The 56,523-nt window shown below is 74.9% G+C and carries 49 protein-coding genes and 3 pseudogenes (2 of these 52 only partly in view); 26 read left to right on the plus strand and 26 right to left on the minus strand.

Annotated elements, in window-relative coordinates; all coding sequences use genetic code 11:
* Positions 1-548: the 3' portion of an oxygenase MpaB family protein gene (locus OO47_RS11625; protein WP_078489595.1), read on the plus strand. 430 nt of this gene lie to the left of the window's left edge; only the last 548 of its 978 coding nucleotides appear in the window; the start codon falls outside the window, past its left edge; its stop codon occupies positions 546-548.
* Here OO47_RS11625 and OO47_RS11630 read toward each other — a convergent pair.
* Both OO47_RS11630 and OO47_RS11635 read right to left on the minus strand, forming a co-directional pair.
* The gene (locus OO47_RS11630; RefSeq protein WP_030207739.1) at positions 517-867 is read right to left on the minus strand and encodes a hypothetical protein; all 351 of its coding nucleotides are present in this window, start codon (positions 865-867) and stop codon (positions 517-519) included. The two genes, OO47_RS11625 and OO47_RS11630, sit on opposite strands and share 32 nt — an antisense overlap.
* A complete protein-coding gene (locus OO47_RS11635; RefSeq protein WP_063831895.1) occupies positions 807-1,934 on the minus strand; it encodes a serine/threonine-protein kinase in 1,128 nt (375 codons plus the stop codon). The genes OO47_RS11630 and OO47_RS11635 overlap by 61 nt, the downstream gene beginning before the upstream one ends.
* Positions 1,935-2,374: 440 nt before the next feature.
* On the opposite strand from OO47_RS11635, the gene OO47_RS11640 reads away from it, so the two are divergent.
* Positions 2,375-3,610, plus strand: coding sequence for an FAD-dependent oxidoreductase (locus OO47_RS11640; protein WP_030207745.1), 1,236 nt, complete (start codon positions 2,375-2,377; stop codon positions 3,608-3,610).
* Positions 3,611-3,644: 34 nt separating this feature from the next.
* On the opposite strand, the gene OO47_RS11645 is transcribed toward OO47_RS11640, so the two are convergent.
* Entirely contained in the window at positions 3,645-4,235 is a 591-nt protein-coding gene (locus OO47_RS11645; RefSeq protein ID WP_030207748.1) for a lytic polysaccharide monooxygenase auxiliary activity family 9 protein, read from the minus strand.
* 365 nt (positions 4,236-4,600) lie between these two features.
* Between OO47_RS11645 and OO47_RS36105 the strand changes: the two genes are divergently transcribed.
* Both OO47_RS36105 and OO47_RS11655 read left to right on the plus strand, forming a co-directional pair.
* Entirely contained in the window at positions 4,601-9,061 is a 4,461-nt protein-coding gene (locus OO47_RS36105) for a DEAD/DEAH box helicase (protein ID WP_051715413.1), read from the plus strand.
* A gap of 76 nt (positions 9,062-9,137) precedes the next feature.
* A complete protein-coding gene (locus OO47_RS11655; protein ID WP_030207755.1) occupies positions 9,138-9,404 on the plus strand; it encodes a DUF4235 domain-containing protein in 267 nt (88 codons plus the stop codon).
* Positions 9,405-9,476: 72 nt separating this feature from the next.
* Here OO47_RS11655 and OO47_RS11660 read toward each other — a convergent pair whose 3' ends face one another.
* Positions 9,477-10,574 carry a glutamate--cysteine ligase gene (locus OO47_RS11660; protein WP_030207757.1) on the minus strand — a complete coding sequence of 366 codons (1,098 nt, stop codon included), beginning with the start codon at positions 10,572-10,574 and terminating at the stop codon, positions 9,477-9,479.
* A gap of 248 nt (positions 10,575-10,822) precedes the next feature.
* Here OO47_RS11660 and OO47_RS11665 point away from each other — a divergent pair, with 248 nt between their 5' ends.
* Positions 10,823-11,851: a S66 family peptidase gene (locus tag OO47_RS11665; protein ID WP_033208841.1), complete on the plus strand. Its 1,029-nt coding sequence runs from the start codon at positions 10,823-10,825 to the stop codon at positions 11,849-11,851.
* A 24-nt stretch (positions 11,852-11,875) separates the two neighbouring features.
* On the opposite strand, the gene OO47_RS11670 is transcribed toward OO47_RS11665, so the two are convergent.
* Positions 11,876-12,556 (minus strand): DUF4230 domain-containing protein, encoded by a 681-nt coding sequence (locus OO47_RS11670; protein WP_030207766.1) that lies wholly within the window; start codon positions 12,554-12,556, stop codon positions 11,876-11,878.
* 181 nt (positions 12,557-12,737) lie between these two features.
* Between OO47_RS11670 and OO47_RS11675 the strand changes: the two genes are divergently transcribed.
* Together OO47_RS11675 and OO47_RS11680 are read left to right on the plus strand one after the other, a co-directional pair.
* Complete coding sequence (locus OO47_RS11675) at positions 12,738-13,361, plus strand: VanZ family protein (protein WP_199812294.1); 624 nt, start codon at positions 12,738-12,740, stop codon at positions 13,359-13,361.
* A 10-nt stretch (positions 13,362-13,371) separates the two neighbouring features.
* A complete protein-coding gene (locus OO47_RS11680; RefSeq protein ID WP_030207771.1) occupies positions 13,372-13,851 on the plus strand; it encodes a diadenosine tetraphosphate hydrolase in 480 nt (159 codons plus the stop codon).
* 239 nt (positions 13,852-14,090) lie between these two features.
* On the opposite strand, the gene OO47_RS36110 is transcribed toward OO47_RS11680, so the two are convergent.
* A complete protein-coding gene (locus OO47_RS36110; RefSeq protein WP_030207776.1) occupies positions 14,091-14,399 on the minus strand; it encodes a hypothetical protein in 309 nt (102 codons plus the stop codon).
* A 152-nt stretch (positions 14,400-14,551) separates the two neighbouring features.
* Between OO47_RS36110 and OO47_RS11690 the strand changes: the two genes are divergently transcribed.
* The 3 genes from OO47_RS11690 (at position 14,552) to OO47_RS11700 (ending at position 19,064) form a co-directional block, all read left to right on the plus strand.
* Complete coding sequence (locus OO47_RS11690; protein ID WP_030207778.1) at positions 14,552-15,229, plus strand: hypothetical protein; 678 nt, start codon at positions 14,552-14,554, stop codon at positions 15,227-15,229.
* Between the two features lie 111 nt (positions 15,230-15,340).
* Entirely contained in the window at positions 15,341-16,414 is a 1,074-nt protein-coding gene (locus tag OO47_RS11695; protein ID WP_030207781.1) for a hypothetical protein, read from the plus strand.
* Positions 16,415-16,694: 280 nt separating this feature from the next.
* Entirely contained in the window at positions 16,695-19,064 is a 2,370-nt protein-coding gene (locus tag OO47_RS11700; RefSeq protein WP_234323134.1) for a SpoIIE family protein phosphatase, read from the plus strand.
* Between the two features lie 31 nt (positions 19,065-19,095).
* Here the strand turns inward: OO47_RS11700 and OO47_RS11705 are convergent, their stop codons facing one another.
* The 5 genes from OO47_RS11705 to OO47_RS33340 form a co-directional block, all read right to left on the minus strand.
* On the minus strand, positions 19,096-20,190 hold the full coding sequence (locus OO47_RS11705; protein WP_051715416.1) for an FUSC family protein: 1,095 nt from the start codon (positions 20,188-20,190) through the stop codon (positions 19,096-19,098).
* A gap of 52 nt (positions 20,191-20,242) precedes the next feature.
* Positions 20,243-21,673 carry a glucose-6-phosphate dehydrogenase gene (zwf, locus tag OO47_RS11710; RefSeq protein ID WP_030207795.1) on the minus strand — a complete coding sequence of 477 codons (1,431 nt, stop codon included), beginning with the start codon at positions 21,671-21,673 and terminating at the stop codon, positions 20,243-20,245.
* On the minus strand, positions 21,670-23,169 hold the full coding sequence (locus tag OO47_RS11715; RefSeq protein WP_030207796.1) for a sugar porter family MFS transporter: 1,500 nt from the start codon (positions 23,167-23,169) through the stop codon (positions 21,670-21,672). Before OO47_RS11715 ends, zwf begins: the two co-directional genes overlap by 4 nt.
* A 204-nt stretch (positions 23,170-23,373) precedes the next feature.
* Entirely contained in the window at positions 23,374-23,724 is a 351-nt protein-coding gene (locus OO47_RS33940; RefSeq protein ID WP_234323139.1) for a serine protease inhibitor, read from the minus strand.
* Between the two features lie 10 nt (positions 23,725-23,734).
* The gene (locus OO47_RS33340) at positions 23,735-24,340 is read right to left on the minus strand and encodes an MFS transporter (protein ID WP_078489598.1); all 606 of its coding nucleotides are present in this window, start codon (positions 24,338-24,340) and stop codon (positions 23,735-23,737) included.
* Positions 24,341-24,396: 56 nt separating this feature from the next.
* Between OO47_RS33340 and OO47_RS11725 the strand changes: the two genes are divergently transcribed.
* Positions 24,397-24,978, plus strand: coding sequence for a CGNR zinc finger domain-containing protein (locus tag OO47_RS11725; RefSeq protein ID WP_167345320.1), 582 nt, complete (start codon positions 24,397-24,399; stop codon positions 24,976-24,978).
* Between the two features lie 46 nt (positions 24,979-25,024).
* Here the strand turns inward: OO47_RS11725 and OO47_RS36115 are convergent, their stop codons facing one another.
* Both OO47_RS36115 and OO47_RS11735 read right to left on the minus strand, forming a co-directional pair.
* Positions 25,025-25,297: a hypothetical protein gene (locus OO47_RS36115; RefSeq protein ID WP_051715421.1), complete on the minus strand. Its 273-nt coding sequence runs from the start codon at positions 25,295-25,297 to the stop codon at positions 25,025-25,027.
* Positions 25,298-25,380: 83 nt separating this feature from the next.
* Positions 25,381-26,310, minus strand: a complete 930-nt coding sequence (locus tag OO47_RS11735; RefSeq protein ID WP_030207799.1) for a LysR family transcriptional regulator — start codon at positions 26,308-26,310, stop codon at positions 25,381-25,383.
* Positions 26,311-26,498: 188 nt separating this feature from the next.
* On the opposite strand from OO47_RS11735, the gene OO47_RS11740 reads away from it, so the two are divergent.
* The 3 genes from OO47_RS11740 to OO47_RS11750 all read left to right on the plus strand — a co-directional run bounded on the left by OO47_RS11740 (position 26,499) and on the right by OO47_RS11750 (position 29,469).
* Entirely contained in the window at positions 26,499-27,899 is a 1,401-nt protein-coding gene (locus tag OO47_RS11740) for an MFS transporter (RefSeq protein ID WP_030207800.1), read from the plus strand.
* Positions 27,900-27,997: 98 nt separating this feature from the next.
* Positions 27,998-29,053, plus strand: coding sequence for a mechanosensitive ion channel family protein (locus OO47_RS11745; RefSeq protein ID WP_033208845.1), 1,056 nt, complete (start codon positions 27,998-28,000; stop codon positions 29,051-29,053).
* Between the two features lie 128 nt (positions 29,054-29,181).
* Entirely contained in the window at positions 29,182-29,469 is a 288-nt protein-coding gene (locus OO47_RS11750; RefSeq protein WP_106969380.1) for a hypothetical protein, read from the plus strand.
* A 22-nt stretch (positions 29,470-29,491) separates the two neighbouring features.
* Here OO47_RS11750 and OO47_RS36120 read toward each other — a convergent pair whose 3' ends face one another.
* Positions 29,492-31,453, minus strand: a complete 1,962-nt coding sequence (locus tag OO47_RS36120; RefSeq protein WP_051715424.1) for a bifunctional serine/threonine protein kinase/MFS transporter — start codon at positions 31,451-31,453, stop codon at positions 29,492-29,494.
* Positions 31,454-31,909: 456 nt separating this feature from the next.
* Here OO47_RS36120 and OO47_RS11760 point away from each other — a divergent pair.
* Positions 31,910-32,170: pseudogene (locus OO47_RS11760) on the plus strand (NAD-binding protein); the annotation flags it as partial.
* Positions 32,167-32,935, plus strand: a pseudogene (locus OO47_RS33345) (enoyl-CoA hydratase-related protein). The pseudogenes OO47_RS11760 and OO47_RS33345, both read left to right, overlap by 4 nt.
* Before the next feature lie 48 nt (positions 32,936-32,983).
* On the opposite strand, the gene OO47_RS11770 reads toward OO47_RS33345, so the two are convergent.
* The 5 genes from OO47_RS11770 to tsaD all read right to left on the minus strand — a co-directional run bounded on the left by OO47_RS11770 (position 32,984) and on the right by tsaD (position 41,291).
* Entirely contained in the window at positions 32,984-34,291 is a 1,308-nt protein-coding gene (locus tag OO47_RS11770; protein WP_234323135.1) for a nucleobase:cation symporter-2 family protein, read from the minus strand.
* Between the two features lie 251 nt (positions 34,292-34,542).
* Positions 34,543-36,024, minus strand: a complete 1,482-nt coding sequence (locus tag OO47_RS11775) for an amidohydrolase family protein (protein ID WP_051715427.1) — start codon at positions 36,022-36,024, stop codon at positions 34,543-34,545.
* Between the two features lie 112 nt (positions 36,025-36,136).
* Positions 36,137-37,084: an isopenicillin N synthase family dioxygenase gene (locus OO47_RS11780; RefSeq protein WP_051715485.1), complete on the minus strand. Its 948-nt coding sequence runs from the start codon at positions 37,082-37,084 to the stop codon at positions 36,137-36,139.
* 435 nt (positions 37,085-37,519) lie between these two features.
* The gene (alaS, locus tag OO47_RS11785; protein ID WP_030207827.1) at positions 37,520-40,165 is read right to left on the minus strand and encodes an alanine--tRNA ligase; all 2,646 of its coding nucleotides are present in this window, start codon (positions 40,163-40,165) and stop codon (positions 37,520-37,522) included.
* A 55-nt stretch (positions 40,166-40,220) separates the two neighbouring features.
* Complete coding sequence (tsaD, locus tag OO47_RS11790) at positions 40,221-41,291, minus strand: tRNA (adenosine(37)-N6)-threonylcarbamoyltransferase complex transferase subunit TsaD (RefSeq protein ID WP_030207828.1); 1,071 nt, start codon at positions 41,289-41,291, stop codon at positions 40,221-40,223.
* A gap of 341 nt (positions 41,292-41,632) precedes the next feature.
* On the opposite strand from tsaD, the gene OO47_RS11795 reads away from it, so the two are divergent.
* Positions 41,633-42,619 carry an MBL fold metallo-hydrolase gene (locus OO47_RS11795; RefSeq protein WP_030207831.1) on the plus strand — a complete coding sequence of 329 codons (987 nt, stop codon included), beginning with the start codon at positions 41,633-41,635 and terminating at the stop codon, positions 42,617-42,619.
* A 54-nt stretch (positions 42,620-42,673) separates the two neighbouring features.
* Positions 42,674-42,990: pseudogene (locus tag OO47_RS34925) on the plus strand (DUF2071 domain-containing protein); the annotation flags it as partial.
* A 47-nt stretch (positions 42,991-43,037) separates the two neighbouring features.
* On the opposite strand, the gene OO47_RS11800 reads toward OO47_RS34925, so the two are convergent.
* The 4 genes from OO47_RS11800 to OO47_RS11810 form a co-directional block, all read right to left on the minus strand.
* Positions 43,038-43,496: an SRPBCC family protein gene (locus OO47_RS11800; protein WP_030207833.1), complete on the minus strand. Its 459-nt coding sequence runs from the start codon at positions 43,494-43,496 to the stop codon at positions 43,038-43,040.
* Positions 43,497-43,619: 123 nt separating this feature from the next.
* Positions 43,620-45,686: an NAD-dependent DNA ligase LigA gene (gene ligA / locus OO47_RS11805; protein ID WP_030207836.1), complete on the minus strand. Its 2,067-nt coding sequence runs from the start codon at positions 45,684-45,686 to the stop codon at positions 43,620-43,622.
* A gap of 70 nt (positions 45,687-45,756) precedes the next feature.
* The gene (locus OO47_RS36845) at positions 45,757-45,900 is read right to left on the minus strand and encodes a hypothetical protein (RefSeq protein ID WP_158708651.1); all 144 of its coding nucleotides are present in this window, start codon (positions 45,898-45,900) and stop codon (positions 45,757-45,759) included.
* Positions 45,897-46,292 carry a RidA family protein gene (locus tag OO47_RS11810; RefSeq protein WP_030207838.1) on the minus strand — a complete coding sequence of 132 codons (396 nt, stop codon included), beginning with the start codon at positions 46,290-46,292 and terminating at the stop codon, positions 45,897-45,899. The genes OO47_RS36845 and OO47_RS11810 overlap by 4 nt, the downstream gene beginning before the upstream one ends.
* Positions 46,293-46,421: 129 nt before the next feature.
* On the opposite strand from OO47_RS11810, the gene OO47_RS11815 reads away from it, so the two are divergent.
* From OO47_RS11815 to thpR, 4 genes are all read left to right on the plus strand, one after another.
* A complete protein-coding gene (locus tag OO47_RS11815; protein WP_030207841.1) occupies positions 46,422-47,411 on the plus strand; it encodes a helix-turn-helix transcriptional regulator in 990 nt (329 codons plus the stop codon).
* A 254-nt stretch (positions 47,412-47,665) separates the two neighbouring features.
* Entirely contained in the window at positions 47,666-48,553 is an 888-nt protein-coding gene (locus OO47_RS38400) for a peptidoglycan-binding protein (protein WP_051715430.1), read from the plus strand.
* 52 nt (positions 48,554-48,605) lie between these two features.
* Positions 48,606-50,051: a choice-of-anchor A family protein gene (locus tag OO47_RS11825; protein WP_078489602.1), complete on the plus strand. Its 1,446-nt coding sequence runs from the start codon at positions 48,606-48,608 to the stop codon at positions 50,049-50,051.
* A 153-nt stretch (positions 50,052-50,204) separates the two neighbouring features.
* Positions 50,205-50,849, plus strand: coding sequence for an RNA 2',3'-cyclic phosphodiesterase (thpR, locus tag OO47_RS11830; RefSeq protein WP_030207848.1), 645 nt, complete (start codon positions 50,205-50,207; stop codon positions 50,847-50,849).
* A gap of 17 nt (positions 50,850-50,866) precedes the next feature.
* Here thpR and OO47_RS11835 read toward each other — a convergent pair whose 3' ends face one another.
* A complete protein-coding gene (locus OO47_RS11835) occupies positions 50,867-51,391 on the minus strand; it encodes a hypothetical protein (RefSeq protein WP_030207851.1) in 525 nt (174 codons plus the stop codon).
* A gap of 152 nt (positions 51,392-51,543) precedes the next feature.
* Complete coding sequence (locus OO47_RS11840; RefSeq protein WP_030207854.1) at positions 51,544-51,813, minus strand: hypothetical protein; 270 nt, start codon at positions 51,811-51,813, stop codon at positions 51,544-51,546.
* A 173-nt stretch (positions 51,814-51,986) separates the two neighbouring features.
* On the opposite strand from OO47_RS11840, the gene OO47_RS11845 reads away from it, so the two are divergent.
* On the plus strand, positions 51,987-52,325 hold the full coding sequence (locus tag OO47_RS11845; RefSeq protein ID WP_030207856.1) for a thioredoxin family protein: 339 nt from the start codon (positions 51,987-51,989) through the stop codon (positions 52,323-52,325).
* Positions 52,326-52,398: 73 nt separating this feature from the next.
* Here the strand turns inward: OO47_RS11845 and OO47_RS11850 are convergent, their stop codons facing one another.
* Positions 52,399-53,523, minus strand: coding sequence for an amidinotransferase (locus OO47_RS11850; RefSeq protein WP_030207859.1), 1,125 nt, complete (start codon positions 53,521-53,523; stop codon positions 52,399-52,401).
* Between the two features lie 367 nt (positions 53,524-53,890).
* Here OO47_RS11850 and OO47_RS11855 point away from each other — a divergent pair, with 367 nt between their 5' ends.
* The 3 genes from OO47_RS11855 to bdeA form a co-directional block, all read left to right on the plus strand.
* A complete protein-coding gene (locus tag OO47_RS11855; protein WP_030207862.1) occupies positions 53,891-55,105 on the plus strand; it encodes an MFS transporter in 1,215 nt (404 codons plus the stop codon).
* Positions 55,106-55,176: 71 nt separating this feature from the next.
* Positions 55,177-56,007, plus strand: a complete 831-nt coding sequence (locus OO47_RS11860; protein WP_030207866.1) for an aldo/keto reductase — start codon at positions 55,177-55,179, stop codon at positions 56,005-56,007.
* A gap of 193 nt (positions 56,008-56,200) precedes the next feature.
* Positions 56,201-56,523, plus strand: partial view of a bis(hydroxyethyl) terephthalate hydrolase gene (gene bdeA / locus OO47_RS11865; RefSeq protein WP_030207869.1) — the start only. It continues 568 nt past the right edge of the window; only the first 323 of its 891 coding nucleotides appear in the window; the start codon lies at positions 56,201-56,203; its stop codon lies off the right edge, out of view.

A 56,523-nucleotide genomic window follows, 5' to 3' on the forward strand; every position in this document is an offset into this window, starting at 1 on the left:
TGGGCTGGGTGCACGTGGCGGAGGTCCACAGCTTCCTGCGGGCCCACCTGCGCTACGGAGCGGCGCCGCTCACCCGTTCGGACTGCGACGGCTACCTGGCGGACACGGCCCGGATCGCCGAGGAGCTGGGAGCGGAGCGGCCGCCCCGGAACCTGGCCGAGCTGGCGCGGCGCCTCGAGGCGTACCGCGGCGAACTCGGCGGCACCCGCGAGGCCCGGGAGGCCGCCCGGTTCCTGCTGCGGGACCCGCCGATCCCCCGGCGGGCCCGGGCGCCGTACGCGCTGCTCGCGGCGGGGGCGGTGGAGCTGCTGCCGCCGTGGGCCCTCCGGGAGCTGGGGCTCCCGCCGCTGCCCCGGCCCGCGCGGGCGGCCGCGCGGGCGGGCGGACGGCTGGCGGTCGGCGGGATCCGCTGGGCGATGGCCCCGCCCCCGGCCCGCCCGCCCCGCCCTCCTCGTGCACCGCGTGGGCGGACCGCCGGAGGGGAGGGGCGCGAGCCGGGACGCGACAGCGGGACGCCTACCGGAAGAACGCCAGGTAGTAGTCCGTGAACGTCATGCGGTGCCGTCCGTCCTCGTCGGCGGTCCCGGGGACGAACTCCGGGGCGTTCTCTATCTGTTCCCTGGTGCAGCCGACGAAGACCGTCTCCGTCTCCCGGTCCACGGCGGTGACGGCCCCCGCGGGGATCACGACCTGGCGGCCGAGGATCCAGGGGCCGGTGTCCACGACCAGGTGGTACCGGCCGGCCTCGGCGGAGTGCTTGTCGATCTTTCCTATTCCGCCGTCCGTCGCTTCGACCGCGTAACCGGTCAGGTCCGTGTCGGTCGCGTGGAGGACGGTCCCGGGGAAGGTCCAGATGTCGGGGTGCACGATTGGTTCCTCTCTGTTGGATTCGGGCAGGCCGGGTCGGACAGGGTGCCGATGGACCCGGTCAGGGTCGCGCCGAGCACGGCCAGCGCCGCGCAGGCGGCGAGCGCGCGGCCGGAGCGGCGGGGAGCGGGGTCCGGTGACGGCGCGGTGTCCGCCGCCGTCCGGCCGCCACGCGGAGTCCGGGCGCCTTCCGGAGTACCGGGGGCGCCGGGGCCGTCGGCGAGGGGCGGCACGCCGCCCCCGCCCGGCAGGGCCGCCAGCGTACGGAAGCAGGCGTCGGCGTCGGGCCGGCCGGTCTCGTCCGGGTCCGTCATGGCCTCCAGGAGTCCGGCGAGGTCCGCGGGGAGGCCGGTGGGAACGACGGGGGGCCGGTGCAGCCTGGCGACCGCGGCCTCCAAGGGGGCTCCCCCGTACTCCAGTTCGCCCTTGAGCGATTCGAGGAGCACCAGGCCGAGGCTGTAGACGTCCGCCGCCGGTCCGGCTCCCCTGCCGAGGACCTGCTCCGGCGCCATGTAGGCGGCGGTTCCCACGAGGGGACCGGTCTCGGTGCGGGCGGCGGGGTCGAGCAGCCGGGATATGCCGAAGTCGGTCAGGTACGGGAGGCCCGTGTCGTCCAGGAGGACGTTCGACGGCTTGACGTCCCGGTGCACGACGCCGGTCGCGTGCACGTGGGCGAGCGCGGAGGCGAGTGCGGCTCCGGTCCGGGCGGTCTCGCGAGGCGTGAGGGGCGACGCGGCGATGCGCCGGCGCAGGGTCGTCCCCCTGACGAGCTGCATCACGAGGTAGGGCCGCCCCTCCTCCTGCCCGGAGTCGTACAGGGTCACGAGCCCGGGGTGCCGCATCCGGGCCAGCAGGCGGCCCTCGTCCTCGACGCGGTCCCCCGCCGGGAGTTCGCCGCCCGGCCGGAAGAACTTGACCGCCACCGGTCGCCGCAGGCGCAGGTCCAGCGCCTCGTACACGTCGGCCGCGCCTCCGCGTCCCAGCAGACCGTCGAGCCGGTACCGTCCGGCGACCGCGTGGGCCGTGAGCCGGAGGTCCGGTCGGACCGACCATGGACGGGCCATCATCGACGCTCCCTGCGTTGCGTTGCCGTCTTCCGCCGTTCGCCCGCCCGCAGGTGCGCCGGCCGTCCCGGACCGGTGCGCGTTCCGGGCCGCGGGCGCCACTCGTGCGCGGGTACGCGAGTACGCGTGCCCCGGGAGCGCCGGGGCATCCCCGTACGGGAAAGGGGAATTCGGCGGAGGGGCCGCCGGGCCGGACACTCGGAGGAGCGGCGCGCCCTCCCCCGGCGGACCGCGCGTCCGCCGTAACGTGACGGCCCGGCGGCCCGGCGGACCGGCGGACCGGCAGTCCGGCAGTCCGGCAGTCGGCAGTCCGGCAGTCCGGCAGTCCGGCAGTCGGCAGTCCGGCAGTCCGGCAGTCCGGCAGTCGGAGGGTCCGGCGGCCGGAAGGTCCGGTGGTTCAACGGTCCGGCGATTCGGCGATCCGGCGAGGAGTGAGGGCGTTCATGGGGCAGAAGCGAGGCAGCGTCGACGTGGTGGTCGTCGGAGCGGGGGCCGCCGGTCTGGCCTGCGCGGCCGATCTGGTCGCGGGCGGGCTCCGGGTGGAGCTGCTGGAGGCCTCCGACGCCGTGGGCGGCCGGATGCGCACCGACCGGGTCGCGGGCTTCACCGCCGACCGGGGCTTCCAGGTGTTCAACACCTCCTATCCGCAGGTGAAGAGGCGCCTCGACCTGCGGGCCCTGCGGCTGAGGCCGTTCACGCCGGGCGTACTCGTGCACACCGACGACGGGTTCCGCCGCTTCGTCGACCCCACCCGCCGTCCCCGCGAGGGGCGGGACCTGCTGCCCGGCCGGCTCGCGTCGGCACGGGACCTGGCCGCCCTGGGCGTGCTGTCGGCCCGGGACGTCCTGGCACCGGCCCGGTACCTGCGGAGCCGTCCCGACGCCACCACCCTCACCGCCCTGGCCGACGCGGGCGTTTCGGCGGACTTGGTGGAGACCTTCTTCCGGCCGTTCCTCTCGGGGATCTTCCTGGAGGACGAGTTGGAGACCTCCGCCCGCTTCTTCCACCTCGTCTGGCGCACCATGCTGCGCGGCACCCTGTGCCTGCCGGCCGACGGCATCGGAGCCGTACCCGCGCAGTTGGCGTCCGGGCTTCCCGCCGGTGTGCTGCGCACCGGGGAGCCGGTCGCGGCGCTCACCGACCGGGGTGCGGCCCTGGCCGGCGGCGGCGAGGTGGCCGCCCGCGCGGTCGTGGTCGCCACCGGCCAGCGCGCCGCCGCCCGGCTGCTCCCCGGTCTGGACGTGCCGGCCGGACGGGTCGTCACGACCCTGTACCACGCGGCGGAGCGCTCCCCGCTGTCCGAGCCGACCCTGGTGGTCGACGCGCGGCGCCGGTTCCTCAACACCTGTGTCCTGACCGAGGTGCACCGCGGCTTCTCGCCGGACGGCCGGGCGCTGGTGTCGACCTCCGTCCTCGGAGACCCGGACCGGGAGCGGGAGGCGGCGGTCCTCACGGCCCTCTCCGAGGTGTACGGCACGGACGCCCGGTCCTGGGAGCGGGTGCACCGCGTCGTGGTGCCCGACGCCCTCCCGGCCATGCCCCCGCCCCTCGCGCTGTCGCGCACCGGCCGTTTCGCGCCCGGCCGGTACGTGTGCGGCGACCACCGGGCGACGGGTTCGGTCCAGGGCGCCCTGGCCTCGGGCGCCCGTGCGGCCCGGGAGGTCCTGGCCGACCTGTGAACCGGGCCGCCGCGTGGTCCTCCGGTCCCCGGTGTCAGAAGGTCACGTCGGAGCAGGCGTAGAAGGCGTTGCCGGTGTCGGCGACGTTCCAGACGCCGAGGATGAGGTGCCGGCCGCTCTTCTGGGGCAGGACGCCCGTGTGGGTGACCGTGGCGCCGGGCCGCTGTCCGCCGAAGGGCACCGTCAGGAACGGCTGCGGGTCCAGGTCGGCCCTGGTCAGCGGCTTGGTCGGGTCCCAGCCGTCCTTGGTGACGTAGTAGCGGAAATCGGTGGTGGCGTGGCGGGCGGTGATCCGCCAGACGAAGGTGTGGTTCCGGCCCGCGCCGAGGGCGGTGGCCGGCCAGTTCCCGCCGCGCGGGTCGTCCAGTTCGGAGAAGCGGCCGTTGCCGCCCGCGCAGATGGTCCCGTCGACCGGGCCGCGCGCGGGGAAGCCCTTGAGCCCTTCGACGCTCGGCGGCTCCCACTGGATCTGCCCGCATCCGCGGACGGTGCCGTTGCCGCACAGCTGCTGACGGCTGACGGGCGAGTCGGTGTAGCCGTGGCCCTGGGCGCTGCCGGTGGCGGCGAGGACGGTTCCGCCGACGAGCCCGAGGCCGAGGAGTAAGGAGGTGATCTTCCTGCGCATGGTGTTGCTCCCGTGGTCCTGGAAGGCGAGTGGGGGCGGACGCGCGTCCCGGGTGTGCCGCCGGTTCGGGGAACGGGGACGGTTCGGGGCACGGAGAACAAGCGGAAGACGCGCGTCCAATGCGGTCTAGACCAAGTGAAAGGCTAGACCGGCCACTTGAACATGTCCATACCAATGAGGGCGCGGGCGCCGCCATCGGGGAGCGGGGCGTCCGCCCGCCCCCGGAACGAGTGACCAGTCCTCACGACCTTGACCGAAAGCGGATGTCGGCGCCCTTCGGTCGCCTTGTCGGGACGGGCGGGGGGGGCGGAAGTTCCTATCCTTTCCGTGTTCGGCTCGTCACTCTTCGCACAGGGAGCTTCTTGTTGGGTACGCAGTCGCAGACGGCCGGGGCGCAGACGCTCGGAGCACAGACGGCCGGGGCACAGGCACTCGGGGCACAGACGGCCGGGGTCGGGACGGGCGCGGCATGGCACGAGCGGGCGCGGGACGTCGTCGCGTCCGGCGGCTTCGACCCGCGCCTCGCGGCCGGGGCGGAGGAGCTGGCGCTCGCGGGCGGGCTGACCCCGCGGGACCTTCGGCTCCTGCTCCTCGTGACGGGTGACCACCCCGGATGGCTCCCCGCCCGGAGACGCGCCCTCACGGCCCTGGACGCCTGCCCCGAGGGACCGTGGCAGGTGCTGGCCCTGCACGCGCGGACGGAGGCCTGGGCACCGCCCGCGTACACGGAGTCCTGCGAGCGGCTGCCGAGCGGGGAGGCCCTTCACCGGGCGGAGCTCCGGATCGGCCCGGCCGACGCGGTCGTGAACGGCCCCGCCCGGACGGGCCCTTCGCCGGAGCGGGCCCGCCGGGCGGCGGCCGACGCCGCGCTCCGGGCCCTGGCCGGCGTCGGTACGGAGCGGCTGCGGCTCCCGGCGATGGCTGCGGAGTCGTTCGACTCCCTGCTGAACACGCGGCTGGAGGGCGCGGACCACCCGGGCGAGGAGCTCCGCGCCGAGCTCGTACGACGGGCGGCCGCCTCGCGCCTGCGGCACCGCGACGCCCTGCGGCTGCTCTTCGACGCGACGGCCCCCGGGTGGCGGGAGGTCCGGCTGCTCGCCCTCGACCACACGGCGCGGACGCCCCCGTCGGCGGCGACCCTGCTGCAGTGGCGGGCCGAGGCGTGCCGTGCCGAGCTCCGCCACACGACGACGGAGCGCTCCGGAGGCTTCGCCTCGGCGTGGAGCTGGGCCGGACCCGACGGCCGGGTCCGCACGGGCCCCGAGCGGTTCTCCGACGACCGCCGCGCGTCCCTGCACACCGCCGCGGTCGCCCTCCTCGCCCTGCTGTGCGGGCTGCCCGAACCATGGGGCCCGGTCGCGGAGAGGTCCCGGAAGGCCCCGCCGCGGATCCGGCCGGTGCCCCGGGGCGAGGATCCGGTGAAGTACCTGAACAAGTACACCCAGCTGGAGGTGATCACGAAGCCGGAGCCGGCCGTCGCCTCCGGGCCCGGGCGCGTCACCTGCACGTACACGTGCCTGCACGTGGCGACGGGCACGGCGGTGCGGGCCACGGGCACGGCGCGCGCGAAGGGGGACGCGCGCCGGGAGGCGGCCGCGGCGCTCCTCGACGAGCTGGTCCGGCTGGACGCGCGGACCGCCCCGCGGCCGGAGCGGCCCGGACCTCCGCCGCCGTCCCCTCCCGTTCCCGTCGTGATCCCGAGGCCCCGGCCCGCGCGACCGGGGGTCGTCCTGCCCGCACCCCGAGCGGAAGCGGTCCCGGCGGCGCCGGGAGCGCCGAAGGACCCGGAGAGCCCGGAGGACCCGGAGAGCCCTGGAAAGCAGGAAGCACCGGAAGCACCGGAAGCACCGGAAGCACCGGAAGCACCGGAAGCACCGGGAATCCTCGCCGCGCCGGCGGAGGGTCCGTCTGCCGCGTCCGTGGCCGGTGAGGCGCTCGCGGCCGGGTGCGCGCTCTCCCTCGTCCCCCCGACCGACGGCGAGCCGGTGGCCGGGATGCTGCTGTACCGGGCCGACGGCGCGCCGATGCCCGGGGTGCCGCTGCCCGCCCCGCTCACCGCGACCGTCCGCCGGCTCGTCGTACCGGCGGCCGGAGGGCCCGTACCGGTGGCCGGTTGGCTGCTGCCCCTCGCCGAGGCCGTGCCGCTGCTGCTCGGGCGGTCCCGGTTCGCCGCGTGGCATCCCACGGCCGTGGAGTGGGAGCAGGCGGCGCGCCTGGGCGTACGGCTCGTGGCCGCCGGGTTCGTCCGTCCGGCGCTCGGCCCCGGCGGGGCCGGCCGGTGGGGGGTCGGTCCCCTGCCGGACGCCGCCTTACAGGCCGTGGACGAGCTGGCGCACCGCCTGTCGCCCCACGCCCATGCCGTCGTCGGCGACGGGCCGACGCGGTCGGCACGGGAAGCGGCCCCGCCCGCGCGATCGGTACGGGAAGCGGCCCCGCCCGCGCGATCGGTACGGGAAGCGGCCCTGCCCGCGCGGGAGGCGGTCCTCGTCTTCCTGCACGCCGTGGCCGACGACCTGGCGCGTGCGCCCGCGGCGGTCGCGCTCGGCCCCGGCCCGTTCCCGGGCCCCGCAGGCGTCCGCGTCCCGCCCGCGGAGGCCGGGGCGGTGGGGCCGCGGCCCGACGCGGGCGAGGACCGGACGGACGACGGACCGCCGCCCGGGCTCGTCCTGGAGATGCGGGAGCCTTCCGAACGGGAGGCGCTGGAGGGGCGCCTGACCGGCCGTCTTCTCCTCACCGCCGGGCCCGGGCGGGAGGAGGGGGACGAGGTCGCGGCCGAGCTGCTCTGGTCGGGGCGCGCCGTCCTCCGCGGCGTCGGCCTGAACCGGTCGCGCGAGCGGGTCGGGCGCCGTCTGGAACGGCTGGAGCGGCTGTGTCCCGGCCTGTCGGGACTGGCCTCACGGCCGGGGGCGTTCACGGTGGACGCGGCGGGAATCGCGCGGCTCCTCGGGGCGGAGGAGGAACTGGCCGCCGCCGGCCTGCGGCTGCGCTGGCCGGACCGCCTGCGCCGGGGCCTCTCCTCGTACGCGGTCGTCGGCGCCGCGACGACCGCCCCCGGTGGGGTCCCCCGGTTCGGTCTCCGGGCGCTGCTGGACTTCCGGTGGCAGCTCGCGCTCGGCGACGACACCCTCGACGAGGCCGAGATGGACGCGCTCGCGGAGGCCGCCCGCCCCCTGGTCCGGGTGCGCGGCCGGTGGGTCCTGCTCGACCCCGCCGTGCGCGCCCGCGTCCGGCGCCGGGAGATCGGCCGGCTGACCGGCACCGACGCGCTCACCGCCGCGCTCACCGGCACCGTCGACGTCGACGGCCGGCGGGTCGCCTGCCGGGCGTCCGGCGACCTGGCCGGTGTCGTCGCCACGCTGCGCCGGGGCGAGCACGTCTCCCCCGTCGCCGTCCCGTCCCTGCTGAGGGCCGTCCCGCGCGGCTACCAGGAGCGGGCCCTGGCGTGGCTCGCCCACACCGGCGGCATCGGGTTCGGTGCCGTCCTCGCCGACGACATGGGCCTCGGCAAGACCCTCACCGCGATCGCCTACGTGCTCCACCGCCACGAGGCCGGGCACACCGGCCCGGTCCTGGTGGTGTGCCCGTCCTCCCTGGTCACCAACTGGCGGCGGGAGATCGACCGGTTCGCCCCGCACCTGGACGTGGTCCGCTACCACGGCGCCGGCCGGAGCCTCGCGGCCGTCGGCGGGCGCACGGTCGTCCTCACCACGTACGGCGTCCTGCGCCGGGACCCGGAGCTCGCGGCCGCTTCCTGGGACCTGGTCGTCGCCGACGAGGCGCAGCACGCCAAGAACCACGCCTCCGCGACCGCCCGGGCCCTGCGGTCGCTCAGCTCCACGGCCCGCCTCGCCCTGACCGGCACCCCCGTGGAGAACAACCTCTCCGAGCTGTGGGCGCTGATCGACTGGGCCAACCCCGGCCTGTTCGGCACGCTGAAGGCCTTCCGGTCCCGCTACGCGGCCGCCGCCGAACGCGAGCCCGGCGGCCCCGCCGCGCAGGCCCTCGCCCGCCTCGTCGCGCCGTTCGTCCTGCGCCGCACCAAGAGCGACCCCGGCATCGCGCCGGAGCTGCCCGCCAAGGTCGAGACGCGCAGGATCGTGGAGCTCACGCCCGAGCAGGTCGTCCTGTACGAGGCCGTGGTCCGGGAGACCCTCGACCGGATCGCCGGCTCCTCCCCCCTCACCCGATCGGGTCTGGTCCTGAAGCTGATCACCGCGCTCAAGCAGATCACCAACCATCCCGCCCACTACCTCCGCGAGCCGCATCCCGGCGCCGCGCACGCGGGCCGGTTCGGGCGGCGGTCGGCCAAGCTGGAGGCGCTGGCCGATCTCGTCGGGACGATCGTCCGGGGCGGCGAGGCCGCCCTCGTCTTCACCGGTTACGTCGCCATGGGCCGGCTCCTGGAGGAGCACCTCGCGCACCTGGGCCACCGCCCGCTGTTCCTGCACGGAGGTCTGGACGCCCGGCGGCGGCAGGAGCTGGTCGACACCTTCCAGGGCGGCGGGGCGCCCCTGCTCCTGCTCTCCCTCAAGGCCGGCGGCACCGGCCTCAACCTGACCCGGGCCAGCCACGTCGTCCACTTCGACCGCAGCTGGAACGCGGCGGTCGAGGACCAGGCGTCCGACCGCGCCCACCGCATCGGGCAGCGGCGGGCCGTCACCGTCCACCGGCTCGTCACCCGGGGCACGATCGAGGACCGGATCGACCGGCTCCTCACCCGCAAACGCGCCTTGCAGAACACGGTCCTGGCCTCCGGCGACACCGGGTTCGCCCGCCTCACCGACCGTGAACTCGCCGAACTCGTCCGCCTGGGGGCGCCCCTGTGACCGCGAGCGCGGGAAACGCATGCGGGTCGGGCGCCGGGGTAGCCGGGGCAGTGACCGGAGGAAAGGAAGAAATGCCATGAAACCGTCACGCCTCGTGTTCAAGCCGCTCTCGCTCGCCGTGAGCGCCGGAACCGGTGTGCTCGCGGGAGCCGCGTTCAAGAAGGCGTGGCAGGTCCTGGGGCACGACGACGACGCCCCCGACGCCACCGACGAGCACCGGGGCTGGCGCGAGGTCCTGATCGCCGCGGCGCTGCACGGCGCGATCTTCGCCGTGGTGAAGGCCGCGGTCGACCGGGGCGGAGCCACGGCGGTGCGCCGGGTGACGGGCACCTGGCCCGCCTGATCCGCACCGCTCACCGGACGGCCCGGAGCGCCGCCCCTTCCCACGGGGGCGGCGCTCCGGGCCTTTCGGGTCTCACTCGGCGGCGGTCGTGATCCGGGCGCAGGCCTTCACGACCTCGTGGAGGTCCAGGCCCTCGTCGCGCAGGGCGCGCTGCCGGTCCGCCCCGCCGCCGTGGGCCAGGTGCGCGGCGATCCCCTTCCGGGCCGCGTCGAGGTCGCCGGTGTCCGCCAGGGCCTCCTCGACGTGGTCCAGGAGGGCTTCGAAGGCCTCTTCGACGGGGGCCTCCCGCAGGGTGACGGGGTGGAGGAGCGGCCCCCGGAGCCCGGACCGGGCGGCCCGCCAGGACGCGAGCCGCAGGAGGCCGGCGGAGACGGGGGCGGGAGGCTCGCCGTCGCGCCAGGCGCGGGCGGCGGTCTCCACCAGGCCGCGGGCGAGGGTCGCGACGAGCACGGTCGTGTCCGGCTCCAGGCAGACGTCGGCGACCCGGATCTCCACGGTCGGGTAGTTCGCGGAGAGGCGGGCGTCGAAGTAGATCATGCCGGAATCCCGCAGGACGCCGGTCCCCACCATGGCCTCGACCTGTTCGTGGTACGCGGCCGGGGTGCCGAACAGCTCGTACGGGCCGGCCGACGGCCAGCGGTTCCAGACCCGGCTGCGGTAGCTGCTGTAGCCGCTGTCCTCGCCCTGCCAGAAGGGGGAGTTCGCGCTGAGCGCGTTCAGGAGGTAGAGCCAGGGCCTGATCCGGTCCAGGACGGCGACCCCCTCCTCGTCGGAGTCCACGGAGACGTGGACGTGGCAGCCGCACGTCAGCTGCTCCTTGGTGGTGAGGGCGAACTGCTCGGCGATCCACTGGTACCTGGCGCCCAGGTGACGGGAGGGCTCGACGGGAACGGGCGAGGTGGCGAGGGCGGCGACGACCGCGTCGGACTCCCGGGCGTACCGCAGCGCCTCGCCCCGCCACCGTACGATCTCCTTCCGCATCTCCGCCATGTCCGTCAGCGGCTGGGTGGAGAACTCCAGCTGTTCCTGGTGCAGCTCCTTCTCGAAGACCTCCCCCGCCTCCTCGCCGCGCAGGGCCGCCGACGCCAGCACCGCCGACGACACGGCGAACGGCTCGCCCGTCCTGGCGTTGACGAGCATCAGCTCTTCCTCGACTCCTACCGTGCGCATCGGCTCTCCCCTACGACAGCGAACGCCCCGCGCCGCCGGCCTCCGGAAGGGGCCGCGAGCGGTGCGAGACAGTGACTTTCTCCCGCGTATGCCCACTTCCGTGTCCGCGACGCACTTCGCACCCCCTCTCTCAACAGGCGTTTTCAACTCCTCGGTCACGCAACCGAGTCCCGTGTCCGCGTCCGGGGCGCCCGTCCGTCCACGTGCGCCGAAAACCGGTGCAGCGGCGCCGCGCCAGAATCCGGCGCATGGCCGTTCGATACCCCCGTCCCCTGCGCCCCGGCGACCGCATCGGCGTCACCTCCCCGTCCAGCGGAGTCCCGGAAGAGTTGCGGGCGCGCCTCGACGTGGCGGTCCGCGCGGTGGAGTCACGGGGGTACGAGGTGGTCGTCGGCCGCTGCGTGGACGGCGCCGGCCACGTCAGCGCTCCCGCCGCCGAGCGCGCGGACGAGCCGATGTCGATGCTGACGGATCCCGGCATCGCGGCGGTGGTGCCGCCGTGGGGCGGGGAGACGGGGATCGACCTGCTGCCGCTGCTCGACCTGGACCGGCTGCGGGAAGCCGAGCCGACCTGGCTCGTCGGCTTCTCCGACCTGTCGACCCTGCTCGCGCCGCCGACCCTGCTCACCGGGGTGGCGACCGTGCACGGGAACAACCTGATGGACACCCCCTACCGGGTGCCCGAGGGACTGCTCTCCTGGCTCGACGTCGTCGCCGCCCCTCGGGGGCACCGGTTCACGCAGATCCCGCCGAACCGCTTCCGGGCCGCGGGCCGGGACGACCACCGCACCGACCCCGAGGTGCGCGAGTTCACGCTGGACACGTCCGGCGGATGGACCAGGCTGGACGCGGACGGGGACGTGGAGGCCGGGGGACGCCTGATCGGGGGCTGCGTCGAGATGCTGTGCAACCTCGCGGGGACGCCCTGGCTCGACGTCCGGGAGTTTGCGCGGGCCGAGTCCCCGGAGGGGCTTCTGGTGTACGTGGAGGCCGGGGGCGACGACGCGTTCGCCATCTGCCGGAACCTGCACGGGATGCGGCTGGCCGGGTTCTTCGATGCGGCGAACGCGGTGCTCGTCGGCCGGACCTCGGCGCCCGGCACCACCTCGCTCACCCAGCACGAGGCCGTGCTCGACGCGCTCGGGCCGCTGGGGGTGCCGATCGTCGCCGGCGTCGAGTGCGGGCACGTCCCGCCGTACCTGCCCCTGGTCAACGGGGCGCGGGGGCGGGTCGTGCACACCTCGGCGCGCAGCGAGCTGACCCGGACGCCGGACTGAGGCCCCGGCCCCGGGTGCAGGGGGTCAGCCGTAGGTGACGGTGACCTTCTCGAAGCCGAGGGCGCGAAGGAGCCCCTGGAGCATGGCGGTGGTGTTCCGTTCCGCCCGGCTGGTCAGGTCGCTCTCCTTAGCGGCCTCGCCGATGCGCTGGGCGGCCAGGATGTTGACGGCCTGCTCGCCCGCCGGGTTGTCGGAGAAGAGGTCGCCGAGCCGGTCGAGGAGTCCCCGCTGCTTGGAGACCGCGTAGGACCGCTCGGGGTCGAGGTACGGCCGGTCGAGCCGGGCGTGCGGCAGGCGGAGGGTGGCGGTGGTGCGCTCCTCGTCGACGGTGACGGCGTCCCCGGCGAGGCCCGAGAAGTCGACGTGGGCGCCGACGCTGCCGCTGGCGACGTACAGCGTGCGGGTGCCGCGGATCGCGTCGGGCAGGAACCGGGCGTCCTTCTCCAGGTCGACCACGACCTGGTAGGTGCCGACGGCCCCCTCGTGGCGGTTCATGTCCTGGATCGACTTCAGGACGGCGGGGCCGGAGCGGTCCTTGGTCTCGGTCCCGAACAGGTCGCCCAGGCCGGGCGGCTGGAAGAACCTGCCCAGCAGGACCAGCACCAGGATCAGGGCGAGGAGTCCGGCCGCGAGGGGCCATCCGCGGGTGGCGCGTCCGGGCCGTCGGGGCTCGCGCGTGGGTCTGCTCTCCGTGTCTTCTCCCATGCGCGTCTCGTGCCCGCCGCGCTTCCGTGCATGCACAACGCGGCCGTATCCACGGCTCGTTGGTGCTCCCGGGGCGGTTGTGGACGTTGTCGTGCCGGCCCGGTGCGCACGGGTTGCGACGCCGCTTCCCGGGTATCCGCACCTCCTCGGAGAGGCCTGACGATGGGGGCGGAGCATGAGGATGTGGAGACGGAGCCGGAGCGCGGACGGGGCGGTGGAGGGTTCCGTACCTCCCGAGCCGCCCCGGGAGGAGCCGCTCCTGGAGAAGCCGCCCCTGGAGGAACCGCGTCGGCCGGGCCGGGTGGTCCGGGTGCTGGTGGCGCTGGTCGCCCTCGTGGGGATGGTGGCGTTCGCGATCGTCCTGGCCAGGCTCACCCTGAACGCGTCGCCGGCGTCCGTGCCCCTGACTCACAACAACCTGACGCCGGGCAGCTCCATCCGCGCGTACCTGGGGCAGCCGGAGTTCGTGGAGACGGTGAAGCAGCTGGGCGGCAACGTGCTGCTCGGCGTGCCGTTCGGCATCCTGCTGCCGCTGCTCTCGCGCAGGACCCGCGGCCTGGTGCGCGTGGCCCTGCTCACGATCGTGACGATGCTGCTCGTCGAGCTGGTCCAGGGCGCCCTCATCACGGGACGCGCCTTCGACATCGACGACGTCATGCTCAACACCAGCGGCGCGCTGCTCGGCTACCTGCTCGTCGGGCGGCGCCTGGGCCGCGCGGTGCACCCGCGCGTCCGGCGCCGGTGGTGGCAGCGGGGCACCGTCCGGCGCAAGGGCTCCGAAAGGGCTTTGACGGCCGACAGGTAGCCTCACGGGCATGACGGACGACTGGCGGAAAGACCGGATCGGGACCGCGCTGCGAGGCGAGAACCCCACGGTGCTGCGGCGTCTGGACGCCTCCTTCGCGGTGATCGGCGACGTGCAGTTCCTGCCGGGCTACTCGGTGCTCCTCGTGGACGAACCGGACGTGCGGCGGCTGTCCGGGCTGCCGAGGGCGAAGCGGCTGGCGTTCCTCACCGGGATGGACCGGCTCGGCAAGGCGGTCGAGCGGGCCTGCCGGCGTCTGGATCCGGCCTTCCGCCGGGTCGACCTGGAGATCCTGGGGAACACCGATCCGTTCCTGCACGCGCACGTGTGGCCGCGTTTCGACTGGGAGCCGGCCGAGTTCGTGGGCAGGCCGGTGTGGCTGTACCCGCCCGACCGGTGGAGCGACGAGCGGTTCCGGCTCGGCCCGCGGCACGACGCCCTGCGGGACGCGATCGGCGAGGAGCTGGACCGGCTGCGGACGACGGTCTGAGACCGACCGGCCGGGGCAGGCGGCTCAGGGCCCGCCGGACCGAGGGCAGGGGCTCAGGGGCGGACGCATCGGGGACGGCCGCCCGGACCGAGGGCAGGGACTCAGGGACCGGCGATGAGCGGCCCGAGCCGCATCGCCGGCCACGGCTTGCGGCCGCCGGCCCGCATCCGCCCGCTCGCGACCGCCTTCCAGCGTCTTCGCGCGCTCCTCGCCGCCGAACAGGGTCACGGCCCGGGCGTTCACGGCCGTGACGCGTGCGACGAAGGTCCCCCGCCGGACGGCAGGACGCCCTCCCGGTCCACCGCCTCGTCGGGTGAGACGAGGGAGGCGTACGCGAGGTGCACGGCCGCCAGGTGGGCGCCGACGTCGCCGACCGACCACGCGGGGACCCCCGATCCCGCGTCCGGGACGGGCACGGCGCGCAACGACCCGACCAGGTTCGGGATCGCGGCGGCCGGCCCGGCGCGGGCCCGCTCCTGCTCGGTGACGGGATCGAACGCGTGACGGTGCCCGTACCACTCCCCCAAGGCGCGGACGGAGCCGAACATTACCGCCGAGTAGCCCTTCTGTGACAGCCCTCGCGCCGCGCGGGTCCCCCCTCGGACCGCCAAGCTCAGAAGTGGCTCAACTCCCTTGTCGGAAGGGGTTCGTACGGGCAGTGTCGGCCCCACCATCGACCAATGGCCCGGGGGAACGCATCATGAGGATCGAGAAGAGCCGCCTCGCGGCGGGCGCCGTCGTCGCCGCGCTGCTCGCGGGCACGACCGCCTGCACGTCCGGCGGGGAGCCGGCCGCCCGGGCCCGGCCGGCGGCCGCCCCCGCGTGCGGGAACGGCGTCTACACGTGGTCCGACGTGGACCGGCGGAGCGTCCTGACCGGGGTCGCCGAGAAGCAGACGCTCGGCGAGGGGGGCGGCGCGCTCACGCACGAGGTGAGGCCCCTGCGCACACCGCGCGTCGCGGTCGACTTCGACCGGGGGCCGAGGATCGACGCGAAGGCCGTGCTCCGCTCGCTGGGCGCCCGCACCGGGGACGTCGGGGCCGACGGCGACGCCACCGGGTTCACCGACGTCCACCGGCCCGCACCGGATCCGCGGACGGGCGGTACCGAGATGGAGGGCGCCGGGACCTTCGTGACCTACTCCTGGGTGGAGCAGGTCGTCGCCGACTTCCAGTACACCTGCGGGAGCGGCGAGCGGTCGACGGGCCGCGCGACGAGCTGGGTCGTCGACGGCTCGGGGGTCCTGGAGTGCTCCGTGCCCGTCGAGGGCGCGAAGGAGGGGGACCCGGCCCTGGCCGCGGCCCGCTTCTCCTGCGGCCCGCACGCCCCGGCCGCCGCGCCCGGCGAGGGCCGGCCCGTACGCCGGGCGTCCTCGTGAGCGGGCCGGCGCGGACGGAGGCCGTGCCGTGGTGTTCCGCCGCGCGCAACGGGACGTGCGGCGCCCCCGCCGGGGGCGCCGGTCGGACGACGGGCACACAGGGGGGTTGTCGTGGATGACGTGCTCTACGGCGAGCAGTCGTGGAATCCGCTGGCGCGGATCGTCGGGCTGACCGAGGACGGTCTGCGCAGGGGCGGCAGGACCACGCCCCTGAAGGAGCTGAACCTCACCGCCATGGCCGAGGCCTTCCTGCGCGGCCGGTGGCTCGGCGGCGGCGGGTCGGAACGCCCGCTGGCCGGGTTGCCGGAGGGGCCCGGAATCGTCCCCGTGACCCGCGTCACCGGGACCGGTACGCCGGTGAAGGTGCGCCGGGCCGCCGAGTTCGCCCGCGCCCTGGGCGAGTTGGCGGTACGGCGGAGCGGCGGGCCGGAGGGGGTGGCCGGGGCGGCGGCCCGGGCCCGGGCCGAGGGCGTGCCGCTGTGGATGGCGCGGCGGTACGCGGAGGGGCCCGCCGGGCCGGTCGCCGTCGCCGTGGACCGGCGCCTGGTGCGCGTGGACGTGTTCGGCGCGCACGCCCCCGTCGTACGGCTCCGGGCGCCCCACGGCTTCCGCGCCGACTCCCCCGACGCGTCCAAGGGCCTGCGCCTGACCGTCGGCGACACCCCGGCGAGGCTCGTCCTCACGAAGAAGCTGCGCAGGTCGAAGAGCTCGGTGGAGGCGTGGCTGCCGGGGCAGCACTGGGTGCTGCGGCGGGAGAGCTCGGGGAGTTCCTGGCTGCTGCGCGGCGAGCGGCGCGTCGCCCTGCTGACCCGGCTCCCGTCCCGGCCGGTGCTCGAACCGGGGACGGTCCTGCTGCCGCTCGGCCCGGTGCGGTACGAGACCTCCGACCCGCTGGACGCCGCCATGGCGCACGCCTTCGCCACCGCCTTCGGCCTCGGGGACACCACGGGCTCGGCCCGCTTCCGGTCGCAGCGGGTGCCGGCGGGCGGGGGCGAGCCGATCGCCGTGGACGAGTGGTGGGGCCGCCCCTGGTTCAGCAACCTCGGCGGCGGGGGCGAGGACAACGAGCCCGGCGGCAACGACGGCTGGGGCTCGGACGGCGGCGACGGCGGCAGCGGGGGCTCCGGCGGAGGCGACGGCGGAGGCGGTGGTGACGGCGGGGGCGGTGGCGGCGGCGGCGACTAGGGCCTGTCCGGCCTTGGCCCGCCGGGCGGTCCCGGGTCTCTCTTTCGGCCCAGTGCGGCCGGTTCTGTGGTGCGCGCCGTCCGGGGCCGGGCGCCGGGTCCGGACGGCGGCGGGCCGGTGCGGGCCGGGGCCGGAGCGGGTCCGGTCGACTGGCGGGCGGGGCCCGCGGAGAGATGATGGAGGTCCGGCCTCGTGCAGCAGGGGGCCCGTGTGACATGGAGGAGACCCTCGGGGCGAGCCCGCGGGGGCGCCGTGCCGTGTGAGGGAGGCAGAGCACGAGGTGGACGACGAGATCCCGCCCTTCGCACCGGAGTACCGGGGGCTGCCCTTCGCCGGTGAGGCCGCGGGGGCGCTGCTCGACGCCGAGGGCCGGATCATCGGGTGGACGCGCGCGGCGGAGGAGCTGCTCTCCCTGCCCGCCGACCGGGCCTGCGGACGGTACATCGGGGACCTGCTCAAGGATCCGGACACCCGGCGCGTACCGCCGTCCGACCAGTGGCCGGAGGCCTGGTCCGGGGTGTCCGTGGTGCGCACGGGCACCGGCGGGGAGCTGAGGGTCGACTTCCAGGTCCTGCCGCTCACGGACGCCGGCGCGTGCGCCGGGGCGCCCCGGTACTTCGTCCTCGCGGCCCCGGAGGGGACGGCGGCCCGGTGGCGGCAGGACCAGGCGTTCACCACGGAGCTGTTCCTCCAGGACCGGCTCGGCCTGGCCGTCTTCGACCTGGACCTGCGGCTGGTCAGGACCAACACCCACCTCCTCCCGTACACCGGGCTCGCGCCGGACCTGCGCGGCCTGCGCCTGATGGACTTCCTGTACGCCGAGGACGCCGCGTCCATCGAGCGGCAGCTGCGCGAGGTGCTGCGGACGGGACTGCCGCTGGTGCGGGCGGAGGAGACGGTCCGCACCCTCCAGGAGCCCGGGAGCGGGGCGGTGATGACCATCTCGGCGTTCCGGTTGCAGGCGCCCGACGGGCAGGTGTTCGGGGTGACCGCGCTGTTCACGGACGTCACCGAGCTGCGCCGGACCAGTGAGCGCCTGTCCGTGCTGCACCGCGTGACCGCGGCCGTCGGCGGCTCCCTCTCGGTGGTCGGCACCGCCGAGGACCTGGCGGCGGCGCTCGTGCCGGCGGTGGGCGACCTGGCCGTGGTGGAGATCGCGGAGGAGGTGTTCACCGGCGAGGAGCCGACTCCCGGCCCGGACGGCAGCATGCCGCTGCGCCGGACCGCCGTGTCCGGGCACAGGACGGCGGAGCCCCCGCTCGACCACGTCGTCCTGGCCAGGCCCGACGCCCCCGCGCAGCCGGCCGACCCGCTCACCTCGATGACCGTCGCGCTGCGCGCCCGAGGCAGCGTCCTCGGGCGCATGACCGTCCACCGGGACGCCGGGAAACCGCCGTACGAGGCGGCCGACCTGCATCTGCTGCACGAGATCGCCGGCCATGCCGCGCTCGCCCTGGACAACGCCCGCCGCTACACCCGCGAGCACCGCGCCTCGGTGGGGCTCCAGCGCAGTCTGCTGCCGCCCTCGGAGGCCGAGAACGTCGCCGTGACCACCGCCGGGGTCTATCTGCCGGCCGACACCGGGACCGGCGTCGGCGGCGACTGGTTCGACGTCATCCCGCTCTCGTCCGCCCGGGTCGCGCTGGTCGCCGGCGACGTCGTCGGTCACGGCCTGGCGGCCACGGCGATGATGGGGCGCCTGCGGACCGCGGTCCGCACCCTCGCCGACCTCGACCTGGAGCCGGACGAGCTGCTCGTGCACCTGGACGACCTGGTCTCCCAGCTGGGCGTGGAGACCGACGGGAGCGACGAGCCCGACGACGCGACGGGGCCCGCCCGGCCCCGGACCGATCCGATCGGCGCGACCTGCCTGTACGCGATCTACGACCCGGTGTCCCGGCGGTTCGTCATGGCCTCCGCCGGGCATCCGCCGCCGGCCGTGGCGGCCCCGGACGGAACCGTCTCCTTCGTCCCGCTGAACCCCGGGCCGCCCCTGGGGGTGAGCGGACTGCCGTTCGAGATCGCCGAGGTCGACGTGGAGCCGGGGAGCATCCTCGCCCTCTACACCGACGGCCTGATCGAGAGCCGGGAGCGCGACGTCGACGAGGGCATGGCCGAACTCGCCCGCCGCCTCGCGGAGCCGGGCGTCTTCGACACGCCGCTGCGCAGGCTCGGCCGCGAGATCGTCGCCGGGCGTCCCGCCGACCACCTCACCGACGACATCACCCTGCTGCTCGCCCGTACCCGCGCGGTGCCGTCGTACGACCACGTCGTCTGGCCGGTGGCCGCCGATCCGGCCGCGGTGGCCGAGGTGCGCGGGGCCGCGGCCCGGCAGCTGGACGACTGGGGGCTCGCGGAGCTGGCCTTCACCACCGAACTCGTCCTGAGCGAGCTGGTCACCAACGCCATCCGGTACGCCGGCGGGCCGGTCGAGGTGCGGCTCATCCGGGCGGGGCGCCTGGTCTGCGAGGTGTCCGACCCGAGCGCCACCCAGCCCCGCATGCGCCGCGCCCTGCTCACCGACGAGGGCGGCCGGGGCCTGTACCTGGTCGCCCAGCTCACCACCCGGTGGGGCTGCCGCTACACACGGCACGGCAAGACGATCTGGGCGGAGCAGGAGATCCCGGACGGGGCGGACGCGGCGCGGTAACGGTGGCGGTGGGGTGCGGGGGCCCGCCCGGTCAGGGCCGGCGCCGGCGCGGCGGCAGGGTCCGTCCCCGGCGCGGCGGGTCCGGGACGGGGACCTCCGTGGCGCCGTCGTGGACGGCCCGTTCGGCCGTTTCGGCGTCGACCCCCGCGAAGACCAGGACGTCCTGGGCGACGAGGCGTACGTTCTCCCACACGGTGACCGTGGGGGCGGGTCCGGCGTCCGGGGCGTCCCGGACGGCGTCGAGGACCCGGCGGGTCGCGTGCCGGCGGACCGCGCGGCTGCCGGGCGCCGCCGCGAGGGCGTCCAGGACCCCGGACAGGGCCCGCAGCGTGGGGGCGAACTCCTGGCGGCGCCGGGTGTCCAGGGCGAGGGCGCGGCGGACGAGGGTGAAGCAGCTGTTCCCGAGCAGGTCCAGTTGCAGCGCGGTGGCCGTCTCGCGGGTGAGGGGTTCCCTGCCGCCGCGCCGGTGGAGGGTGCGACCGGCGACGGCGATGCTGTCGGCGCGCGCCCGGCCCAGGTCGTCGAGGAGCGCGTAGACCGTGCGCACCTCGTCCCAGGTGCGGAGGGTCCGTTCGTCGTCCCCGGCGTCCATCTCGCGCGCCGTGAGGGCGAGGGCGCGCGCGAGGCCGGACAGGGTGGTGGACTCGGCCTTCCTGAGCAGGGCGAGGGGATGTACGGGGAAGAGGAGCTGGCTGAAGACGAGGGCGACGGCGCCGCCGACGAGCGCGTCCAGGACGCGGTCGACACCGGCCTGCTGTCCGGCGGCGACGCAGATGACCGCGCCGACGGCGGCCTGGGCCATGGTGATGCGTTCGCCGTCGAGGAGGAGCGCGACGAGGAGCGCGCACAGCACGGCCGCGCCGACGGCGACGGTGCCGTGGCCGAGGAGGGCGAAGGCGAGCTGTCCGACGACGACGCCGGTGATGACGCCGACCAGGACCCGTACGGTGTTGGTGCCGCGTCCGCCCAGGGGGGTGTTGAGGGCCACGAGGGTGGCGATCGGGGCGAACAGGGGGACGTGGTGGTCGATGAGGTCGTCCGCGATCCACCAGGACAGGGCGGCGGCCACGGCCTGCTGGAGCACCGGCCACAGGTTGTCCCCGACGCGCCTGCGTGCCTCGGCCATCGTCCCCTTTCCGTCCGTCTCCCGTCGGCTTCCCCCGCGGGGCGCCGGTCCGTCAGTCGACGTCCTCGAAGAGGCGCCGCCCCGGCTGGTGCCAGTGCTCCAGGTCGGGGAGCCGGTCGGCCGCTTCGGGGCCCCAGGTGCCGGGGGCGTACGGCAGGGGCGGTTCGGCGGGGTCGAGGACGGGCCCGACGATCCGCCAGCACTCCAGGATCGTGGGGAAGAAGGCGAAGGTCTCGGGGTTGCCGACGACGGCACCCCGGAGGATGTTCTCGTACGGCAGCTCCTGCCGCCCGAGGACCTTCGCGAAGTCGACGCCGATGGGCACGGTCACCGGCTGCTCCACGCCCTCCTCGGGCTTGCGGAGCATCAGGTCGGCCCGGATGCCGGTGTCGCCGTCGATGCGGAAGCGGATGAGGTTGGGCGGGGTCTCCGAGGCGTCGCCGCCGAAGAGTTCGAGGGGCGGCGTGCGGAGCTGGACGATCACCTCGGTGGCGGTGACGGCCAGCGCCTTGCCGCTGCGCAGGTAGAAGGGGACGCCGGACCAGCGCCAGTTGTCGATGAACAGGCGGGTGGCGAAGTACGTCTCGGTGGTGGAGTCCGGCTTGACGCCCTTGACGTCGAGGTAGCCCTCGTACTGGCCGCGGACGGTGGCGGCGGGCTCCATGGTGCGGGTGGCGTGCAGCACCCGCCACTTCTCCAGTCCCTGGGCACGGGCGTTGGAGACGCTGGGCGGGTCCATCGCGAGGAAGGCGAGGACCTGGAGCAGGTGGTTCTGGACGACGTCGCGCAGACAGCCGACGGCGTCGTAGAAGGAGCCGCGGTCGGCGACGTCGAAGTCCTCGGCGAGGGTGATCTGGACGTTGTCGACGTAGGAGCGGTGCCAGATGGGGGCGAGGAGGGTGTTGGCGAAGCGGGCGACCATCAGGCTCTCCACGGCGGCGTTGCCGAGGAAGTGGTCGACGCGCAGCAGGTGGTGGTCGTCGAAGCAGGTGCTCAGTTCCTCCTGGAGCCTCCGCGCGGATTCCAGGTCGTGGCCGAACGGCTTCTCGACCACCAGGCGGGCGTGGCGGTTCAGGCCGGCGTCGGCGAGGGCGCGGGCGACGGTGGTGAACAGGGAGGGCGGGATCGCCAGGTAGTGGGTGACGAAGCCGTGTCCGGCGACGGCCTCGCGGAGCCGTTCGAAGGTGGCCTTGTCGGTGAAGTCGCCGGTGACGATGGACAGGTTCGCCGCGAGCCGGGCGAAGACCTCCTCGTCGAGGTCGGGGACGGCGGCGGCGACCGCCTCCCGGGCGTGGCGGCGGAGCGCCTCGTCGTCCCAGTCGCCGGCGGCCACGCCGATGACGGGGACGGTGAGCCGGTCGTCCTCGGTGAGCCGGTAGAGGGCGGGCAGCAGCATCTTCTTGGCGAGGTCGCCGGTGATGCCGAAGAGGACGAGGGCGTCGGCCGTCTCGAGGTCGTCGGGACCGAGGAGGGTGTCGCTCATCGCGAGCGTCCTTTCTGCGGGGATGCCGTCCCCCGGGGGTCGCCGGGGCGGTCCGGGCGGTCCGGGCGGTCCGGTCCGTGCGGGAAGCGGGCGTCGAGGGCCTCTTCGATCTGCTCGGGGTCGCGGCCGCGGGTCTCGGGCAGGTAGCGGCTGACGAAGAGGAACGCGAAGAGGCAGATCCCCGCGAAGATCCAGAAGGTCTCGCCCTGGCCGATGAGGTGGGCCAGGGGCAGGAAGGCGAGGCTGACGACGAAGTTGGAGACCCAGTTGACGGCGGTGGAGAGGCTCGATCCCTCGGCCCGGACGGAGGGCGGGAAGATCTCCCCGATCAGGGTCCAGAAGACGGGTCCGAGGCCGCCCGCGAAGGCGGCGATGTAGACCACCATGAAGACCAGGGTCAGTTCCGAGTTCATGTCCACGACGAACGCCAGGCCCAGCATGAAGATCGAGACCGTCATCAGGGCGAGCGAGGCGAGGACCATGGGCCGCCGGCCCACCCGGTCCACCAGCTTGATCGCCACCAGCGTCATGACCAGGTTGATCAGGCCGATGAAGACGGAGTAGAGGATGGCGTTCGAGGCGTCGAGTCCGGTCTGCTGGATGATGGTCGGCGCGTAGTAGATGATCGTGTTGATGCCGGCGAACTGCTGGACGGCGGCGAGGGTGAGTCCGACGATCAGGGCGGGCCGCACGTCGGGGGCGAGCAGCCGCCGGGTTCCCTTTCCGCCCGCCGCCTCGTTGCGCCTCTGCTTCTCGCGGTCCTCGGCCGTGCGCTGCCGGGCGCGCCGTACTAGTTCGTCGGCCGTCGGCCCGTCGGTCAGTTCGGCGATCCCCCGGCGTGCCACGTCCTCCTGGCCGTGGGCGATCAGCCACTGCGGCGACTCGGGCAGCAGCCACAGCGTGGCGGCGATCATGAGGAGGGCGGGGATCGCGCCGACGGCGAACATGGCCCGCCACGCCTCGCTGCTCGCGAAGGCGAGGTTGACGAGGTACGCGACGAGGATGCCGACCGTGATCATGAGCTGGTTCATGGTGAGCAGCCGGCCGCGGATCCTCGTCGGCGAGATCTCCGAGAGGTAGACCGGCACCGTGGCGGAGGCGGCGCCGACGGAGAGGCCGAGGACGATCCGGCCCGCCATGAGCGTCAGGTAGCCGTTCGCCAGGGCGGCGATCGCGGTGCCGAGCACGAACACGACGCCGATGAGGCGCAGGGCCCTGCGCCTGCCGAGCCGGTCGGCGAGGCGGCCCGCCGAGGTGGCGCCGACGACGGCGCCGATGAGCAGGACGCTGACCACGCTGCCCTGTTCGAAGGCGTTGAGGTCGAAGTCCTCCTTGATGTAAAGGAGCGCGCCGGAGACGACACCGGTGTCGAAGCCGAACAGGAAGCCGCCCAGCGCGATCGCGGCCGCCCAGAGGGTGATCCTCCGGATTCCCTCCGGCGCGACCTCGGTGAGCGGACCGTGGGTCCCCGGCTCCCTGGAGAATCCCTGAACCATGCGACGCCCTCGTCTCCCGGGCGCACGCCTTCTCGACGCTCGTCTCCTCGGTGGCCTTTGCGATCATCGTCACGGCACGGCGGCGGTGACGACATCTGTGCGGGCAATCGGGTGAGGGGGGTCGTGCGACGCGGGTCCGCGGCCTCGGGCGTGCTCCGCGGGGCGGATCAGGGGCCTGTACCGGCCCCGATCCGCCGGACGCCCCTAGCCGATGGCGGGGACCTGGGTGACGAGGCCGAAGGCGTTGTGGACGATCCGGACGCGGTTCTCGTTGTAGTCCATGGTGACCAGCGCGCCCTCGGGGACGTGCTGGATCTCCAGGTCCGGCCGGTCCCGCAGGATCACCTTCTCGGCCCAGGCCTTCGGCAGTCCGAGGGTCTCGGGCCACTGGGTCCTCGTCCCCGCGTGGTCCGTCGCGGGGGCGCCGGGCAGGGCGGCCGCGTCGAGGACGGCGGGGACCGCGGTGGCGGCGGCGTCGGCGGTCTCCGGGGCCGCGGTGGCGGCCGGAGCGATCAGGGCGGTGGCGGAGGCGGCCGCGAGGGCGGCCAGGAGCATCTTCTTCACGTCAGGCAGAACGATTCGCCGCTCCGGCGGTCACCGCGGACGGGTTATCGGTCACCGGTACGGCCCACGCGGCGGGCAGGGCGAGGGCGACGAGCACCGCGGAGACCACCACGGCCGCCGGGGCGCCCAGCACCTCGGCCGTGCCTCCGGCGAGGGCCGGGCCGGCCAGTCCGGCCGCACCGAACGTCATGGCGTCGAGCGCGTTCGCCCGGGCCAGGCGGTCGCCTCGTACGACGGCGGGGAGTTGGGCCGTCCAGCCGCCCGACAGGGCCGGCCCGAGCAGCCCCGCCAGTACGGCGAGAGCGAGGGTGAGCACGAGCGGCAGCCGGCCGAGGCCCACGAGGACCGCCGTCAGGCCCGCCGCGTACAGGGCGAGGGCCGCCGCGAGGAGGCGGCCGGGCCGTTCCGCCCGGTCGAGGAGCGTCCCGAGCACCGGGCCGCCCAGGACGGAGGAGACCGTGACGCCCGCGAGCAGCAGCGATGCGTCGGCGGCCGATCCGGTCAGCGCGAACCCGGCCAGCATCAGGGCCGGTCCCGACATCTCGTCCCCGGTACGGGCCACCGCCGCTCCGGTGAGGTGGACGGGAAAGGAGTAACGCCTCTTCATCTGCGGGACGTTACGGAGGTAACTCAAAACCCGGCAAGGTGCGTTACATTCTCCCGGTGTCCTCTCCCGTCGACGACCGGTCCGCCCGGCACTCCGTACAGACCACCGCGCGACGGACCGTCGACCTGGTCAACGCGCTCTCCGGCGACTCCCCCGACCCCGCCGGGGTCGCCGCGGTGCTCCGCGCGTACGGCGAGGCGGAGCCCCTCGACCTCACCACCCATGATGTCGCCGGGATGCGCGCGGCCGCCGCGCTGCTGCGGGAGGTCTTCGCCGCCGGGCACGTCGACGGGGCCGCCGCCGTCCTCAACCGCCTCCTGCGGGAGCACACCGGACCGCTGCGGCTCTCCTCCCACGGCGGCGCCTCCCCCTGGCACCCCCACCTGGACTCCGGCGACGACGCGCCCTGGGACGAGTGGCTGCTCGCCTCGTCGTGCATGGCCCTGACCGTCCTCCTCTGGGACCGTCGACGCCCGCCGGGCGGGATCTGCGCCTCGTCCGGCTGCCGGAACGTCTTCCTCGCCCAGGGCGCCGGGCAGGAGCGCCGCTACTGCTCCCGCCGGTGCGCCACCCGTGAGCGGGTCGCGGCTCACCGGCGCTCGCGCGCCGCCGGACGGGAGGGCGGGGCTCCGCGCTGAGCCCTCGCCCGGCGCCGGGCGGCGCCCGTGCGCCGGTGCCGGTGGGTCAGGTCCGCTCCCGGGCGCGGTACCGGAGGATCCCCTTCGCCGTGAGGGCCGCGCCCACGCACGCCACGCCGGCCAGCGTGACCGCGAAGTCGCCGAAGGTGAAGCCGGCGAGGGCCGTCACGCCGCCGACCGCGTCGAGGAGGTCCAGCCCGGCCCCGGTGCGCCGTTCCGGCGCGGGGTCGCGCAGCCGGCGCAGGACGGGAACGAGGGCGGCGAGTTGCAGGACCACCAGGGCCACGAAGACCCAGCGGAACGCGAGGGGGATGTCCACGCGCCGCAATGTACGCCCGGACCGATCACCCCGGATGGACGGCGGGTGGATTCGGCCCCAACTCTCGGTCGAGTGGGGCGGTTTCACCCGGTATCGCCGCCCAGCTCGCTCCTGACGACCTCGCCCACCAGGCCGCGCAGCCAGGCGTGGGCGGGGTCGGCCTCGTACCGGGGGTGCCAGGCGAGGGAGAGGCGGAGGGACGGCAGGTCGAGGGGGATCGGGAAGGTGGCCAGGCCGAAGCGGCGGGCCGTGGCCGAGTGGACGCGTTCCCCGAGGATGCCGACGAAGTCGGTGTCGAGCAGGGCGAGGAGGGCCGAGGCGAAGGTCGGGTAGACGGCCACGACCCTGCGCTCCAGGCCGTGTTCGGCCAGGGCCGTGTCGATCGGGCCGGTGAACCGGCCCCGGCGCGAGTGGTTGAGGTGGTCGGCGGCGGCGAACCCGGCGAGGGTGACCCCGCCGTCCAGGAGGGGGTGCCCGGTTCGGACGACGCCCACGAAGCGGTCCTCCAGGAGCGGTTCGATGCGGGTCTCGGGGCCGGTTCCGGCGACGTCGCCGAGTTCCAGGTCGGCCAGGTCCTCACGGAGGAACTGCACGTCCTGCGGGCCTTCGCCCAGGAACCTCAGGGAGACGCCCGGGGCCTCGGCCCGCATCCGGGTGAGGAGCGGCGCGCCGAGGCGGACGACCAGGGACTCGTCGGCCTGGACGGTGAAGGTCCGTTCGAGGCGGGCCGGGTCGGTCTCGCCGGCCGGCGCGAAGACGGCGCGGGCCCGTACGACCAGTTCGTGGACCTCGGCCCGTACGGCCAGGGCGCGCGGGGTGGGGACCATGGTCCGCCCGGACCGGACCAGTACGGGGTCTCCCAGGGCGCGCCGAATACGGCCGAGGGTACGGCTCATCGCGGGCGACGACAGGTCGAGCCGGTCGGCGGCGCCGCCGACGCTGCCCTCTTCGAGGAGGGCGTCCAGGGCGACCAGCAGGTTCAGATCGAGATTCGAATTCACGTTCAGTTGCATGGCGTGCACTTATCTCTTCGCAAAGTTGCATTTGAAGGCAAGTCCGTTGCGACCCTACCGTGGCAGTGCGGTCGGCCGACCCCCTCTCTCCCCGGTTCTCCTTCCGGTCCTCCTCCGGGCTCCTCGAACTCCGGGCCCCTCCTCCGGGCTCCTAGAACTCCGGGCCCCTCGAACGAAAGATCCTTCCCATGACCCTGGATGACGTGCGTTCCGCGCCGCGTCCCGTCGGCCGCCGGGCCGTGTACGCCGTGATGGCGGCGTGCTCCGTGCTGGTGGTGTCGCTGGTGGCCGCGGTCAACCTCGCGATCCCGAAGCTGGCGGCGAGCGGACTCGCGCCCTCCCCCGGCCAGTTGCTGTGGATCGTCGACACCTACGTGCTGGTCTTCGGCTGCCTGCTGATCCCGGCGGGCGCGCTCGGCGACCGGTACGGCCGCAAGGGCGCGCTGCTTGCCGGCCTCGGCCTGGTGGCGGCCGGCGCCCTGGTCTCGGCGGCGGCCCCCGGCGTCGCCGTCCTGATCGCCGGCCGGGCCGTCACCGGCGTCGGGGCGGCCCTGGTCATGCCGGCCACCCTGTCGCTGATGCTGGAGGTGACCGAACCGGCCGGACGGCCGCAGGCGGTCGCCGTCTGGACGGCCGCGACCGGCGTCGCCGGCGTCGCCGGGAACGTCGGCGGGGGCCTGGCCCTGCAGTACCTGCCGTGGCAGGGCCTGTTCCTGTCGGTCGCGCCGCTCGCCGCCGTCCTCGGCCTGCTCGCGGCCCGTTGCGCGCCGCGCGGCGAACGGCGGCCCGCGAACCTGGACCTGCCCGGCTCGGCGCTGCTCGTCACGGGCGTCGGAGCCCTGCTGTACGGGATCATCGAGGGGCCCTCGTCCGGCTGGGCATCCGTGCGGGTGATCGGCGGGCTGCTGCTTTCGGCCGGTCTCCTCGCGCTGTTCGTGGTGCGCTCGCTCCGCGCGGACCGTCCGCTGCTCGACCCGCGCGTCTTCCGGATCCGCAGGCTGCGGGCCGGTTCCCTCGGCGTCGGGGTCGCGTTCTTCGGCCTGTTCTCCCTGTTCTACGTCAACGCCCAGTACCTCCAGTACGCCAAGGGGTACTCGCCGCTGGTCGCCGGGTGCGCGATCGCTCCCCTCGCGGTCGGCATGGCGGTCGCCTCGCGCCACAGCATCCGGCTGGCCGCCCGCTTCGGCGACGGCGTCGTCACCGCCGGCCTGGCGGGCATCGTCGGCGGGCTCGTCCTGACGTCCTTCGCCACCGCCGCCACCCCGTACCCCGTCTACGCCCTCTTCCTCCTGGTCCTCTCCCTGGGCATGGGCCTGTGCGTGCCGGTCCTCTCGGCCGCCGTCATGGGCTCCCTCCCGCAGTCCCGGGCGGGTCTCGGGTCGGGCCTGAACGGCGCGACCCGCGAGATCGGCAGCGCGCTGGGCGTCGCCGTCATGGGGACGTCCCTCTCCTCGCACGGCTCGGAGGTCTTCTCCAGCGCGATGGCCTTCGGCTTCCGGGTGGTCGCGGGCCTCGTCCTGGCCGCGTCCCTCGTCGCCCTGGCGTGGTGGCGCGGCGGCGACGGGACGCCGACGACCCCGGCGGGGTGAGCCCGGGTCGTCGGCGCCGGTCCGGCGGCATGTTTGGGGGACCGGACGGCGGTCAGGCGTAATCGACGAACCTGCCCGACTCATCGACTGGGGAGCACATGGAGAGCGTTCTTCGGCTGGCGGCCTCCGTCGGCGGCTCGGCCCTCGTGGCGTTCGTCGTGGTCCGAACGGCGGACCTGCTGGCCCGTCACGCGGACGCGCGCCACCACGAGACACCTCTGTGGGGGCTGCTGCGCCGCTGCCGCACGCCGCTGTTCGTCGTCCTGCTGACCGCCCTGCTCCGCTGGACCTATCCGGCCTCGGCCTTCTCCGCCCTGGAGGAGCACGCCGACCTGGTGGGCCACGTGCTGCTGCTGTGCCTGATAGGCGGCGGCGCCTGGCTGACGATCCGGGCGGCCTCGGCCGTCGTCGAGTCCTCGTACGCGCGGTACGCGGGGCGGGCGCGCGACGCGGCGCGGCTGCGCCGGGTCCGTACCCAGGTCACGCTGATCATGCGGGTGCTGTCGGTCGCGGTCGGCGTGCTCGCCGCCGCCGCCGCCCTCGTCACCTTCCCCTCCTTCCGCACCCTCGGCACGTCCCTGCTCGCCTCGGCCGGGATCATCGGCATCGTGGCCGGCGTGGCGGCGCAGTCGACGCTCGGCAACCTCTTCGCCGGCTTCCAGATCGCCTTCGGCGACATGGTCCGCATCGGGGACACGGTCGTCGTCGACGGCGAGTGGGGCCTCGTGGAGGAGGTGACGCTGACCTTCCTGACGGTCAGGACCTGGGACGAGCGCCGGGTGACGCTGCCCGTCTCGTACTTCACCTCGCGGCCGTTCGAGAACTGGTCCCGGGGCGGCGCCCAGATGACGGGGTCGGTCTTCGTCCACTGCGACCACTCCACGCCCGTCGCGCTGATGCGGGCACACCTGCGCGAGTTCCTCGCCGGCTGCCCGACCTGGGACGGGCGGGGCTGGGACCTCGCCGTCACCGACACGTCGCCGACCTCCATCACGGTCCGCGCGATCGTGACCGCCAAGGACGCCGACGACCTGTGGACGACCCGCTGCGCCGTACGGGAGGAACTGGTGCGCTGGCTCGCGCGGGAGCATCCCGGTGCCCTGCCCCGGGTCGTCACCGCCTCCGCGCCGGGCGAGTCCGGCAAGGCGGCCTGACCCCGTACGTCCGGACGGAGCGCCGGGCGGCGCCGGAGGAGGGCGGGGGCGGCACCCTCGTGCGGTCCGTGGAGACCGGACAGTGCACCATGGGGCCGTCCCTTCCCGTGCGCCTCCGGAGAATCCCGATGCTCTCGCTGATCCTCGTCGTCCTCGCTGTCGTCGCCGTCTTCGGCTCGTTCGTCCTGTGCGTCGTGACCGTCGCGCGGATGCGGGAGCTGCCGGCGTGGCGGCGCTTCCTCCCCCTGGCGCTCCTCCTGGTCGCACTGTCCGCGAGCCTCCTGCGCGCCGCCGACGTCCGCTGGGTCGCCGAGGCGATCGCCTTCCCCCTGAACCTGGCGGTCATCCTCCTCTCCACGTACGAGATCCGCGCCAGGCGGCTCCGGAACCGTCGGGAGGCGGCCGGAGCCGCCTAGGGCCCGTCCTGCGGATCAGGCTCTAGAAGCGGAGGTGTCCCACGGCCATGAGCAGGGCGGCGACGGCGACGTTGACCAGGGCCGTGGCGAGGAGGTGTCCGCGCGGCGCCCCGGGGCCGGGCGGTGGGGCGAGGGCGCCGGCCGTCCTGGTCTGGCGCCACACGAAGGCCGCGAGCAGGGCGCCGGCGACCGGGACCAGGAGGGCGTGGCCCTCGAAGTACGGGACGGCCCCGCCGATTCCGATGATCCCGGCGGCGCCGAGCAGCACCCCGGGCCCGTCGAGGCGGAGGCCTGCGCGGCCCGGGCGGTCGTGCACCAGGGCCGCCGCTCCGGCCGTGGCGGCCACGGCAAGGAGGGCGGCGGCGAACAGGCACCAGCGCCAGTTCGGACCGACCGGGAACAGCCAGAACGCCAGCAGGCCGAGCGCCGGGCCGCCGCCCGCGATCGCGGTGTGGATCCCGAACGCCCTGCGGCGTTCCCCCGGGTCGGTGAACGACGTGGACAACAGGGCCGGTACGGACGACGAGATCAGCGCGGCGAAGGCGCCCTGGAGGGCACGGCCCGTGATCCACGCGGTGGAAGAGGGGGCCGCGCCGCCGAGGGCGGCGGCCACCGCGAACCCCGCCAGGCCGATGACCAGCATCCTCTTGCGGCCCACGAGGTCCGCGACGCGGGTGCCGAACAACAGCACCCCGGCGAAGGCCAGCACATAGGAGACGGGCATCACGTCCAGGTAGACGGTGGACGTCACCTTCACGCCGCCGGTGGCGAGCCCCAGGTCATGGCCGGCACCCCACCACAGCATCGCCCGGTTGGAGAACGCCGCGTCGACCAGGACGAGCGTCTGGGCCAGTGCGAGCGTCATCAGGCCCCACCAGCGCCGGGGAAGGGGGGCCGCCGGGGCCGCCGCCGGGGATGCGGGTGCGCTCCAGGATCCGGGCGACGGGTCCACGGGCGCGCCGAATCCGGGGGGCGAGGCGGAGGCGGACCGCGCGGGGACCGTCGGGACGTACGCGGGCGGCGGAGGCGTCGTCCCTGCGGACCCGGGGCGGGGGGCCGGCCGTACGGCGGGGGCATCGGCTCCGGCGGGGGCGTAGTCCAGCAGGTGGGCGGCGCGGCGGCCGAGCTGGGCGAGGACCGGCCCCGGCAGCCACTCGCCGTCCTGGCCGGCCGCCGTGCGCGCGGCCACCTCGCGGGGAGTCGGCCGCCGGGCCGGATCCTTGTGCAGGCAGGCCCGTACGAGGTCGACGAGCGTGTCCGGTACACCGGTCAGGTCCGCCTCCTCCTCCGCGATCCGGAAAAGGTGGGCGTTGAGACCGCTGTCCGTGGCGCCGAAGAGGAGGCGTCCGGTGGCGGCGTAGACCAGGAGCGCGCCCAGGCAGAACACGTCGGAGGCCGGGGTGAGTTCGAGGCCGCGCACCTGTTCCGGCGACATGAAGCCGGGCGAGCCGATCAGCATGCCGGTGCGGGTGTGCAGGCTGTCCCCGGCCAGGCCGTCCATGGCCCGCGCGATGCCGAAGTCGATGACGCGCGGCCCGTCCACGGTGACCAGGACGTTGGACGGCTTGAGGTCGCGGTGGATCAGGCCGGCCTCGTGCACGGCCTGCAGGGCGAGGGCGAGGCGGTTGGCGAGGGTGCGGACCGACGCCTCGGGCAGCGGCCCGAAGTCCTCGGCCACGACGGTGGTCAGGTCGGGGCCCGGTATGTACCGGGTCGCCACCCACGGCACCTCGGCCTCGGTGTCGGCGTCCAGGACGTCGGCGGTCCAGGTGCCGCCCACCCGCCGGGCGGCGGCCACCTCGCGGGCGAACCGCCTGCGGAACTCGGCGTGCTGGGCATGTTCGGCCTGGACGACCTTGACCGCGACCGTGCGGCCCAGGTCGGAGCGGCCCAGGTAGACCAGGCCCATTCCGCCCGCGCCGAGGCGGGCGATCAGGCGGTACGGGCCGATGTGCGCGGGGTCCGCCCCCGTCAGTTGTTCCACGGCGGAGGTCAGCCCTTCGGGTTCCGGTCGTCCGGGCCGCGCCACGTGGCCGGGGCGGACGGGCGCGCCGAGAGGAGTTCGTCGTGGTCCATGCGGTGGTCCCCCTGGATGGATGCGGAGGTCCCAAGGTAGAGCAAGATCGAAGGCGGGGGCGGGTGTTGCCGGGGAGAGACCGGGCTCCCGGGTCCGCGGGCCCGCCCGCCGACCGCCCCGTCAACCGCCCTTCAGCGGTTCGTCAGCCGTACTTCAACCACTCTTCAACCGCACGTCAAGCGTTCGTCAGCCGTCCGTGACCACCGGGTACGGCACGTGGGTGCGCCGGCCGGGGTCGCCCGAGAGGCGGCCGCCGGCCGGGGACCCGGCGCGCTGGGCGCAGTCGCGCCGCTCGCCAGGGTGAGCATGGCGGACGTGGACCGTTTCTTCGCCCCGCTCGGCGTGCGCGAACTGCGGCTCGCCGGGCCCGTGCCGGGGAGCCCGGCGAACCGCGACTGCCTTCCGGGCTTCGCGGCGCCTCTGACGGCCAAGGACCTGAACCTCGCCGCCGACGCCCTGCGGGCCGGCGGCGTGGACACCCAACTTGGCCTGAAAGCAGCAGAGTTGTACACGTCCTCCGCGGAGGGGGACGGCGCCGGGCTGGACTTCTCGGCGATCGTACGGACGATCCGGGGGTCCGGGGCCGCCACGGAGCACACGACGAAGGACGGGACGAACCCATGACCTACGAGACCGTCCTGGTCGAGCGCAAGGACCGCGTCGCGCTCGTCACCCTCAACCGCCCGAAGCCCTCAACGCCCTCGACCTCCGGGTGACGGAGGAGGTCGTGGCGGCCGTCGAGGGGCTGGACCGGGACCCCGGCGCGGGCCGTGTCGTCCTGACGGGGTCGGAGCGGGCGTGCGCCGCGGGCGCCGACATCAAGGAGATGCGCCCGCGGAGCTACATGGACATGCACCCCTCCGACTGGTTCACGGCCTGGGGCCGGCTCGGGCGGGTCCGTACGCCCACGGTCGCGGCGGTCGCCGGGTACGCGCTGGGCGGCGGCTGCGAGCCGGCGACGCTCTGCGGCGTCCTGCCGGCCGCCGACACGGCGGTCTTCGGGCAGCCGGAGATCAAGCTCGGGGTGATCCCGGCATCGGCGGCTCCCAGCGGTCGACCCGGGCCGTCGGCAGGGCGAAGGCCATGGAGCTGTGCCTGACCGGCCGGACCATGGACGCCGTCGAGGCCGAGCGGGCCGGGCCGGTGTCGCGGATCGTGCCGGCGGACGAACTCCTCACCGAGGCGTGGAAGGTCGCCGGCACGGTGGCGGCGATGTCCAAGCCGGTCGCGATGATGGCGAAGGAGTCCGTGAACCGCTCCTTCGGGACCACGCTCGCCGAGGGCGTGCGCTTCGAACGGCGCCTGCTCCACGCGGTGTTCGCCACGGAGGACCAGGAGGGCATGTCCGCGTTCGTGGAGAAGCGGCCTCCGGGGTTCGTCCACGGCTGACGCGTGGCCGGCCGGGCGGGGGTCTCCCCCGCCCGGCCGGCCTTCCGCTCAGACCGCGTCGGTCGCGGGCGTCGCGCCGGGACGGGACCCTCGCCACGACGGAAGGTGGTGGAAGAACAGGTTGAGGACGACCGCGGTGAGCGTCCCCAGCATGATGCCGCTCTCGAAGAGGACTTGGAGCTGCCGGGTCGGCATGTGCTCGGCGAACTGGGGATACGCGGTGGGCAGGAAGCCGATGCCGAGGCTCGCGGCCACCAGGACCGTGTTCCGCGCGCCCGACAGGTCGGCCTTGACGAGGATCTGCATCCCCACGACGGCGATCGTCGAGAACAGGACGACGGTGGCGCCGCCCAGGACGGCCGGCGGCATCGCCGCGACCACCGCGCCCACCTTGGGGACCGTACCGAGGACCAGCATGATCACCCCGCCGGTCGCGACGACCCGGCGGGACGTCACCCCGGTCAGCCGCAGCAGCCCCACGTTCTGGCTGTAGACCGTGGTGGGGAAGGAGTTGAGCAGTCCGGACGCCACCGTGGCCAGACCGTCGGCGCGCAGCGCGCGGACGACGGACCGCTCGTCCACCTCGCGTCCGGCGATCTCCCCGACGGCGAAGAACTGGCCGATCGACTCGACCGCGATGATCACCATGACGAGGACGATCGCGAGGACCGCCATCACGTCGAAGCGGGGCGCTCCGTAGTGCAGCGGGGCCTGCATCCCGAACCAGGCGGCGTCGCCGACGCGGGAGAAGTCGGCCCGTCCGGCGAGCGCCGCGACCACCGTGCCCGCCGCCAGGCCGAGCAGGACGGCGACCGAGGCGACGAAGCCCTTCGCGAACCGGTACAGCACGACGACGACCACCAGCGTGACGGCGGCCAGACCGAGCTGGACGGGAGCCCCGAAGCCGGCCGCGCCCGGATCGCCGCCGCCCACCTGCCGGGCGGCCACCGCCATCAGGGTCACCCCGACGACGGTGACGATCGTGCCGGTGACCAGGGGCGGGAAGAAGCGCACCAGCCGGCCGAAGACCGGGGCCACCAGGAAGAGCACGAACCCGGCCGCGATCACCGCCCCGAACACCGTGGGCAGCCCGGCGCGCGCACCCCCCGCCGCCACGCCGACGGACACCAGGGACGGCACGGCCGCCGTCGACATGCCCTGCACCACCGGCAGCCGGATGCCGACGCCGGGCAGGCCCACGGTCTGCAACAGGGTCGCCACGCCGCAGGCGACCAGCGCGGTGTTCACGAGCGAGGCGGTGTCGGCTTCGGACAGCCCCATGCCCTGCGCCACCAGCAGCGGCATGACCACGGCGCCCGCGTAGAAGGCCAGCACGTGCTGCAGACCGAGCGCCACCAGCCGCCACCGGGCGGGCGCGGCGCCGGCGGGGGCCGGGCCTGCGGGACCGGCGACGCGCGGGGGACGCGGGGAGGCGGTCCCGTCCGGCGACTTCGCGCCGCCCGTAGTGGCACTCCCGGTCGGCGGCCGCGTCACGTCCCCCTCAGCGGCCCCACCCGGCGGCCGCGCCGCATCCGTCGTGGCGTTCTCGCCCGGTGCTCGTGTCACATCCGTCGTGGCGTTCTCGCCCGGCGCTCGTGTCACATCCGTCATGAGGTCCTCCCCAGTCGTCGCTCCCGGTGCCGCCACGGCACGGTCAGTGGGCCGAAGCCGGCCCGTTCCACCAGGCGGGCCGCCCGTTCGCGGGCCCGCGCGCCCAGTGCCTCCTCGTCGATGCCGGGGCAGTGGCCGTCCTCGTAGACGACCCTCCCGCCGACCAGCGTCATCACCACGTCGCCCGCCCGGGCCGCGTACACCAGCGCCGACACGGCCCGGTGCACGGGCTGCACCGCCGTGCCCGAGAGGTCCACGACCACCAGGTCCGCGAGGACCCCGGGGCGGACGGCGCCGGCGTCCCGGACGCCCGCGTACCGGGCCCCGTCGCGGGTGGCCGCCTCCAGGACGTCCTCGCAGCGCACCCCGGCCGGGTCGAGCGAGGCCAGCCGCTGCGCGAACAGCGTCTGCTTCATCACCTCGAACATGTCCTGCCGCCCGCCGGCGCTCGGGCCGTCCGTGCCCAGGGCCACGACCGCGCCCGCCTCCCGCAGCGGCAGCCAGGGCATCGTGCCGGAGGCCAGATAGGCGTTGGAGCAGGGGTTGTGGGCGACGCCGGCGCCCGCCGCGCCGACCGCGGCCGTCTCCTCCTCGTCCAGCCAGACGGCGTGGGCGAGCGTCGCCCGCGCGTCGAGCAGGCCCTCGCGCGCCAGCCAGGTCACCGGGCGGACGCCGTGGGCCTCCAGGTAGCTCAGCGGATCCCCGGCGCCCTCGCTGCAGTGGGTGTGCCAGCGGACCCCGTGCTCCCGGGCCAGGGCGACCGCGCCGCGCACCAGGTCCCGGTCGCCGTAGGAGAGGTTGAGCGGGGCCGGCCAGACCCGGACGCGCGCGTCGGGGCCGCGGGCCGCCATGCACTGCCGGGTCAGCTCCAGGTCCTCGGCGGTGCCGTGGCGGTACAGCGCGTCGGGCAGGCCGCGCGCGTCGGCGATCTTCGTACGGTCGCCGGTCATGCCCCGGGCGACCGCGCCGCGCAGCCCGACCTCCTCGATCGCGTCGGCCACGGCGAGGACGGTCTCGGGGTCGGTGGGCGCGTAGTGGTGGTCGACGACGGTGGTGATGCCGGCCCGGGCCGCCTCGACGGCGCCCAGGCGCACGGCGGTGAGGGCGTCCTCCGCGTCGAGGTGGACGGCGTAGGGCCACATGAAGTGGTTGAGCCAGGGCCGGATCGGCTCGCCGTCGCCGATGCCGCGGGCGAAGGACTGGAAGAGGTGGGTGTGGGCGTCGGTGAAGCCGGGCAGGATCGCGCGGCCCCGGCAGTCGACGGTGCGGCGGGGGCTCCAGCGGGCCTCGACCTCGCGGGCCGGGCCGACGTCGACGATCCGGTCGCCGTCGACGGCCACCGAGCCGGAGGTGTACACGGTCCGCTCGTCGTCGACGGTGACGACCTGGGCGCCGGACAGCAGCAGCGCGCAGGGGCGCGACGGGGGCCGAGAGCCGGCCAGGGAGTCGGGCAGGGGGTGGGGAGACTGTTCGGGCATGGGCGTGCCCCGCTTTCGATCCGGGGATGCCGGGACCGCCGCCGCGGCCCGCGCGTGACTGCGGGCGCGGCGGCCGGCCTCCGGGAGGAGAGACGAGGGGGGAAGGCGGGGTTCAGCCGCCGAAGTTGGCGGCGATGCGCTGCCGCAGGTAGTCCTCGGCGGTGATCGGCGCGTAACGCCCGTCCGGCGAGGTGATCACGGCGTCCCGGTCGGCCTGCGCGAAGTAGGCGATCGAGTAGCGCGGCCCCTGGTCGCCGTCGGGCGCGGGCGGGGCGACGCGGTGGAAGTTGGACAGGAGCCGGTCGCCGCTCCACCGCATCAGCATGTCGCCGATGTTGCAGGTCACGAGGTCGGATCGGGCGGGCACCGGGGTCCAGGCCCGGGTGTCGGCCTCGCCACCGGGGCAGACCTGCAGTCCGTCCTGTCCGTCCCGCTGGAACAGCAGGGTCAGGCAGTCGAAGTCGGTGTGCGCGCCGGCCCGCCAGGCGCCGTCGGACCGCCCGCGGGCCGCCTCGGGGACCGCGTAGTAGTGCAGCAGCCGCAGCGTGCTCTGGTGCAGCGGACCGGCCGGGTCGTGGCGCTCGGCGAAGAAGTCCCGCTCGAATCCGAGGCGTTCGGCGAAGCAGGACAGGACCCGCTGGGCGAGGGCGTGGCAGCGCGCCTCGAAGGACAGGAGCGTGTCGCGGAACCCGGGCAGCTCCTCCTCGCCGGGCCACAGGCCCGCCATGTGCGGGCGGGTGAGCTGGTACGACTCCTTCTCGTCCGGCGTACCGGTGGAGGGGCGCACCTGGCTGCGGTACTCCCAGCCCGCGTTGAGCCCCTTCTTCAGCGCGTGCCCGCGCTTGGTCTCCTCCGGCAGCGCGAAGTAGGCCTCGGCCGCCGCGAACGCGGCGTCGGTCTCGGCGCGGGTGAGTCCGTGTCCGGAGAGCTGGAAGAAGCCGGTCTCCGTGGCGGCCTGCCACAGCTCCTCGGTGATCGGGGCGCGCCGGTCCTCGAAGTCCGTCAGATCGACGACCTTGATCTCCCGGGCCGCCGTCGCGGTGCCCGTGGCGCGGCCCATGCGCCGCTCCCTGGCGAGCTCCGCCTCGGCGTTCGGGGTGCGCGGGTCGTGGTGCTGGGTGGTCAACGTGGTTCTCCCTGTTCGGGGCGCGTCCCGGACCGTGCCGGACGCGCGGGGGAACGAAGCGCGGTCACCGCCCCCGGCGCTTCCACCGGTCCGCTCGGCGGACCGGGCACGCTCGCGCACGGCCTTGCTGCCGACGCGTCGTGAACTGGCAGCCCCCGGCCCCCATCGGGGCCTCCGGGTGCTGCGCGATGCCGAGAAGTCTCCCGGCCCGGTGTTACGGGCCTGCTACGCCCGGTGTCACACGCGTAAATGGTCACGCGCGCAAGTGGTCGGCCGTGGAGAAGGCCTCCCGTGGAGAAGGTCACCCGGCCCCCGCTTCCGCGCCCGGGGCCGAGCGCGGATGCGGGCGCGGAAGCCGGGGCCGCCGGTTCAGCCGCCGGCCACGACCCGGGGGAGGTCCGCCAGGATCGCGGCCAGGTCCCCGGCGGGGACGCCTCCGCCCTGGGCGATCTCCGGGGAACCGCCGCCCCGGCCGCCGAGGAGCCGCTTGACGGTCGCGGAGGCGTTCCGGCCGGCCTCACGGGCCGGGGCGTTGACGGTGAGGACGAGTCCGCCCGAGGAGGTGGCGACGGCGACCAGGCCGGGGCGCCCGTGCGGGAGGCGGTCGCGGACCGCGAGGGCGAGGGCGCGGGCCTCGTCGGCGGCGCCGTCGACGGTCGCGGTGACGACGAGGGTGTCCCCCGCCTCGACGGCCCGTCCGGCGAGGTCGGCGGCGCGGCCCGCCGTGGCCCTGGCCTTGAGGCGGGCGTTCTCGCGGTCGGCGGCCTTGAGCCGGTCGAGGAGGCCGGCGATCTTCTCGGGCAGTTCGGTACGGGGCGCGTTCAGCTGCTCGGCGATCCGGCCCACGAGGTCGCGCTCGCGGGCGAGGTAGCCGAAGCCCTCGATGCCGACGGCGGCCTCCAGGCGGCGCATGCCGGCGCCGACGGAGGACTCGGCGGTGAGGGCGACCGTGCCGATCTGGGAGGCGTGGTCGACGTGGGTGCCGCCGCACAGCTCGCGGGACCAGGGGCCGCCGATCTCCACGACCCGGACCTTCTCCCCGTACGTCTCGTCGAAGAGGGCGAGCGCGCCGAGCTCCTTGGCCTCGGGCAGGGTCGTCCAGCGGACGGTGACGGGCAGGTCGCGGCGCAGGGCCCGGTTGGCGGCCTCCTCGACCTCGCTCCGGACGGCCGGGGAGAGGGCGCCGCGCCAGGGGAAGTCGAGGCGGAGGTGGCCGGGCCGGTTGTAGGAGCCGGACTGGAGGGCGGTGGGGCCGAGGACCTCGCGCAGGGCGGCGTGCAGGACGTGGGTGCCGGAGTGGGCCTGGCGGGCGCCGAGGCGCCATTCGGGGTCGACGGCGGCGTGCACGGTGTCGTCCACGGCCAGTTCGCCGGCCGTGATCCTGACCCGGTGGACGACGAGGCCGGGCAGGGGCCGCTGGACGTCCACGACCTCGGCCTCCACCGAGGCCCCGGAGAGCAGGCCCGCGTCGCTGTCCTGGCCGCCGGACTCGGCGTAGAAGGGGGTGCGGTCGAGGACGACGGTGACGAGGTCGCCGGTGCGGGCCACCGGGACGGGGCCCTCGGCGCCGAGGAGCGCGAGGACGCGGGACTCGGTGGTGAGGGTGTCCCACGCCCGCCAGTCGGTCGGGCCGTGGGCGTCCAGGACGGTGCGGAGGGCGGCGGTGTCCGCGGTGCCGCCGGACTTGCGGGCGCGGGCGTCCGCGCGGGCCCGCTCGCGCTGCTCGTTCATGAGGGCGGTGAAGCCCTCGCGGTCGACCTCGACGCCCTGCTCGGCGGCCATCTCCAGGGTGAGGTCGATGGGGAAGCCGTAGGTGTCGTGGAGGAGGAAGGCCTGTGCGCCGGGCAGCGAGCGGCCGCCGTCCGCCTTCACCCCGGCGACGGCGGTGTCCAGGACAGTGGTGCCCTGCTTGAGGGTGGCGCGGAAGGCGTCCTCCTCGCCGTACGCCTGGTCGGAGATCCGGGCGTAGGACGCGACGACCTCGGGGTAGCCGGGGGCCATGCAGTCGCGGGCGACGGGCAGCAGTTCGGGCAGGGCGGGGTCCTGGAAGCCGAGCTGGCGCATGGAGCGGACCGAGCGGCGCAGGATGCGGCGCAGGACGTAGCCGCGGCCCTCGTTGCCGGGGGCGGTGCCGTCGGCGAGGAGCATGAGGGCGGTGCGGACGTGATCGGCGACCACGCGGAGCCGTACGTCGGCCCGCTCGTCGTCGCCGTAGCGGACGCCGGCGAGGGTGGCGGCCCGGTCGAGGACGGGGCGGGTCTCGTCGATCTCGTAGAGGTTGTCGACGCCCTGGAGGAGGGTGGCCATCCGCTCCAGGCCCATGCCGGTGTCGATGTTGCGGCGGGGCAGTCCGCCGAGGATCGGGTAGCCGCTCTTGCCGGGGCCCTCGCCGCGCTCGTACTGCATGAAGACGAGGTTCCAGAACTCGGTGTACCGGTCCTCGTCGACGGCGGGGCCGCCCTCGCGGCCGAGGGCCGGGCCGCGGTCGTAGTACAGCTCGGAGCAGGGTCCGCAGGGGCCGGGGACGCCCATGGACCAGAAGTTGTCCTCGTCGCCGCGCGCCACGATCCGCTCGTCGGGCAGGCCGGCGACCTCGCGCCAGATGCCGCGGGCGTCGGTGTCGGAGTGGTGGACGGTGACCCAGATCTTCTCGGGGTCGAGCCCGTACCCGCCCTCGGCCCACGGCTTGGTGGACAGGTCCCAGGCGAAGGCGACGGCCTCCTCCTTGAAGTAGTCCCCGAAGGAGAAGTTGCCGTTCATCTGGAAGAAGGAGCCGTGCCGGGTGGTCTTCCCGACCTCCTCGATGTCCAGGGTCCGCACGCACTTCTGCACGCTCGTGGCCCGCTGCCACAGGGGGGCCGCCTCGCCGGTGAAGTACGGCTTGAAGGGGACCATGCCGGCGTTGACGAACAGCAGGGTGGGGTCGGGGGTGGGCAGCGGCGCGCTGGGCACGACGGTGTGTCCCCGGGCGGCGAAGTAGTCGAGGAAGCGCTGGCGGATGTCGGCGGTACGCAAGGTTCTCACTGCTTCCGGTGGAGGGAGACGGTCGGGTTCCGGTGGAGGGCGGCGGTCAGGCGGCCCGGGCGGAGGGGGCGGGAAGCGGGGTCAGGGAGGCGTACTCCAGGGGCGCGGAGGGGTCGATGGACACGTCCAGCGGGGCGGGCTCCGCTCCCGAGCGTACGAGGAGGTCGCCGACGGCGGCGATCATGGCGCCGTTGTCGGTGCACAGGGTCATCGGCGGGACGCGCAGCTCGACCCCGGCGGCGGCGCACCGCTGCTCGGTGAGGGTGCGGACCCGGGAGTTCGCGGCGACGCCGCCGACCACGATCAGCGTCTTGACGTCGTACGCCCGGCAGGCGGCGAGGGCCTTGCGGCTGAGGACGTCGGCGACGGCCTCCTGGAGGGCGGCGGCGCCGTCGGCGACGGGGACGCCGATCCCCCGGGCGCGGTGCTTCTCGACCCAGCGGGCGGCGGCGGTCTTCAGGCCGGAGAAGGAGAAGGCGTACGGGTCGTCCCCGCCGCGGGTCAGCGGCCGGGGGAAGTCGACCGCGCGCGGGTCGCCGTCCCGGGCGGCCCGGTCGACGGCGGGCCCGCCGGGGTAGGGCAGGCCGAGGATGCGGGCGACCTTGTCGAAGCACTCCCCCGCCGCGTCGTCCAGGGTGTCGCCCAGGTGCAGGATCGGCTCGCGGACGAGGTCCCGGACCAGGAGGAGGGAGGTGTGGCCGCCGGAGACGACGAGGACGACGCAGGGGCTGGGCAGCGGACCGTGCTCCAGGGTGTCGGCGGCGACGTGCCCGGCGAGGTGGTGCACCCCGTAGAGCGGGACTCCGGCGGCGTAGGCCAGCGTCTTCGCCCCGGCGAGGCCGACCTGGAGGGCGCCGGAGAGGCCGGGTCCTGTGGTGACGGCGACCGCGTCGATCTGGTTCAGCCGCAGGCCGGCCCGATCGAGCGCTTCCCGGACGACCGGGTTGAAGGAGTGCAGGTGCGCCCGGGCGGCGATCTCGGGCACGACCCCGCCGAACCGCGCGTGCTCGTCCATGCTGGTCGCGACGACGTGCGCGAGCAGCTTCCCGTCCCGCACGATCCCCGCCCCGGTCTCGTCGCACGAGGACTCGATCCCGAGGACTACTGGTCCGTTCACCGCTCCACTCCTTCTGCATAGCCTCTGCAACTGCAATATATGTGCAACAAGGGTGGAGGGGCGCGCCGCTCTCCTGGGCCCCGGTCCGGCCCCGGTCCTGGCCCTGGCCCTGGCACTGGCCCTGGCACTGGCCTTGACCCCGGTCCCTGTCTCCTGGTGCCGGTGTCCCGCTGCCCCCGTGGCCGGCCGTCGGTCCCCGGGCGCCGGGGCGGTGTCATGATGATCGCCGGGGGTGGGCGGTTCCGAGGTGGTGAACCCGGGCCGCCCGTGCGCCCGTTGGCCGTGACGTCCGTCGGAGGAGAGCACGTGGAGAACCGGATACAGCCGGAAGAGGCCGGACGGTGAGCGCGCGGCAGGCCCCACCCCCGCTGCCCTCCTGGGCGACCTGGTGGCAGCGGCCCTTCCCCGACGCCAGCACGCTGCTGCTCCACGGGCGGCGGCCGGCCCTGGTCGACTCCGGTTTCACGGGGCACGCCGAGGAGACCGCCGCCTGGGCCGGCGAGCGGGCCGGACGGGTCGAGCTCGTCGTGAACACCCACTGGCACTCCGACCACGTCGGAGGCAACGCCCTCCTCCAGGCGCGGGGCGCGGGCGTCGCCGCCGGGGCGCCGGAGGCCGAGGCGATCGCGCGCCGGGACCCGGGCTGCTGCGCGGCGGAGTACCTGGACCAGCCGGTGGCCCCGTACACTGTCGACGTGTCGCTCGACGACGGGCAGGTGCTCCGGCTCGGCGACGCCGACTGGGAGGTCGTCCGCACCCCCGGGCACACCCCGGGCCACCTGGCCCTGTGGCAGCCGGACGAGGGGCTGCTCGTGGTCGGGGACGCCCTTTCGGACTACGACGTCGGCTGGGTGAACCTCGCCCTCGACGGCCCCGGGGCGGCCACCACCGCGCTGGCCTCCCTGAAGCGGATGGCCGACCTCGCCCCGCGCGTGGTCCTGCCGTCCCACGGCCCGGTCCCCGCCGACTCCGGCGCCGCCTTCGCCGCCGCCCTGCGCCGGGCGCAGCGCCTCGTCGACGACCCCGCCGGGGCCGTCTGGTACGGCGCCCGCCGGATCTTCGCGTTCGCCCTGATGATCCGCGACGGCGTCCCGTCCGGCGAGGTCGAGCCCTATCTGCTCGCACGGGCCTGGCTGACCGACGCGGCCCGGCTCCTGGGCCTCGCGCCGGAGGCCCTGGCCGGCGAGCTGGTCACGTCCATGCTCGGCAGCGGCGCCGTCGTCCTGCGGGACGGGCGCCTGCGCGCGGCCGCCCCGCACACCCCCGTACCGGCCGGATCGCTGCGGGTGCCGTACCCGCGCGCGTGGCCGGACCCGGAGCCGCGCTGAGGTCCGCCGCGCGCCGGGCCCGAGTCCGGGCGGTACGGGGGTGTGCGGGGCGGCCGGCGGTGGCCCGGGCCGCGCGGAGCGCGATCGCCGTGGAGGTCGGGGAGCCGGCCGGGGAGTCCACGGCGCTCGCACGCTTCCTGACCGCCCGCTGGGGCGTGCACAGCTCGTTCCTCGGGCGTCCGCTCTACCTGCCCCGCACGCATCCCCGCCGGCCGCTGCACCGGGCCCGGCTGCTGCACTGCGACGAGACGCCGGTCGAGGCCGCCGGTCTGCGCCGGTCCCTCGGGGAGCCCGTCAGCGTGCTCTACTCGCCGGGCGTACCGGTACGGTTCGGCGGACCGCCCCGGTCCCCGGCCGGGGTCGCCGTGCCGCGCCCCCGGCCGGGCGGGGGGCCTGCCCGACGGCGGGGGCCCGGCCGTCAGCGGGGAGGGATCGCCGCCTCGGCCGCGGCCTTGATCCGGGCGCCGAAGGCGTCGGCGTCCTTGCGGACGGCGGCGAGCGCGAGGCCGACGAGGAGCCTGCCGATCCCGTGGCCCTCCAGGACGTTGAAGAGGCGGACCCGCGTCCCTCCGTTCGGGAGCGGTCGCAGGTCGTAGCCGCCCTCGCGGGCCGTCACGCTGTTCTCGGAGACCTCGGCCCACCGGATCCGCGTCGGGGCTTCGAGGGCGGTGACGCGGAACTCCCGCGCGGACTTCATCCCGGCGTCCTTGACGGTGCTCCGGAAGACCGTGCCCACGGCGGTCGGGCCGTCGGGGACCCGGTCGATCCGCAGGAGCCTGGGGCTGAACTGCGGGTCGTTGCGCCCGTCGGCGAGGTACGCGAACACGTCCTCGACCGGCCGGTCGATCTCGGTCGTCGCTTCGAACTGTCCTGACACGGGTCTCCTCCGGTCGGCCGGGCCGCGCCCCTCCCCCGCGTCGTGCCTCCGGTCCGGTCGCGACGGCACCGCGACCCTATGCGAGCTCCGGGCCGCCCGCACGGGGAAAGGGCCGTCCGGGGCTCAGTCCAGGTGGTCGGCGACCAGGGCGGCGAACTCCTCCGGGGTCAGGACCTCGACGCCCGCCTCCCGCGCCCTGACCGCCTTGGAGCTCGGCTTGCCGCCGGCCGCCGGGGCGGCGACCAGGAAGGCGGTCCGGGAGTTGACGGAGCCGCCCATACGGCCGCCGGCCCTCTCGATGAGGGCGCCCATCTCGGAGCGCCCCCAACCGTCGAGGGGTCCGGTCATCCTCCCCGTCACGACGACGGTCTTCCCGCTCAGCGGCCCCTCGGCGGCGTCCTCCGCCCGCTCCGGGCGCGGCTCGGTCATGGTGACGCCTGCCGCGATCAGCTTGTCGATCACGGGGGCGAGCGCGGCGACCTGCTCCACGACGACCGGGGCCTTCTCCGGGCCTATGCCCTCGACGTCCTGGAGGGTGTCGGCATCGGCGGCGCGGATGGCCTCCATGGTGCCGAAGTGGGCGGCGATGCGCCGGGACATGCTGCGGCCGGTGCCGGGGATGCCGAGGGCGCAGAAGACACGGCTCAGCGGGCGGGCCTTGGCGAGGCGGATCTGCTCGGCCAGTCCGGCGCCGCGCCTGGCGCTGCCGGAGGCGGTGGTGAGCTGCTCCTCGGTGAGGGTGAACAGGTCGGCGACGTCACCGACGTCACCGGAGGCGATCAGCGCGTCGACGTACTTCCTGCCGAGGCCGTCGATGTCGAGGACGTCGCGCCCCGCGGCGTACTCGACGAGCGGGGCGAGCGCGCAGGCGGTGCCCTTCGCACAGCGCCACCGCTCCTGGCTCTTGTCGATCCCTCCGCCGCAGTGGGGGCACTCCCGGGGCAGCGGGACGGGGACGGCGTCCTGCGGGCGCAGTTCGACGACGGCGGCCTGGACGCGGGGGATGATGTCGCCCGCCTTGTACACGGTCACGGTGTCGCCGACGTGGAGGTCGCGGCGGAGGATGTCGGCCGGGTTGTGGAGGGTGGCGCGGGTGACCGTGGAGCCGTCGAGCTCCACCGGGGCGAGGACCGCGGTGGGGGCGAGCACACCCGTGCGGCCGACCTCCCAGAACACGTCCTGGAGGACGGTCTGCCGTTCGACGGCGGGCAGCTTGTAGGCGACGGCCCAGTAGGGGAAGCGGGTGCCGAAGCCGGCCGTCGCCTGTTCGGTGGCGCTGTCGGCCTTGACGACGACGCCGTCGATGCCGAAGGGCAGGCTCGCGCGCATCGCGGCGATCGCGTCGACCTTCGCCTGCGCCTCGTCGAGCGTGGCGACCGCGTGCAGCCCGGCCGGGGTGTCCGCCGTGGTCCGCACCCCGGCCCGCGCGACGGCGGCGAGGGTCTCGGCGTGGCCGGCGCCGGCGGGCAGGAAGGGCACGCCGTCCAGTTCGACGGCGCCGTACGCCCAGAAGGTCATGGCGAGCCGGTACGGGCGGTCCTTGGCCCGCAGGGTGCCGGCCGTCCCGTTGCGCGGGTTGGCGAAGACTCCGGCGCCGTGCGCGGTCCGTGTCTCGTTGGCGGCCTCGAACTGCTCGTGGGTGAAGAGGACTTCGCCCCGGGCCTCGAAGGTGGCGGGCACGGGAAGACGCTCGGGGAGGCCCACGACGGTGCCGATGACGTGGCTGACGTCCTCGCCGTGGGTGCCGTCGCCGCGCGTGATGATCTGCGTGAGCCGGCCGTCGCGGTAGCGGGCGGCGACGGCCGCGCCGTCCAACTTGGGCTCGACGGTGAATCCGCCCGCCGGTTCGTGCCCCAGGCGGCGCCGGAGCGACGCTCCCCAGGCGGTGAGCTGTTCGGGGGCGAAGACGTTGTCGAGACTGAGGAGGCGCGCGGTGTGGGCGACGTCTCCGGCGGGGGCGGCGCCGTCGGCGACCCGGCCCGTGGGCGAGTCCGGGGCGGTCTCGTCGGGGTGCTCCGCCTCCCAGTCCAGCACGGCCAGGCGCAGCCGGTCGTACGCGGCGTCGTCCATGAGGCTGTGGCCCGCGCCGTAGTAGGTGCGGGAGGCGTCGCGCAGACGCTGGACGGCGGCCTCGTACTCGGCGCGGCCGGACATGCGGAAAGACGCCTCGACGGCGGAAACGTTCGTCATGGGAACATCCTTGCCCACGGGTCTGACAACGCCCCGGGGCCGGTGCCCCGGGGCGATGTCACGTGCTCCGTCACGGAGTTCCCTGCCGCAGCGCTTCCCGGAGCACCGTCTCGGGGGCCTCCCTTACGGACTCCTGCAGGGGCTCCTGCACGTGCTTCCGTACGGGCTCCTGCACGTGCTTCCGTACGGGACGGAGCGCGGTGGGGCGCCTCACGCCACGGCGGTGCCCTCCAACTCGACCAACTGACCGGGGATCGCCAGGCGCGTCACCCCGAGCATCGTGGTGGTCGGAGCCACCCCGGCGGCGCCCAGCCGGGCCGCCAGCACGCCGTAGTGCGGGAAGAGCAGGTCGACGTCGGTGGTGTAGACGTTGAGGCGGACGAGGTTCGCGAGGGTCATGCCGGCCCCGGCCAGCACGGCCTCCAGGTTGTCGACGCCGAGCGCCAGCTGCGCCGCCATGTCGCCGTCGTGCTCGGGCTTCCCTTCGGGGCTCATCGCGGTCTGCCCCGAGATGTACAGGGTCCGCGTGTGCCCGGAGACGACCTCGCCCTGGTTGAAGCCCATCTCCTGGGACCAGGTGACCGGGTTGACCGCCGTTCGTTCCATCGTCACATCAGCTCTTCTCGGTAGGAGGGCGCGCGCCGGCGGCCCGGTGGGCGCCGGCCTTCGCGTCGTGTCGAGGAGCCTTCCGGGAATACGTGACACCTCCCGTCGTGTATTCGGTACGGTTCCCGGATGCGCGCGGATCGGCTGGTCTCCCTGGTGCTCCTGCTGCGCCGGCACGGCCGGCTGACCGCGGACGCGCTGGCCCGCGAGCTGGAGGTCTCCACCCGTACCGTGCTGCGCGACATCGAGGCGCTGTCCGCGGCCGGCGTCCCGGTCTACGCCGAACGCGGCCGGTACGGCGGTTTCGCGCTGCTGCCGGGTTTCCGTACCGAGCTGACCGGGCTGAACCACGACGAGACCCTCGCGCTGCTCGCCGCCGGACCGGGGCGCGGGGAGCAGGCGTTCGGCCTCGGCCGGGCCCTCGCCTCGGCCCTGCGGAAGGTGGTCGACGCGCTGCCCGAGGGCCACCGGGCCACGGCGGACGACGCGGCCCGGCGCTTCCTCGTCGAGCCGGAGACCGATCTGCTCTCCCGCCGAACGGTCACCGAGGAGGTGCCCGGCGCCACGATGACCGCGGTCCGGCGCGCCGTGCTCGCCGGGCACAGGCTGCGCATCCACTACGCGGCGGTGGACCAGGAGCCTCGGTGGCGCACGGTGGACCCGATCGGCCTGGTCACCGTGCGCGACCGGGCCTATCTGCTGGCCACGAGGGCGGGCGAGGACCGCACCTACCGGCTGTCGCGGGTACTGGCGGCCGAGGAGCTTCCCGAACCGGCACGGCGGCCGGACCGGGTCGACCTGGACCGGATCTGGCGGGAGCGCTCCGCGCGGTTCCTGTCGGACGGCGACCACCTCACCGCGCTCGTGCGGGTCGCCCCGGCGCGGCGGGAGGAGCTGCTGGACGCCGCGCTCGCCGTACGCGCGGAAGGGTTCGACGCGGAGGAGCCCGACGCGGACGGGTGGCTGCGCCTGGAGGCGACCTTCCAGGATTCCCGGCACGCCGAGTGGGCGCTGTGGCAACTCGGCACGGACGCCGAGGCCCTGACGCCCCGGTCGCTGCGCGCCACCCTGCGCGACCGTGCCGCCGCGCTCGCCGCCCGCTACGAGGACCCGTCCTGAGGCGACCGCCGGAACGGCCCGCGCCGCCGGCCCCGTACGACCGCCGGCACCGTATGAACGCCGGTCCCGTACGAACGTCGGCGCCGCTTTCCCCTGTGACCTGCGTCACGCGTTAAAAGTCCTTTAAGAAACAAGGTCTCGGAAAGCCCAATTTGGCGTGGTTTGAGAACAGTTGACGCTTGCTTTGAACAGCGGTCAATATCTCCACGACTTCGTCACACCTCCCCTCGGCTTCACCTCATCTGGAGCACTTGATGCGCAACAGGGCTGCCCCGACCACAGCGGTCGCTTCCGCCACCCGTGAGCCCGCGGGCGCGGAGCACCGGGGCGAGCGGGTCTTCGGGAAGGTCGCGGAGCCGCATCCGGACGGCACGGGGCCGCGGGGGCAGGACATCGAGCTCTTCGACGCGACCGTCCGGCTGCCGAAGGTCCTCTCCGGGGCCGCGGAGGCGCCCGCCCACGGGCCGCGGCGGTCCCGGCGCGCCCGGGCGGCGGCTCCGGCGTGGCGGTCCATGCCGCTTCCCCTGATGCTCGCGGGCGCGCTCTCCGCGGGGCTGGGGGCCGCGGTGGCGGTGTGGGTCTCCGCCGAGCCCGACTCCGTACCGGCGTCGCACCCGTCCGTCTCGCTCCCCGTCCTCGCGACGCGGGCCCCGTCCCCCGCCCGGGAGACCGCCTCCGACGCACCCCCGTCCCCGGCGGCGAGCACCACGCGGAGGGCACCGTCCGCCACGCCCACGCCCAGCCCCTCCGACTCCGCCTCCTCCGAGACCCCCTCCCCCGGCACCACCGCCACCTCGCCCGCCCCCTCCCCGAGCACCGCGGCCGCCTCCTCCCCCGCGGCCGCCCCGGCGCCCACGTCCTCGTCGTCGCACCGCCACCGCCCGTCGCACCCCGGCCGGGACGGGGAGGGGCGGGGCGGAGGAAGGCGGGGCGAACTCGGACGGGGAAGCAGCGGCCCCGAGGTCGTCGACCTCCAACGGCGGCTCCGGGAGCTCCAGTTGTACGTCGGTCCGGCCGACGGGATCTTCGGCGAGTCCGTGGAGACGGCCCTGCGCCGCTACCAGGTGTCCCGGTACATCCCGCAGGAGGAGGGGGTCTACGGCCCGCTCACCCGCGCCGTCCTGCACGCCGAGACCGACTGAACCCGCCTCCGTCCCCACCCCCCTCACAGGAAAACCAGAAAGGTTCACGCACATGAGCAACACCGGAAGAGCACGCGCACGACTGGGCAGCGCCGTGGCCGTCGCGCTCGCCCTCGGCCTCGCCACCGCGGGCAACGCCCTGGCCGTGCCCTTCGCCCCCGCTCCCGCGCCGGGGACCGCCCGGACCTGCCCCGCCCCCGGCCAGGAGCCCGGGATCGGTCACGAGCCGCGGTTCCTCGACGCCAACGTGGCCCTCTACGCCGGCGGCGACTACACCGCCGACGGCGCGACCGCCGAGGCCGAGGGCCTGCTCGTCATCGGCGGGAACGCCACCTTCGCCAAGGGGTCCGGCGGCACCTTCAACGTGGGCCGGGTCGGCGCCGGTTCCGGCATCCTGCCCGACTCCGGAGCGGTCATGCTCTCCGTGGGCGGGAACCTCACGATCGCCCGGGGCACGCGGGTCGACGTCGGCCACGGCCTCACGGCCGGCCCCCGCTACGGCGGCGCGGTCCGCGTCGGCGGCGAGATCGACGAGAAGGGCGACCTGGAGACCAACGGCGGCAGCCGCGCCTCGGGCCTGGGCGCGCGGGGCGCCCTCGCCCCGTACGACACCTTCGGCGACACCGTACGGGGCGAGTCGGCGTCCCTGGGCGCGCTGGAGCCCACGGGCACGAGCGTGCGCGCGGGCGGCACCGTCACCTTCACGGGCGGCGAGGCCTCCGGCGGGCCGCAGGTGTTCGAGATCTCCGCCGAGAGGCTCGACGGCGCCTCGTCCTTCGACTTCCGGTCGATCCCCGAGGGGGCGTCGGTCGTGGTGAACGTGACGGGCGGGAAGCCGGTCGGCCTCTCCCCGCTGTCCGCCGCGTTCGACGGCGAACGCGTGGACGCGTACGACTCCGCGCGCTTCGGCGAGGCCGCGTCCCGGATCCTCTACAACTTCGAGGCGGCCCCGTCGATCACCCTCGGCGGCGGGGGGAACTTCATGGGCTCGATCCTCGCGCCCAAGGCGTCCGCCGACCTGACGGCCAGCACGAACGGCCGCGTCTACGTCGGCGGCGACCTGCGGACCCACGGCTCGGGCAACGAGACCCACAACTACCCGTGGAACGGCTCCTCGACCTTCTCCTGCAAGACGACGCCGGGCGGCCCGGGCACCACGCCCGCGCCGAAGCCGACGCCCACGCGGCCCGGGACCGAGCCCTCCACCCCGGCACCCTCCGCCACGCCGCCCGCCGGCGAAGCCACGCCGCCCGTCACGCCGGAGACGACGGCGCCGGGGACCTCCGAGCCCTCCGCACCGCCCACGGAGGACGCCTCCGCCCCCGCCGTGCCCGGCACGACGGCACCCTCGCCGTCCGCCACCGACGACGGTGACGGCTCGCTCGCGACCACGGGAGCGCAGTTCACCCCGTACGCGGTCGCCGCCGGTGTCCTCGCCGCCGCCGGCGCCGGCATCCTGGTCCTCACCCGACGCCGCCGAACCCTCGGCCGGCACTGACCCCGGACCCCCGCGCGCCCCGGAGACGGCGACCCGCCTCCGGGGCATCGCCCTGCCCTCGCCCGGGGCGCCCCGGGGCCGGTGCCGGTCGCCGGGTGGCGGCCGCGTACCCTCACCTCGGAGTGGCGGCGAACGGTGAGCGGGGAACGGAAGATGGGCGAGGGGTCCGGGCGGGTCGCACGGTCCGGCGGGCTCACCGGACCCGGTGAGCCCGGTGGGGACACGCGGGCGCGGTCCGCGACCGTGCGCGCGTTCATCGCGCTCGCGCCGCCCGACGACGCGAAGGACGAGCTGGCCGAGGCGCTGGGCCCGGCCTACGAGACGTATCCGCGCATGCGGTGGAACCGCATCGAGGACTGGCACATCACCTTGGCGTTCCTCGGCGAGCTGCCGGTCGCGACCGTTCCGCTCCTCCGGCAGCCGCTCGCGGACCTCGCGGCCTCGCGCCGGCCGGTCGAACTGGCGCTGCGCGGCGGCGGGCACTTCGACGACCGGGTGCTGTGGAGCGGGATCGACGGGGACCTGGAGGGGCTGCACGGGCTCGCGACCGAGGTGCGCGCGGTGGTCGGGGAGTGCGGGATCCCCTTCGAGGGCCGGCCGCTGCGCCCGCACCTGACGCTGGCCCGCGCCCGCCGCGACGATCCGTCCTCCGTGCCGGAGGCGGCCGCCGGGCTCGCCGGGTTCACCGGGCGGCGGTGGCGGGCCGAGCGGCTGCACCTGGTCGGCAGCGACTTCGGGCGCGGCCCTGGGCCGATCCGCTACCGGGACGTCGATTCCTGGCCCTTCGGCGGGGGCTGAAAGGACCGGGGCCCGGTTCAAGGGCCGTACACGCTGCGGCAGAGACCGGCCGCGCCCATGGGGGCGTCGATCCGTTCGGCCTGCCGGCAGAGCCGGCGCAGCTCGGGCTGTCCGGCGGCGGGGGCTGCGGACGGGCGGCCGCGGGGCCGGAGGGGCCGGTCCTTCTTCGGGGGCCGGGGGACGGCCCTCGTCCGGTCCTTCTCCGTCGGCTCCTTCTTCTTCGGCTCCCTCTTCCTTCCCGTCTCCTTCCTCGTCTTCTCCGGGGGCGGGGCCGCCGCCGTCCCCCTCCTCTCCGCCGTCGGCCGGGAGGAGGCGGGCGCCGGGGCGGGCACGGTCCGGGGTTCCGTCGCGGCGAGCGCCTCGCGCGGGGCCGGCTGTACGGGCTCCGGCCAGGTCGGCAGCGGCGCGGGGGCGCGTTCGGCCGCCGGGGCGAGGGCGGCGGGGCGGTCCGTCGGTTCCGGGGCGGGGCCGTGCGGGACGGCCACGCAGCCGGCGGTGAGGAGCGCGGCGGTCAGCAGGTACGCGGTGCGGCGGGCGTGCATGGGGCCACGCTGCCCGAGCCCGTACGGGACGGGGAGGCGGCACGGCCCGCATCACCGTGACGAGTGAACCGGCCCCGTGGGTGGACGGGGCCGGTCCGTGTCGCCGGTCCGTGTCGTCGGCCCGTGTCCCAGGTCCGTGTCGTCGGCCCTTGTCACCGGTCCGCGAGGAGGTCCGCCACCGCGTGGGCGGTGTCCGGGTGGCGGTCCGTCAGGGACGGCGGGCGGGGGGCCGCACCGGCCGGGGCCCACGGCTCGTCGCAGCCCAGGAGCCGCGCCGGCGCGTCGCAGGTGCCCGGGTGGGCGGACAGGAGCGCCGCGCCGGTCTCGCCCGGGGACGGTCCGCCGGCCGGGGCCCACTCCTCCGTACGGCCCAGGAGTTCCGCGAGCGCGTCGCAGGTCGCCGGGTGCGCGGGCAGGAGCACGGTGCCGCGCGGGGCGGCGGCCGGGCCGGGGCGGGCGGCGCGGGGTGCGGCCGGAGGCCGGCGCCACGGCGGGATCCAGGTGTGGAGGAGGGGGGCGAGGAGGGATGAGGGGATGAGGGGGCCAAGGGGGGATGATGGTGGTGGAAAGACGGGACGCGAGGACGGGAGCCTCCATGGCGCAGCGGGTGCACCGGCCCCGCGAGGACGCGGAGTTCGATTTCATCCTCGGGATGAGCGGGCTCCCGGTCCTCGCGTACTTCGTCGGGACGTGGCCCAAGGCGATCGAGCCCTGCCGGGCGATGGACCTCGTCGTGGGCGGCGTCGCCGACGAGTACGCGGGCCGCCTGACGGTCGTCCGCGCCGACATCACGCGCTGCCCGGCCGCGACCGGACGGTACGGCGTGACCGGAGCCCCGTCCTGCGTCCTCCTGAAGGAGGGCGAGGCGGTGGCGCACGGCGAGGGGCCCATGACCGCCCCCGCACTCAGGGCGTTCCTGGACGACCGTCTCTGAACCCGGGCGCCCGCCCCGGGAGGACCACGCGCGTCCTCCTCCCTCCCGCGGGCGACGGGGCCGCCGGGGCGGGTCAGTCGAAGTACGACTCCAGCGTGCCGCGGCGCCGGACGTCGAGGGTGGCGCAGTGGAACGATCCGCCGAACGGCGCGTAGTGCAGCAGGTCGCACGGGATCGGCTCGAATCCCCATTTCTCCAGTGCGCGCAGCATGCCGGTGTGATGCCGCTCCGCGATCACACGTTTCCCGTCGATCACGAGGACGTTCATGCTCAGCCATTTGCCGCACATCGAGGTGATCCTGAGCAGGGGGTCCTTGATCGGGTCCGGTTCGGGAGCGATCAGGACGTCCCACGAGCGCAGGATCTCCGGCAGCCGGTCGACGTCGACGTAGTCCGGGTTGACCATGACCTTTCCGGGCGCCAGGGGAACGAAGGTGGTGTCGATGTGCATCGGGGTGCGGCAGCGGCTCTCGATCTCGTGGATGCGGTACCCCGGGCCGAGGTGCCGGCGCAGCCATGCGATGCCCATGAGGTTGGTGACGTTGCTCCGTGTGACGAACAGGTCGCGTCCGGCCCGCGCGAAGTCGGCCGCGTCGAAGACCGGCTCGAATTCGGTGAGGACGTAGCGCAGGGGCTCACCGGCCCCGGGGATCCGGAATTCCGGATCGAACAGCTCGTCGGTGAGCTGCGGCTTCGGCGCGGCCGTCCACCGGGCGCCCCCGCGGAAGTACGCCTTGAGGAGCGAGCGGTAGGAGTGGGTCTCGAAGTACCGGCAGGGCCACGCCATGGGCGTCTCGATGATCTCGTCGCCGACCACCAGCATGCTGTCGCGCGGGCAGGTGTTGCAGAAACCCCGTGAGGACCAGTCGGGTGTGCTGAAGCGCTTCTTGTGGTCGACGGCGTCGGGACGCGTCACCGTGACGCCGAGGGACCGCAGGAGCCCGACGAACAGGTCGAGTTCCTGCTGGGCGCGCTCGACCAGGACGCGCGGATAGCGGAAGCCGCCGGCCATGCCCTGCAACCGGGCCGCCCAGGGCGGGATGTTGCAGGCGACGACCGGATGGTCGGAGGGAATCGTCGCGCCGTCGAGGCGTCCGACGACGACCTCCTCCAGCGGATCCCATTCGTTGTGCGTGCTGACCGGCGAGCCGGGGGGACGCACCGCCCCGGTCGCCGGCGGGGTCGAGGACGCCGACATCAGAGACCACCCGCCGCAAGGAGAGGCACACGTCCGGCCGCCGGAGCGAGGGACCGGACGGGGGCGGGATCGCGCCACGCGTTCACTGCCGACCGCCTCCTCTCACCTGTCGTGAAGAACCGGGCTTTTTACGCACTGTAACCAGCCTGTGCCCCCTTGTCCTGCGGGGACGCGTCGGCACCCGGGCCCGCACGGCGTCGAAAGGACAGAAGGGGCGACGGGATCGGGGGCGACCGAAGCCGCTCGCGCTTGCGAGCGGCACCATCCAGAGCACACCACCTACCCGCGCTTGCACATATAGCGCGCGTGCAACTATTGTGAAGGCGTGCAAAGGGATCGCTCAATCAATTCTGGAAGGGGGCGAGTCATGCCGCTCGCGCTACTCGCTCTTACGGTCGGGGCTTTCGGCATCGGTACGACCGAGTTCGTGATCATGGGCCTGCTGCCCCACATCGCGGCCGACTACGGCGTCACCATCCCTACCGCCGGCCTCCTGGTCACCGGCTACGCGCTCGGCGTCGTCATCGGTGCTCCCCTGCTCACCGTCCTCGGGACCAAGGTCAGCCGCAAGCGGATGCTGATGCTGCTCATGGGCCTGTTCGTGCTCGGCAACCTGCTCTCCGCGCTCGCCCCGAGCTTCGGGCTGATGCTGACCGGTCGCGTCGTCGCCTCGCTCGCCCACGGGTCGTTCTTCGGCATCGGGTCGGTCGTGGCCGCCGAACTGGTCGCGCCGGACAGGAAGGCCGGCGCCATCGCCACCATGTTCACCGGACTGACCGTCGCCAACATCGTCGGCGTGCCGCTCGGCACCTTCGTCGGACAGGCCGTGGGCTGGCGCACCACCTTCGTCGCCGTCGCCGCGCTCGGTGTGGTCGGACTGCTCGGCATCGCCAGGCTCGTCCCCGCCATGCCCCGCCCGGAAGGCGCCCGTCTACGCGGTGAGCTCAAGGCCTTCCGCAACCCGCAGGTCCTGCTCGCGATGGCCATGACCGTGCTCGGCTTCGGCGGTGTCTTCGCCGCGATCACCTACGTCGCACCGATGATGACCCACGTCGCCGGTTACGCGGACGGCTCCGTCACCTGGCTGCTCGTGCTCTTCGGCATCGGCATGTTCCTCGGCAACCTCCTCGGCGGCCGCTTCGCCGACCGCGCGCTGATGCCCCTGCTGTACACGGCCCTCGGCGGGCTGGCGCTCGTGCTCGCGCTGTTCACCGTGACCGCGCACGACAAGGTCCTCGCCGCGATCACCGTCCTCCTCGTCGGGGCGCTCGGCTTCGCCACCGTGCCCCCGCTCCAGAAGCGCGTCCTCGACCAGGCGCACGGCGCGCCGACCCTGGCCTCCGCCGTCAACATCGGCGCCTTCAACCTCGGCAACGCGCTCGCCGCCTGGCTCGGCGGCATGGTCATCGCCGCCGGCTTCGGCTACACCGCCCCGAACTGGGTCGGCGCCGTCCTGGCCGCCGCCGCCCTCGGCCTCGCCCTCTGGTCCGCCGCGCTGGAGCGCCGGACTCACGCGACCGGAGCCGACGCCCCCGCCGCCGAGGCCGTCGACAGCGGCGCCCGCGTCCCCGTACACCACTGATCCCTCCCGCTCCGCTCCAGAGCCTTCGCGAAGAAGCCTCCTGGAGGAACCCACAGAGAAAGACGCACCTCATGTCCCTCCCCCACGTCCCCGCCCTCGTACTCAACGACGGCACCGAGATCCCCCGGCTCGGCTTCGGCGTCTTCCAGGTCCCCGACGACGAGACCACGACCGCCGTTGCCCACGCCCTGGAGGCCGGGTACCGCTCCGTGGACACCGCCGCCGTCTACGGCAACGAGGCCGGGGTCGGCCGGGCACTCGCCGCCTCCGGCATCGCCCGCGACGAGCTGTACGTCACCACCAAGCTGTGGAACGCCGACCAGGGGTACGACGCCACCCTGCGGGCCTTCGACGACAGCCTCGCCAAGCTCGGCCTCGACCACGTCGACCTGTACCTGATCCACTGGCCCGCCCCGGCCCGCGACCTGTACGTCGACACCTGGCGCGCCATCGGGACGCTGGTCGCGGACGGGCGGGTCCGCACCGCCGGCGTCTCCAACTTCACGCCCGCGCACCTAGAGCGGCTGCTCGACAGCAGCGACCTCGTGCCCGCCGTCAACCAGATCGAGCTGCATCCCGGTCTCCAGCAGCGCGAGCTCCGCGAGCTGCACGCCGTCCACGGGATCGCCACCGAGGCGTGGAGCCCGCTCGCCCAGGGCGCCGTCCTCGCCGACCCGGTCGTCGCCCGCACGGCGGCCCGGCACGGGAAGTCCCCCGCCCAGGTGGTGCTGCGCTGGCACCTCCAGCTCGGGAACGTCGTCATCCCGAAGTCCGTCACCCCCGCCCGCATCCGCGAGAACATCGACGTCTTCGACTTCGACCTCGACGCGGAGGAGATGGCGGCGATGGCCGGCCTCGACCGCGGCCTGCGCACCGGACCGGACCCCGACACCCTCGACTGAGGCCGGCGGAAGCCGGTGGAGCCGGCGGCGAAGACCGGTGGTTCCGAAGACCGGTGGTTCCACCGATGCCGGCCGGACGCCGGACGCGGAGAGTGGCCGGGCCAGTCCAAGGCCCGGCCGCTCTCCGTTCGCGTTCCCGTTCCTGTTTCCGCCGGAGGGCGGCCGCCGCACGACACGAGAGGACGACTCCGTCGTGAGACGACACCTTGCCGCAGCCGCCACCGCCACCGCCGCCTCCCTCACCCTGCTCCTCGCCCCCGGCGTCCGGGCCGCCGATACCGCCGACGCCGCCGCCGCGGCCAATCCGTACGAGCGCGGTCCCGCGCCGACCCGGGCGAGCGTGGAGGCCCTGCGGGGCCCCTACGCCGTCTCCCAGACCACCGTCTCCTCCCTCGCCGCCACCGGCTTCGGAGGCGGGACCATCTACTACCCGACGTCCACCGCCGACGGCACCTTCGGCGCGGTGGTGATCTCGCCGGGGTTCACCGCGTACCAGTCCTCCATCGCCTGGCTCGG

It is taken from the genome of Streptomyces bikiniensis (genome assembly GCF_000716625.1).
GTDB classification, from domain to species: Bacteria; Actinomycetota; Actinomycetes; order Streptomycetales; family Streptomycetaceae; genus Streptomyces; species Streptomyces bikiniensis.

Coding starts and splice junctions, on each gene's coding strand:
- OO47_RS11660 (WP_030207757.1), bottom strand. CDS start 10,574: ATGCGCACGGTAGGAGTCGAGGAAGAGCTGATGCTCGTCAACGCCAGG.
- OO47_RS11740 (WP_030207800.1), top strand. CDS start 26,499: ATGACCCTGGATGACGTGCGTTCCGCGCCGCGTCCCGTCGGCCGCCGG.
- OO47_RS33340 (WP_078489598.1), bottom strand. CDS start 24,340: ATGAAGAGGCGTTACTCCTTTCCCGTCCACCTCACCGGAGCGGCGGTG.
- OO47_RS11640 (WP_030207745.1), top strand. CDS start 2,375: ATGGGGCAGAAGCGAGGCAGCGTCGACGTGGTGGTCGTCGGAGCGGGG.
- OO47_RS11750 (WP_106969380.1), top strand. CDS start 29,182: ATGCTCTCGCTGATCCTCGTCGTCCTCGCTGTCGTCGCCGTCTTCGGC.
- OO47_RS11645 (WP_030207748.1), bottom strand. CDS start 4,235: ATGCGCAGGAAGATCACCTCCTTACTCCTCGGCCTCGGGCTCGTCGGC.
- OO47_RS11845 (WP_030207856.1), top strand. CDS start 51,987: ATGGCGCAGCGGGTGCACCGGCCCCGCGAGGACGCGGAGTTCGATTTC.
- OO47_RS38400 (WP_051715430.1), top strand. CDS start 47,666: ATGCGCAACAGGGCTGCCCCGACCACAGCGGTCGCTTCCGCCACCCGT.
- OO47_RS33940 (WP_234323139.1), bottom strand. CDS start 23,724: ATGCTCCTGGCCGCCCTCGCGGCCGCCTCCGCCACCGCCCTGATCGCT.
- OO47_RS11850 (WP_030207859.1), bottom strand. CDS start 53,523: ATGTCGGCGTCCTCGACCCCGCCGGCGACCGGGGCGGTGCGTCCCCCC.
- OO47_RS11715 (WP_030207796.1), bottom strand. CDS start 23,169: ATGGTTCAGGGATTCTCCAGGGAGCCGGGGACCCACGGTCCGCTCACC.
- zwf (WP_030207795.1), bottom strand. CDS start 21,673: ATGAGCGACACCCTCCTCGGTCCCGACGACCTCGAGACGGCCGACGCC.
- ligA (WP_030207836.1), bottom strand. CDS start 45,686: ATGACGAACGTTTCCGCCGTCGAGGCGTCTTTCCGCATGTCCGGCCGC.
- OO47_RS11655 (WP_030207755.1), top strand. CDS start 9,138: ATGAAACCGTCACGCCTCGTGTTCAAGCCGCTCTCGCTCGCCGTGAGC.
- thpR (WP_030207848.1), top strand. CDS start 50,205: ATGGGCGAGGGGTCCGGGCGGGTCGCACGGTCCGGCGGGCTCACCGGA.
- OO47_RS11680 (WP_030207771.1), top strand. CDS start 13,372: ATGACGGACGACTGGCGGAAAGACCGGATCGGGACCGCGCTGCGAGGC.
- OO47_RS11775 (WP_051715427.1), bottom strand. CDS start 36,024: ATGCCCGAACAGTCTCCCCACCCCCTGCCCGACTCCCTGGCCGGCTCT.
- OO47_RS11780 (WP_051715485.1), bottom strand. CDS start 37,084: ATGGGCCGCGCCACGGGCACCGCGACGGCGGCCCGGGAGATCAAGGTC.
- OO47_RS11825 (WP_078489602.1), top strand. CDS start 48,606: ATGAGCAACACCGGAAGAGCACGCGCACGACTGGGCAGCGCCGTGGCC.
- OO47_RS11670 (WP_030207766.1), bottom strand. CDS start 12,556: ATGGGAGAAGACACGGAGAGCAGACCCACGCGCGAGCCCCGACGGCCC.
- OO47_RS11815 (WP_030207841.1), top strand. CDS start 46,422: ATGCGCGCGGATCGGCTGGTCTCCCTGGTGCTCCTGCTGCGCCGGCAC.
- OO47_RS36110 (WP_030207776.1), bottom strand. CDS start 14,399: ATGTTCGGCTCCGTCCGCGCCTTGGGGGAGTGGTACGGGCACCGTCAC.
- OO47_RS11745 (WP_033208845.1), top strand. CDS start 27,998: ATGGAGAGCGTTCTTCGGCTGGCGGCCTCCGTCGGCGGCTCGGCCCTC.
- OO47_RS11860 (WP_030207866.1), top strand. CDS start 55,177: ATGTCCCTCCCCCACGTCCCCGCCCTCGTACTCAACGACGGCACCGAG.
- OO47_RS11705 (WP_051715416.1), bottom strand. CDS start 20,190: ATGGCCGAGGCACGCAGGCGCGTCGGGGACAACCTGTGGCCGGTGCTC.
- OO47_RS11665 (WP_033208841.1), top strand. CDS start 10,823: ATGGCCGTTCGATACCCCCGTCCCCTGCGCCCCGGCGACCGCATCGGC.
- OO47_RS11810 (WP_030207838.1), bottom strand. CDS start 46,292: ATGGAACGAACGGCGGTCAACCCGGTCACCTGGTCCCAGGAGATGGGC.
- OO47_RS11635 (WP_063831895.1), bottom strand. CDS start 1,934: ATGATGGCCCGTCCATGGTCGGTCCGACCGGACCTCCGGCTCACGGCC.
- OO47_RS11675 (WP_199812294.1), top strand. CDS start 12,738: ATGTGGAGACGGAGCCGGAGCGCGGACGGGGCGGTGGAGGGTTCCGTA.
- OO47_RS11835 (WP_030207851.1), bottom strand. CDS start 51,391: ATGCACGCCCGCCGCACCGCGTACCTGCTGACCGCCGCGCTCCTCACC.
- OO47_RS11855 (WP_030207862.1), top strand. CDS start 53,891: ATGCCGCTCGCGCTACTCGCTCTTACGGTCGGGGCTTTCGGCATCGGT.
- OO47_RS11735 (WP_030207799.1), bottom strand. CDS start 26,310: ATGCAACTGAACGTGAATTCGAATCTCGATCTGAACCTGCTGGTCGCC.
- OO47_RS11690 (WP_030207778.1), top strand. CDS start 14,552: ATGAGGATCGAGAAGAGCCGCCTCGCGGCGGGCGCCGTCGTCGCCGCG.